The organism is Pantoea sp. B65, from assembly GCF_047308185.1.
Taxonomy (GTDB): Bacteria; Pseudomonadota; Gammaproteobacteria; order Enterobacterales; family Enterobacteriaceae; genus Erwinia.
In genome coordinates this window covers 230,686-288,356 of sequence record NZ_JAHXPU010000039.1, presented here as the reverse complement: position 1 = coordinate 288,356, position 57,671 = coordinate 230,686, and the positions used below count along the sequence as shown (strand labels likewise).

Here is a 57,671-nt window from a genome sequence, read left to right as displayed (position 1 = left end):
CTCTCCGCCATATACAGCGGATTTTCATAGCGCATATCAATCACACCGGTACCGATCTCAATACTGTGGGTGCGCGCGCCGATAGCGGCCAGCAGAGGGAAAGGGGAAGCCAGTTGACGGGCAAAGTGATGCACGCGGAAATAGGCCCCGTCGGCGCCCAGTTCTTCTGCCGCCACGGCAAGATCAATGGATTGCGACAGCGCATCTGCCGCTGAACGGGTTCCCGACTGCGGTGAAGGGGTCCAGTGACCAAACGACAGAAATCCAATCTTCTTCATACGGCATTTGCCTCAACATTCAGAATAGTTAACTCAGCATGCCATTATTCGATTATTGATGGTTAAGCCTTTCCTGCGCACTGGCGCGACTACCTGCAGTGCCCTGATGAGAATACGTATCATTTATTTTACCATTATTATTGGCAGTGATAAGATACGTAGCATCCAGCGTGGGTGGTGATCACCTGCCAGCCGAAGTTTCAACCGGATAATCATGAATATACAGCACCCCGCGCGACAGGAACGACAGTTCTCGGTTGCTAACTTTCTGGACTATGGTGAACGTCACGGCATTGATTACCACTTCCCCTCGTTGAGGACTTCCGTGGCGCACCCGGCGCACCATACGGTGGTACAGGGTCATGTGGATGAGATCCTGCTGCCTTCCGGCATTAGCGTCACCTGTTCGGATCTGAGCATTGTTGAACCCTATGAAACCACCTCGGTCGGCAGTTCTCCGCTCTATATTCTGGTGGTGGTCGAAGGCTGCGTCCGCCTCTGGCTGAATGGCGAACCGCAATCCTTGCAGCCAGGTATGGCGCTGGCAACCTGCATTGGCGAGCAGCGGGTGCTCAGCGCCAGCCATCAGCAGCATCAGCATCTGGTGACTATCTCACTGGGTATTCACCCGGACCGTTTTGCCCCACGTTCAGAAATCGCCACGCTGCTGGCGGCATGGCAACAAAAGCATCCCGCATCAGCGGCATGGCAGATACCAGAGTATCTGTTAACCGGGTTGCGCGGTATTTTGCAGCCCTGCTCTAATCCGGTGGCACGCCAGCTGATGCTGGAAGGGCTATTGCTACAACTTCTCGCCCAGCAGCTGCTTGCCCCATCATTACCGGTCGCCATCTGCCCGAAAAGCAGCATGATTATCCTGCCGCCAGGTGAACGCAGCCGGCTGGAACAGGTGCGTCAGTTGTTGTCGGCCACGCCGGAACAACCCCATACGCTGGATGCGCTGGCACGGGTCGCCGCCATGAGCCCCAGTAGCCTGCGCAGCAAGTTCCGTCAGGCGTATGGCGACTCGGTATTTAATTATCTGCGCGATTGCCGTCTGGCGCTGGCGCGGCGGTATCTGCAGGAAGGGCATAGTGTTCAGCAGGCTGCATGGATGTCCGGCTATCAGCATGCCACCAATTTTGCCACCGCATTTCGTCGCCGTTACGGCGTGGCGCCCAGCGCGCTGCATTCAGCTTAGACCGCGTTCCGGCGCTTACCGCGTCGGACCACCTCGATTTTGTCATCTCTCATACATAACCCGTCATTGTGCATAGCAGTCCGCGTCCCCTGAACGTCAATAATAGCCGTCAGGCATCTGATAAAAAAAACAGTGAGAACTCTCTTATGGCAACGCACGGTTATCAACATTTTTCTCTTCTGGCGATGAGCATTGCCATCGCCCTCTCTGCTCAGGCCCAGGCGGCAACTGAACAGAAAACCGAAAATACCATGGTGGTTTCGGCAAATGGCGCTGACGGTAGCGATGGCGGCACGAATAGCGTCGCGCCTTACACCAACAGCGCCACCAAGTCTGCGGTGCCGGAAAGCCGTACGGCGCAGACTATCGATACCATTAGCAAACAGGAAATCGAGAAACGTCACGCTAACAACCTGAATGAAATTCTGCGTTATGACGCCGGTGTTGCCACTGAGATGCGCGGCTCGACCACGTATATGAGCGAATATAAGATCCGCGGCTTCAGTGCTGAACATGAGTATTACAACGGCCTGCAGCTGCCGTATAACGTCAGCGGCAATACCAAAGCCAGTATTGACCCGATTCTGATTGAGCAGGTGGATATCCTGAAAGGCCCCTCTTCGGTGTTATACGGTAATGCTTCACCGGGCGGGCTGGTGAATATTCAGGGTAAAACGCCACAGAAACAGCAGAGCACTGAAATGGGTTTTAATACCGGCAACCGCAGTCTGCGCGAAGGCTATCTCGATTCTACCGGGCAGATTGCCGACAGTGACTGGAACTACCGCTTTATCGGTAAGGCCAGCGCAGGTGACGATCAGCCGCAGACCACCAAACATGAAAGCTATCTGATCGCCCCATCGGTCAGCTGGCAGCCTTCCACCCAGACGCGCCTGACCCTTGATGCGATCTATCAGAACCAGCCAAGCCTGACGCCATCCAACCCGTTCCCGCTGGCGTACCTGCGCAGTGGTTATGCCTCCAGCCGCGATTATGCCGGTGACCGCTGGAATGGTTTTAAACAGCGCCAAACCATGCTGGGTTACAGCTTCGAACATCAGTTTGATAGTGGCTGGGGCATCGTGCAGAAAGCGCGCTATGCGGCTGTCGATAGTTACCAGCGCAGTATTTACTCCACGGGCACCAGCGGCAGCAATACTGAACTCTCACGCTTCGGCTACACCACCGATGAAGATCTGAATAGCTTCAATATTGATAACCAGGTGAAAAAAACCGTCGAGCTGGGCGACTGGCAGCACCATTTGTTGGTCGGGTTTGACTATCAGCACCTGAATGCCAACTTTAAATATGACTACGGCACCGTCTACCCGGGCATTGATATGCTCAATCCGAATTACGATCAGGTGACTAGCGATAACCTCGCCATGTATACCGCCACCAAACAGCGGCTGAGTTTTAATCAGGCCGGTTATTACCTGCAGGATCAGGTGGAGTTTGGCGGTCTGAACCTGGTGGCCAGCCTGCGTTATGACGATTATCGTTCCACCACCACTAATCAGCTGGATGGCGACAGTAAAAGCGCGGTCGATCAGCAGCGGGTCACCAAACGTCTGGGAGCGCTGTATCAGTTCAGCAACGGTATCGCGCCTTATATTAGCTATTCAGAAGGTTTCCTGCCGGTATCACCACAGGGGACGCTGACCGCCGATCAGGCGAAACCGACCACCAGCAAACAGCTGGAAGGCGGGGTAAAATATCTGCTGGCGAACTACGCCACCACCCTGACGGCATCGGTATTTCACATCACCCAGAAAAATGTGCTGACCACCGATTACACCTATACCAGCGCCGGACTGCTGAATTACCGTCAGACGGGTGAAGTGGAATCCAAAGGCGCGGAACTGACCGCCGTCAGTCGTCCACTGGATAATCTGAACCTGGTGGCAAGTTATGCTTATACCCATGCGATTAACACTCAGGATGATCTCTACCAGGGGCAGCGCGCCACCCAGGTGCCGGAGAATACCCTCAACCTGTGGGCTGACTACACCTTTAACGACGGTATGCTGAACGGCTTAATGATGGGCGCGGGTATGCGTTATCAGGGTAAAACCGCGATCACTCCGGATAATTCAGTACCGGCTATCGGCGGTAATACTCAGTACGATGTCGCTGTTGCCTACGATATGGGCGTGGTCAGTTCCAGTCTGAAAGGGTTAACCCTGAAAGCCGGTGCGCAGAACCTGACCAACAAGTTCACCTATACCTGTTACAGCAGCAGCTACTGCTGGATTGGCCGCGACCGCAGCTGGCAGGTGGGGATGAGTTACCGTTTCTGATAACCGGATGGGCGGCATAAATGCCGCCCGTGCAGAAGAATACCTGAACTCTGATGCAGGGGAGCCATTATGGTCTGCACCCGCGCCACGCAATTTCTGCAAATAAAAATGAGCAATAAAAAACGCAAGCGTGATAAAGGCAGCCCGCTGGTGAAACTTATCAGACGACTGCTTTTTTGCCCTATGTGTTTGGCTGGATTATCGGACTGGGTTTCCGCCGGGAAAAAACCCGTTACCTCAGCTGACCGGCAGATCTCCGGCTGGCACCGCATTGTCGCCACGACGATACAGACGGCGCGGATGCCCCACTTTGCCATACTGCATCTCAACGCTAAGGATGCCTTTATCGACACAGTGCTCCAGATAGCGCCGGGTGGTAGTCTTACTCAGACCGGTTTCCGCTACCACGTCATCAATAGAATAACAGCGCTCCTCATTAACCGAGAAAAACTGCTCAATACGCTGCAGGGTTTTGTGCTCAATGCCTTTGCTGCCGGCATCCTGGCCAATCCCCGCCGCCTGCAGTTTATAGAGATTATCAACGTTTTGCTGATCCACCACCTTCCAGGTACGCTGCGTCTTGTTAAACTCAACGAAGCGCGCCAGCGAGTGCTGCAGTCGCCGCCAGGAGACCGGTTTCAGAATATAGTCGAAAGCGCCGCAACGAATCGCCTGGCTGCAGGTATGCATATCGCTGGCGGCGGTGATAAAGATCACCGAACACTTGAGGGATTTCAGCAATTCGCTCTCGATCAGGGTGATACCCTGACCATCCGGCAAATAGTTATCTAACAGTACCAGCTGCGGACGTTTTTCTTCCAGCATCCTGCGTGCTTCACTCAGTGAAGAGGCAATGCCGCTTAGCCGCAGCCATGGATGATTCTCAACCAGATCGGCATGCAGCTGTGCCAGCTGGCTCTCATCCTCCACAATCAGCACATCTATTATTTCAGGTTGCATAAATATTATCTTCCCGGTGAGTGATAACAGAACCAGAATCCGGTTCATTATCAGGAATAAACAGTGAAAAAATGGTGCCGCGCGGCAGATTCTCCGCGACTTCGATGTTGCCCCCCGCCTTCCCGACATAGTTGGCCACCAGATGCAGACCCAGCCCATGATCGCCATGCTGTTTCGAGGTGGCGCCAAAAGAAAACAGATGATCGCGCAACCCCGGGGCGATACCGCAACCCTGATCCGCCACTTCAATCACCAGTTCGCGTTCGCCGCCGCTGATATACACCGCAATCTCTGCCCATGGCGGCTCACTCAGCAGCGTCGCCTCAATGGCGTTATCCAGCAGATTACCAATAATCGACATCAGCTCGGTTTCTGTTAATCGCTGCGGCAGCCGGCCGATCCGGCAGGCCGGATCAAACGCCAGTACCACGCCCTTTTCCTGAGCGCGGGCATATTTACCCAACAGCAGGCCACACAGCATCGGCGAGCAGAAGCGTGCAGAGACAAAATCCAGCACCTCCTGCGCGCTTTCCGCCTGAACTTCAATATAGCGAATCGCCTCGCTGTAACGCCCCATATGTAACAGGCCCGCCAGAGTGGCGGTCCAGTTAAGTTGCTCATGGCGCATAATGCGCAAGTTGTCGGCATAGCGCTGCACCTGGCTAAGCTGAATACTCAGCCGATCAATCTCGTTACGATCGCGAAAACTGATCACCCAACCCTGTAGTTCATCCTCCAGAAGAATGCGCACCCGGCTGGCAATCACCGTCAGCTGGTTAAACAGGCAGATCTCATCGTGAGTATCCGCCGACAGCATCAGCGCCGGGTCGAAAAAGGGTACCGGTCTGATAACCTCTGCCAGCGGCTGACCGCGCAGGGTCGCCGATGGCGCGGTGATCCCCAGTAGCGATTTCGCCGCCTGGTTAATCACCGCAATGCGTAGCTGATCGTCTACCGCGATAACCCCTTCATAGATCGATTCCATCAGCGCTTTCTGCTGACGAACCAGCAGGCCAATCTCACGTGGTTCCAGAGAAAACATCTGCTTTTTAATACCACGGGAAAAGAACCAGCAGAGAATAAACAGTGCGATCAGCACCACGATGATGGTCAGCAGAATATTGATCACTTTACCGCTGGTGACATTATCAATATGGCTGGTCAGATAGCCGACCGAAACAATACCGATGACGGCGCCGTCATCATCCAGCACCGGCGCTTTACTGCGCAGCGAAATGCCTATTCCCCCCAGACGCACCGTGGTGGTACTTTTCCCCAGTAGCACTTCACTGTTATCGCCGCCGACCAGCTCTTTACCCACGCGTTCACTGTAGCGTGAATGATAAAGATGCCGCGCATTACGATCGCCAATAACAATAAAACTGGCATCGCTGTGACGATTAATATTATTCATCAGCTGGGTGATTGCCGGAATATTATGCGCTTTAATTTCCTGACGCAGATTGGGGATCACCGCAATCTCTTCTGCCTGTATTCTCGCCCGTGTGCCCATCTCCTCATAAAGCTGACGGTCGACATCCAGGTAATAATAGAAACCCAGCAGGGAGAACAGCAGCAGGAAAAACACTGTCAGATAGAGGAAGAGTTTTATCTGGAAAGACATTTTTATGCGCATGTGAAGGCTGACCGCTGAAAAACAGCCTGTAACACTAGCACGCAAGCCCCGCTCTGACTGCGGCTTTAGCGAAAAGTTGTGATCTTCCCCACAGCGAAATAGTGGCGGTTAGCAGCGAAATTCTGCGTTATAAAGCAATAAAATAACCGGCAACACCCTACTCACAGATAATTAACAATTAACAAAAGAAAAAATAAATAATAATATCCAACGCGCTATGACTAACAACCAGAATAAAAACCATAAACTCCACGGAGTTATTATTGGCGAATAATAAAAACCTTAAAAACCATAGAAACCTTTAAAACACTGTTTTTAATTTGCGACGCTTCACATCCCCCGGAGGCCTGAACAATTAGTCTGTGCCGACATAATGACAAAGGGGGCTTTTAGTATGAGCACGACTGATGATTCTTTCTCTGTACCACAAGATCCACTGACGCTAAAGCAGACCAGCGTAAAAGAAAAGTGGTGGCATATTCTCGACACCTGGAAGGTTGGTATTATTCCCGTACCGCTGTTTGTGCTGGCGGGAGCACTGATTGCCATTGACTGCCTCGGCGGCAAACTGCCGAGCGATATCGTGGTGATGGTCGCCACCCTGGCATTCTTCGGCTTTGCCTGTGGCGAGTTTGGTAAACGTCTGCCCATAGTCGGCAAAATGGGTGCGGCGGCGATTTGCGCCACCTTTATTCCTTCGGCTCTGGTCTATTACGGCTTACTGCCGGATGTGGTGATCGAATCCACTACCAAATTTTTCAAAACCACCAACATTCTCTATCTGTATATCTGCTGCATTATCGTCGGCAGCATTATGAGTATGAATCGCACCACGCTGATTCAGGGCTTCCTGCGTATTTTCTTCCCGATGCTGTGCGGGGAAGTGGTCGGTATGCTGGTCGGTATGGGCGTTGGCCTGGCGCTGGGTATGGAACCGTTCCAGATCTTCTTCTTCCTGATCCTGCCGATTATGGCCGGCGGCGTCGGTGAAGGTGCAATCCCACTGTCCATTGGCTATGCCGCATTACTGCATATGGATCAGGGGGTAGCGCTGGGTCGTATTCTGCCGATCGTGATGCTGGGTAGTCTGACCGCCATCGTGATCTCCGGCTGTCTTAACCAGTTGGGCAAACGCTATCCGCACCTGACCGGTGAAGGCGAACTGATGCCTGCCAGCGCAAAAGAACGCAAAAGCAGCACACCACTGAGTAACGTATTTAGCGGTAAAGCCGATGTCACTACCATCGCTTCCGGCGCACTGCTGGCGGTGCTGCTGTATATGGTCGGCATGTTAGGACATAGCATTATTGGCCTGCCGGCTCCCGTCGGGATGTTATTTGTCGCGGTGCTGATCAAACTGTGCCACGGCGTATCGCCACGTATGCTGGAAGGCTCGCAGGTGGTTTATAAATTCTTCCAGACCTCAGTGACCTATCCGATTCTGTTTGCGGTTGGCGTTGCCATCACGCCATGGCAGGAGCTGGTCAACGCCTTCACCCTGTCCAATCTGCTGGTCATTGTCAGCACCGTTATGGCGCTGGTGGCCACCGGCTTCTTTGTCGGTAAAAAAATCGGTATGCACCCGATTGATGTCGCGATTGTCTCCTGCTGCCAGAGCGGCCAGGGCGGTACCGGCGACGTCGCCATCCTGACGGCCGGTAATCGTATGGTACTGATGCCATTTGCCCAGATTGCCACCCGTATCGGCGGCGCGATTAACGTCTCGCTGGCGCTGCTGGTGCTCGGCAACTTCCTTATTTAATCCTTAACCCATCAAGGACCGGTTATGAAACTTGCAAGCTATCTTCACCAGGGCATCCGCAGCTACGGCATCCCGACGCCGGAAGGCATGATCGATTTACGTGCGCACCTTGGTCATCTGTTTCCGGATCTGAAAGCGCTGCTGGCCAACAACGGTTTAGCGCTGGCCAGTGAGCTGGCGCAGCTGCCCGCCGATCTGCCATTTGACGATGTCACCTTTCTGCCGGTGATTGAACAGCCGGGAAAAATCCTCTGCGTCGGGATGAACTATGCCGAAAAACGCAAAGAGTTCGATCAGCATAATCCGGCGCCGACGCTGTTTGTCCGTTTTGCCGATTCCCAGACTGGCCATGCGGCGCCGGTGGTGAAACCGCACTGCTCGAAGGAGTTTGATTACGAAGGCGAGCTGGCGGTGATTATTGGTCGTGGCGGTGAAAATATCCCGCGCGCCACGGCGCTGTCGCACGTTGCCGGTTACAGCTGTTATATGGACGGCTCAGCCCGCGACTGGCAGCACAGCTGGTTTACCGCCGGTAAAAACTGGCCGAGCACCGGTGCTTTTGGCCCGTGGATGACCACCAGTGACGAAATCCCCGATCCGCAAAGCCTCGGCATTCGCACCTGGCTTAACGGCGTCATGGTGCAGCAGGACAATACCAGCAGCATGATCCACGACGTGGCCGAACTGATTGAGTACATCAGCACCTTCACCCATCTGAGCGCGGGCGATGTGATTATCACCGGCTCACCGGGGGGAGTGGGCAAAAAACGCACACCGCCGCTGTTTATGCACCCCGGCGATCATATTGAAGTCGAAATCGACAAAATCGGTCATCTCAGCAATGTGATTGTGGCGGCCGCACGACCGCAGAACGCACTGGCATAAGCCAGCGGCAACGCATGACTTTTTCCGGGCGCACCGTGCCCGGCTTTTACTCACCAGCAGCAGGGCAGAACTATGTTTAATCACGATTCCATCGACTTTAGTGTTATTGACGTCATCCGGCAGCCTGCGGCGCTGGAAGAGGTTCGGACACTGCTGGAGCAAAGCCAGCTGGGAATGGATGACGATATTGAACTGTTTGTGGTGGCGCACCGCGGGCAACAACTGGTGGGCTGTGCCGGGCTGGTGAGTAACATCATTAAGTGCGTTGCCGTGCGGGCGGATATGCGCGGCGATAACCTCAGCGCGCGCCTGCTGAGCGAAGTGGAAAATCTGGCGGTGCGCAACGGCCATTTTCATCTATTTCTCTATACCCGCCCCGCCAATCTGCAGCGCTTTCGCGGCTGCGGATTTTACCCGCTGGTACAGTGGGACAATGTGGCGGTCCTGATGGAGAACTCACCGGTGGGCATTCAGCGCTATTGTCAGCAGCTGACAGCGCTGGCGCACAGTGGTCCGCGTATCGGCGCAGTGGTAATGAATGCCAACCCGTTTACCCTCGGGCATCGCTATCTCGCCGAACAGGCAGCCGCCGCCTGCGACTGGCTGCATCTGTTTGTGGTGCGTGAAGATGTCTCTTTTTTCCCGTTTCGCGCCAGACTGGAAATGGTGCAACAGGGCGTGGCCGATCTGCCCAACGTTACGGTGCATGCCGGATCGGAATACCTGATCTCCCGCGCCACCTTTCCGGGCTATTTTTTAAAAGACGCCGGGCTGGTTAATCAGACCTGGAGCGCGATGGATCTGCTGATTTTCCGCAACCATATTGCCCCGGCCCTCGGCATCACTCACCGCTTTGTCGGCACTGAGCCCTTCTGCCCGGTGACCCATCAATACAATCTCGATATGCGGCACTGGCTGGAAGATGGTCGTCACTCGCCCTTCGCGCCGGTAACCGTAGTGGAAACCCCACGCAAACGCCATCCCTCCGGCCGCGCCATCTCTGCTTCAGAGGTCCGTGCATTGCTCAAAACCCGGCAGTGGATGCGCATTGCGGAAATTGTGCCGGAGACCACGCTGGCCCATCTGCAGCAGCACTACTGCACCGCAGTGGCATAACCCTATTTTTATTAATCAGGACAGTAATTATGAAAATCATTCAGGAGGCACTCGCGGGTACGGTGGAATCCAGCGATCTGCTGGTGAAAATCGCTCCCGCTGAAGGCGAATTCAACGTCGTCATCAACAGCGAGGTGATGAAACAGTTTGGCGAGCAAATACGCCTTGTCGTTAACCAGACGCTGGCCGCACTGGATATTCGCGAAGGACTTTTTCTTATCGAAGATAAAGGCGCGCTGGACTGCGTTATCCGCGCACGCGTGCAAAGCGCCGTACTACGCGCTGCGGGCATCGATGAGATCAACTGGGAAAAACTACAATGAAAAAACTCCGTCGCAGTATGCTATTTCTTCCCGGCGCCAATGCCGCCATGTTGTCGACTGCGTTTATCTACCGACCGGACTCCATTATGTTCGATCTGGAGGACGCGGTTTCGCTGCGTGAAAAAGACAGCGCGCGTATTCTGGTATTCCATGCACTGCAGCATCCGATGTATCGCGATATCGAAACCGTGGTACGTATTAACCCGCTGAATACCCCCTTTGGCCTGAAAGATCTGGAAGCCGCGGTGCGCGCCGGCGTTGATGTGATCCGCCTGCCGAAAACCGACACTCCCGAAGATATCTACGAACTCGAAGCCCATATTGAGCGCATTGAGAAAGCCTGTGGCCGCACCCCGGGATCGACCCAGGTGATGGCGGCTATCGAATCGGCGATTGGCGTGATCAATGCGGTGGCGATCGCCCGCTGTTCCCCGCGTCTGATTGGTATTGCCCTCGCTGCTTTTGACTATGTGATGGATATGCAAACCGAGCGCGGCGACGGCACCGAGCTGTTTTATGCCCGCTGTGCAGTACTGCACGCGGCGCGCGCGGCAGGCATCGACGCCTTCGACGTGGTCTGGTCCGATATCAATGACGAAGCCGGCTTCCTGCGCGAAGTCGATCTGGTACGCAAAATGGGCTTTAACGGCAAGTCGCTGATTAATCCGCGGCAAATTGAGCTGCTGCACAACGCCTACGCGCCCACTCAGGAAGAGGTCGACTACGCGCGCCGGGTCATCGCCGCCGCTGAAGAGGGTGAACGCAATGGACTGGGCGTCATCTCGCTAAACGGCAAAATGATCGACGGCCCGATTATCAACCATGCCCGGGTGGTACTGGAACGCGCGTCTGCCTCCGGCGTACGCCGCTAATGCTGCGAATTTATAACAGGAACGAGCAATGAGTAACCTGACTGAGATGCTACATATGCAGTACCCCCATCTGCACCATCTGCGCCCGTTTGACCAGGCCCATAGCACCACGCCATGGCTTGACGATGCGGCGGGGAAAAACCAACGCAAGCTGTGTCAGAGCCTGGAAGATGCCATCGCCCGCTGCGGTCTGCGTGATGGCATGACCATCTCCTTCCATCACGCTTTTCGCGAAGGTGACCGTACCATCAACAGCGTCGTCGCCACCCTGGCGCGGCTGGGGTTTAAAAATCTGACCCTCGCCTCCAGCTCGCTGATGACCTGTAACGAAGAACTTATCGATCATATTAAAGCCGGGGTGATCACCCGTATTTATACCTCCGGCATGCGCGGCAAACTGGCCGACGCCATTTCCCACGGTCTGATGGAGGAGCCGGTGCAAATCCACTCCCATGGCGGTCGCGTTAAGCTGCTGCAGGATGGTGAGTTGAAGATTGACGTGGCGTTTCTTGGCGTTCCGTGCAGCGACGAGTTTGGCAATGCTAACGGTACCCAGGGTAAATCCTGCTGTGGCTCGCTGGGCTATGCGATGGTTGATGCGCAGTTTGCCAAAAATGTGGTACTGCTGACCGAAGCGCTGGTGCCCTTCCCTAATATGCCCGCCAGTATTGAACAGGATCGCGTCGACTATATCGTTAAGGTTGATGAAGTTGGCGACCCGGCTAAAATTAGCGTTGGTGCCGCACGCGTCACCAGCAATCCGCGCGAGCTGATGATCGCCCGCAGTGCCGCCGACGTGATTGAACACTCTGGTTATTTCCGCCAGGGTTTCTCGATGCAGACTGGTTCCGGTGCTTCCGCCACCGCCTGTACCCGCTTTATGGAAGAGAAAATGGAGCGTCAGCATATTGTCGCCCGCTTTGCTCTTGGCGGTATCACCGGTAGCCTGGTCGATTTGCATGAGAAAGGCCTGATCGAAACCCTGCTCGATACGCAGTGTTTCGACGGTCAGGCTGCCGCTTCGCTGGCGCGCAATCCCAAACACGTTGAGATCTCCACCAATGTCTATGCCAACCCGGGGGCGAAAGCCACCAGCTGCGACCAGCTGGATGTGGTGATCCTCAGTGCGCTGGAGATCGATGTCGACTTTAACGTCAATGTGATTACCGGATCCGACGGCGTCATGCGCGGCGCCTCCGGCGGCCATTGCGATGTGGCCAGTGCCGCCAACCTGACCATTGTCGTGGCGCCGCTGCTGCGCAGCCGCATACCGACAGTGGTAAAACGCGTCACTACCCGCGTCACCCCTGGTGAAAGTATTGATGTGCTGGTGACCGATCACGGTATCGCCGTAAATCCCGCCAGACCGGAAATTCGTCAGCGCCTGCTGGCGGCCGGACTGAAAGTAACGGATATCGACAGCCTGTATCAGCGCGCCATCTCACTTACCGGCGAACCAAAACCTATCGCCTTTACCCAGCGCATTGTCGGGGTGATCCGCTATCGTGACGGCAGTGTGATCGATGTGGTCCGCCAGGTGCAGGAGGCCTCCTGATGCCAACTATTACGCCCGCTAAAGCGGGCGTTAACCTGACTGAACTGCTGGCGGCAAAAGAAGCGCGCGCGCAGCGGCAGTCCAGCTGGTTAACCCATTACGCACAACCGCTGGTGTCGATGACACTGGTTACGCCCGGCGCGGTAAAAGACAGCAGCCGCTATCGTCGCAATATGGGTATTGCCTTGCAGGCGTGCGATCAGCTGTTCTGGCAGCATCGCTGGCCAGTACTCGCACGTAAAGTGCTCTGGCTGCCCACCGGCCCTGAGGCCTTGTGGTGCATTGAACACGGCGCGCCGGAGATCAAAGCCGCCACCGTCGCCCTGGAGACTGAACACCCGCTGGGCCGCCTGTGGGACATCGACGTCATCTGTCCGCAGTCCGGCCTGATTGGTCGCCGTTCCCTTGATGAAGCCGGCCGCCGCTGCCTGATTTGCGATGGTCCGGCGCACGCCTGCGCACGTTCGCGCCAGCACCCGATTGAGCAGGTGGTGGAGAAAGTGGAGGAGATTATCGATGCCTGGTTTACCCGTGATTAAACCGGCGTATGCCCTGACGCCGCCGAATATCGCCATGCTGGCTGAACAGGCGCTGTTGCAGGAAATATGGCTGACGCCCAAACCCGGTCTGGTTGACGCCGACAACAACGGCGCGCATCGCGATATGGATCTGCCACTGTTTCTCGCCAGCATTGCGGCGATTGCCCCCTGGTTTGCGCAGTTTTTCTGTGCCGGGCAGCAGGCGGCCGCGCTGCCTGCCGGACAGGCTCTGGCGCAGCTACGTCCAATGGGGCTGGCCTGCGAACAGGCGATGTTTACCGCCACCGCGGGCGTCAATACCCATAAAGGTGGGATATTTTCCCTCGGCCTGCTCTGCTTTGCCGCCGGACGGCTGACTCAGAGGTCGCTGCCGCTCAGCCGGAAGCGCTTGTGTGATGAAGTGGCCGCGCTCTGTGCCGGGATGGTGCGGCGCGAGTTGCAGCACTCGCGCCGCCAGGCTACCGTCGGGGAACGTCTGTTTCAGCGCTACGGCCTGACCGGGGCGCGCGGCGAAACAGAGAGCGGTTTTGCCACTATCCGTCGTCACGTTTTGCCTTACTGGCATCAGCAACAGGATCCGACACGGCAGTTGCTCAACGCCCTGCTGCGGCTGATGGCGGTGAATGCCGATACCAATCTGGTCGCACGCGGCGGCCTGTCGGGACTGCGTTACGTGCAGCAGTCCGCGCGCCAGCTGCTGATTAATGACTGGCAGATAAGCGATCTGAGCGCGATGAATGACGCTCTGGTTGCGCGTAATCTGAGCCCGGGAGGCAGCGCCGATCTGCTGGCCGTCAGCATGGTGCTGGCCGCGTTACCGGCATGATGTCGCATTCGGCACCGCCCGCAGCCCGCGCCGCAGCGCAGATCGATTTTCTGCTGGTTCCCGGCCTGCGCGACAGCGACAGCGGCCACTGGCAAAGCGAATGGCAGCGGCAAAATCCGCACTGGAAACGCATTGTGCAGCGTGACTGGAGTCAGCCGGATCTTGATGGCTGGTGTGATGCGATTAGCCGCCAGTTACAGCCGGGGGATGCGCGCGCACTGCTTATTGGCCACAGCTTTGGCGCGCTGGCGGCAATTGGCTGGGCACGCCGTTACCCTGAACGGGTTGCCGGTCTGGTACTGGTGGCGCCGGCAGAGCCACTGCGTTTTCTGGTCGACGATCGTATTCTGCCGCAAACCTTGCCCTGCCCCAGCCTGTTGTTTGCCAGCCGCAACGATCCGCTGCTGCCATTTACCCGCGCCAGTTTCTGGGCTTCGGCCTGGGGAAGCAGCCTGACCGATATCGGCGAAGCGGGACATATCAATACTGAAGCCGGTTTTGGCGCATGGCCGTGGGGGTTAGCGCGGGTGATGGATTTTGCCGATAGCCTGCAGAGCGCCGCAGAAGAATAACGCGCCGGGCAAAAAATCTTTTGCGCCAGCCGGTGACTCTCTGCTATAGATCACCGCATGCATCAGGGAACAGGTTGATAAGGCTGGGGATGACATCTTTCGAGAAAACAGTGGTAGTTTCATTCAGTCAAAAACAGATGTATGAGCTGGTTGCCGATGTCGCCTCTTACCCCGACTTTCTGCCGTGGTGTCACCGCGTTGATATCCTCGAAAGCCATGATCAGAGCAAACTGGTGCGTATTGGTCTGCAACATAAACCGCCGCTGCAACTGAGTTTAACCACGCTGGCAACCTTTGATCCTGATAACTCTCTGCAGCTCAAACTGACCGAGGGCTCTTTTCTCTCCGCCTTCGAAGGTGAATGGCGTTTTAGCCCGCTACCCGGCGACCAGCAGCATCCTGAACACTGCCGTATCGTTTTTACCGTACGTTACCGCTTTGCCAATGTGCTGCTGAAAATGGCCCTGGCACCCTTTTTCAGCATGGTGGTACATATGCTGCCGACGCTGTTTATTCATCGCGCGCGGGAAATTTATCTGTCCAGCTGACAGCTACGTTACCAGTGGCGCTGCGCTATCTCATCAGGCAGTGAACTGGCTTTCAGTTGCTGAAATGCCGCTTCAATCTCAGCGGGCACATCGACGTGGGCAATAAAATTTTTCCCCTGCGGGCCGTAGCCCTGTGGGTCATCGCGCAGGCGCGGGATTTCTCCCAGCAACAGTGACAGAAAACGATCTAACGACCAGATCCCCTCGCCTGGCGCGCCGCTGAATTGCGCGCTGCCCTCTGTTAGTTCCAGCTGGGGTACAAATACCGGCCAGTTAAGAAAAGTGGCCGTCAGGGATGCCCGCTGCCACTGGTGGCTAAAGGTGGCAAAAGTGCGCCGCTGCATCAGCGGATCCTGTACCAGCACAATACGCTGTGCCGGCAGCGGCTTCTCTGCCAGCAACTGACAGGTAAAAGCGGCATTCTGCCCACAGTTAGTGGAGGCCTCTTCGGTAAAGATCATCTGCGGCGGAATATCGAAGTGCGCCAGCGCAATAGCCCGTAGCATCGCCGCTTCCGACTGTCCGGCGGTATTCAGATGCCGATAGCGCGAATGTGTCGCCATCGCCTGCGCCAGAAACTGAGTCGAGTGTCCAATGCCACCGCTAATCACCACTGGCAGCTGATGCTGCTGCGCCAGGCTAAACGCGCCTTCAATATTGGGTAATACCGCATGGCCCGCCAGCACCAGCAGATCGGCATCAAGGGTAGCGCGTTGCGCAGTGACATCGTCCGGCGCCAGCCAGCGCGCCAGGCTATTAATAGCATCACACTGCCCGGGGTCGATCGCGATTTGCGCCATAAAAGGTTCCTTGTGCGGCTGCGGGGTAATATCACATCATCTGATATCTGGCGCGCGCTGTAAAACCCTGCGCGGCGATTATTTGCTACACTCGCGCCTTCATATTCAGGAGATAGTCATGACACCCCGTTCGGTGACCCTTGAAGACGTGGCCAAACTGGCCGGCGTCTCCTATCAAACCGTTTCACGCGTGCTGAATCATTCAGCGCAAGTTTCCGCTGCCACACGTGAAAAAGTCAGTGCGGCGATGTTGCAGCTTAACTATGTGCCGAACCGCGTGGCGCAGCAGCTGGCCGGCAAAGCCACCCGCTCGATCGGACTGGCTACCACCGATCTGATGTTGCAGGCGCCGGCACAAATCGCCTCGGCAATTCAGCACCGCGCCGCCGCGCTGGGATATCAGCTGGTGATCGCCATGGCTGATTTGCCCGGTTTTCCCTCCGCGCAGGCGGCAGTCAACGATTTGCTGGCGCAGCGCGTCGATGGGCTACTGCTGAATCTGCCACTGCAGAATGATGAAGCGCAGGCGCTGGATAAGCTCAGCGCGCAGCTGCCCTGTCTGTTTATGGATGTCGCCAGCGATGCCGATGTCAGCCACTGCCAGTTCAGCGCCAGCCAGGGCGCACGGCAAGGGGTGGAGCATCTGTATGCCCTCGGACACAGGCAGATTGCGCTGATCAATGGCCCGCTCAGCTCGGTCTCCGCCATGCAACGTTTTCAGGCCTGGCAAAGCGTACTGGCGGAATATCAGCTGACGCCCCATTCAGTACATCAGGGGGACTGGAGTGCGCAATCGGGCTATCAGGCGGTCAGATCACTGCTGCCGGATAATCTGCCCGGCGCACTCTTAGTGGCTAATGATCAAATGGCGCTCGGTGCGATGCGCGCTCTGCATCAGCACGGCATCCGCATTCCGCAGCAAATTTCCATCGTCGGCTATGATGATACGGCGGAAAGCGCCTGGTACCAGCCACCGCTGACCACCATCCGTCAGGATATTCGGCTGTTGGGTCAGCAGAGTGTCGATCGTTTAGTCGCCGCGATTCAGCGCCAGCAGCAGGCAGAGCCGCTGACTTCGTTAGCCACTGAACTGGTAGTGCGGGAGACGACGGCCAGCGTCAATCAGGGAGCGGATATGGCGGAGGTTGCCAGGCAGTTAACCGCGCTGGCGCAGCAGTTAAGAGGGCTAAAAAATAGCATTACGCCGGAATGATTCAGGCAGCCGCAAGGCGGCGAATCCCGGGTCACATGGCTAACGCTTTGACCCGGGCGCCCAGGCGCAGACTACGCATCTGCCGCCTGAAGTATGGCGGGGAAAATTATTCCTGCGGTTTAGGCTCGCCCATCGCTTTCAGTTTCTTCGACAGTTCACGACGCTCTTTCGACAGATCGGCATTTTTGATGATGTAATCATCTACGCGATCTTCATAGTCGCTGCGCATGCTGGAGATGATTTCCTGAATAGCTTCGATGCTCATACCCGGCTTGATATATTCGCCGAGGTTATCCAGCAACAGCACACGTTTCTGGTTATCACGAATTTTCTTTTCGTTGTCGTGAATTTCACGCTGCAGTTTATTCTTACGACGGAACATACGTACGAACTCCAGCACGTCCTGAAAAGATTGCTTTGCGTTTTCCATGATGACACCTTTCATTGGGCCTGCAGAGGCAGGCGTAATTGTCGTAGCCTTCAGCTTAGCGGCTCACTATCGCCGATGGCAATTCTTCACATTCAAATTCAGACAGGCGCTTATCTTAGCGCGAAATGCGCCGCAGGCGCAGTAAGTTGTTGTTAAAGCTCTGCCCGGTGTGACAGGTTAGCCTGCGGGCGGCTATTTTCTCATCGCCAGACGAATCAGATCCGACAGACGTTCCAGCTGGCGCGTCAGTTCCAGACTCAGCCAGACATAACCGTGGATCTGGGTTTCAATCCAGGCATCGCTGTTTGACTCGGCGATTATCTGGCGTAATTCCACGGAAATTTCCGCCAGTTCGGCACTGTTCGCCGCCACTTTATCCATCTCCCCACTCAGTAATGCAGCGGAGAGCGCCTGCAAGGTTTGCCCGGTCATATGTTGTGTGCGGCGCAGAGTTTGCGCATTGAGCATCAGCAGATGGCTTTCCCGCGAAGACCACCAGGCATTAATTTGCAGTTCCAGCGTGCAAAGCATATTGCGGTTCACGGTCTGAATACCGTCCAGTATCGACTTGGGTATCCGTGTTTCTTTGCTGGCCGGATCGAGAAAGGCGCGCATCTTCACCACCTCCGTCAGCAGTTGCTGCATATGGCGCGTCAGGCGCGGTTGCTCCACCAGATTGGGTGAAAAACCGGCATGGTGCAGTTTGGCCATCGAGGCGAGCGCATCGGAGAGTTTAATCCGCCAGTGGGTATAGGCTTTCTGTGGATAGATACTACTGAACAGCAACGCCAGCAGCGAACCGAGGATCACATCACCACCGCGCCAGAGCGCCGTTTCCATATCGCCAGCAGGTGCGCCGCAGACTACCGCGAGGGTGATGCCAATCAGCAACGCCATATAGGGATGCTTACCCAGCGTCAGATAACCGCAAATAAACATCACCACCGTACACCACACCAGCATCCCCGGCACCGAAATCAGTTCGAGCTTTAGCGCGATCAGACCGGAGATCGATCCAAACAGGGTACCGCCAATGCGCTGAACCGCACGCGGCAGCACATTTCCCCAGGATGAGATCGGTCCCATCACCACCACCAGCGTGATCAGCGGCCAGGTGCCCTCGGGAATGTTCAACCCGCGCACCAGCATAAAAGTCAGCACAAACGCCAGTGAAATACGACAGCCATGCACAATACGGTAATGCCGGTAAAAACTGAACTCAATGGCCGAAAGCGGCTTGTCGGGACGCAAGGGTGTTCTCCGGTAAGTGATGAAAATATCGGGCGACATCATAACCGATAGAATTATACGGTTTTACACCTCTGAGAGGCTTTTCATCACCATTTTTCGTCATTTTACACAATCACCCGGGTAAATTAACAGCAGGGAAACACCCCATTAATCTTTGATTATCAACAAATTTATCAACTTTGCGCATCATAGCAGAAAGCTGTTCAGGATTTAATCACCGGTACACAAATCTCAAACTCCCAGATACCGCTGGCAGCGCCGTTGTTCAGATAGCGATCAAAACAGGGCGCATCAGCCTTCTGATAGTCGCTGCTGGCCTGATCTTTAGTATTGGTCATACATTATTATCATCTCCCCCCGGTCACGGCGCCCGGGCGTATTATAATTTCAGCTTCAGATAATCCTGCATCCGAGTGAACACGCCAGCGGTTTCCACTGTCTGTAATGCCACCAGCGGATAGCTGGCAATCTGCCGATCATTATCCATTAGCTGGATGGTGCCGACCTGCTCATTCGCTTTCAGCGGCGCTTGCAGATCTTTACGGTCAATGACATATTTCGCTTTGATACCTTTTACCTTATCGCGTGGCAATGACAGGTAAATGTCTTTCCCGCTGCCCACATCCACCTGATGCGGATTACCGTACCATACGGTCTCATGACCGATGGCTTTGCCGGCATGGAATAGCTGCACGGTATCAAAATTGTTTTGCCCCCAGGTCAACAGTTTACGCGCCTGCTCTTCGCGACCTTTCGGACTTTTACCGCCCATCACCACCGCGATCAGGCGCCGCTGCCCTTCCACGCTGGAGGCGATAATATTAAAACCGGCGCTTTCAGTATGGCCGGTTTTCAGCCCGTCGACATGCAGGGTTTTATCCCACAGCAGGCCATTACGGTTCTGCTGCGTAATGCCGTTCCAGGTAAGGGATTTTTCGCCATACATCTGATAGAAATCCGGTTCCCCCTGAATAATCGCCTGGGACAGCTTCGCCAGATCGCGTGCGGTGGTGAACTGCCCGGGGGCATCCAGTCCGTGTACGGTTTCAAAATGGGTATTGGTCAGACCCAGTTTGTCGACATACTCATTCATCATTTTAACGAAGCCAGCTTCGCTACCCGCCACATGATCCGCCAGCGCCACACAGGCGTCGTTACCGGAGTCAATAATGACCCCGCGGCTCAGGTCCCGCACGGTTACTTTCTCGCCGGGTTTAAGAAACATCAGCGATGAACCTTTAAAAGACGGATTGCCTGCGCCCCAGGCATCGTTACCCACTGTTACAATATCATCACGGCTAATATGGCCATTATCAATAGCACGATCAACCACATAGCCGGTCATCAGCTTGGTGAGGCTGGCAGGATTGCGGCGGGCGTCCGCATTTCCTTCGGTAAGGATTTGCCCGGTGGTGGCATCCATCAGTACCCATGAGGCCGCATCAACTGCCGGTGGGGTTAACGGGAATGGCATGGCACTCTCATCGGCATGCGCCAGGGAGACAAAAACCAAAAACAGACTAAAACTTGCAAGCTGGCGCCTTTTCAACGATTTATCCTCTAATCAATCCACAATCACTAAAACAGCCCGATGTTTTACGGCAACAAGCCGTTGATTGCGTTAATTAATTGCAAGAAAATATTAATCGCTTTGCGGATAAGTTCCGCTCTTTCTTCGACTAAATAGTGCCATTTACTGCTGAGATTGGCGTTTTTTTCACCAGAGATTATCTGATAATACTTTTTTTAAGATTCATTAACATTGTTTAGCATTATTATTCAATTAATCTCTGTCTATTCATTGATGATTGTACAGAGGCATATAATGTCAACAGTAAGAGGGTGGTCAACTGAATTAGAAGGTCTGCGAGGGTTTGCCTCGCTTTGGGTGTTACTAGGCCATATCAGCCTGCTTGTACATTATGATATACCGATTATCTCCATGCCCAGCATGGGGGTTGATCTTTTTATTTTGCTTTCGGGTTATCTGATGGCAAAAAACTATATTGAACGACAGCAAAAAGAGCCATGGAATAGCGCAAGTACCGTTAAGAAATTCTGGATTCGACGGTTCTTTCGTATTGCGCCGCTCTACTATTTGTTGCTCATTATAGCGGTAATCAATGGTCCCTGGTTTGGTGAAATGCGCGATACTATTGCCCAATTTTACCCTGCAACGGCCACTGAAACCTCACGCTATGCCGATCAATCTTTTGCCAATATACTCTCTCATCTGAGTTTTACTTTTGGTTTTTTACCAAACTATAGTTTCAATACGGTATTACCCGATTGGAGTATCGGGTTAGAGATGCAGTTCTATCTGTTGTTCCCGTTTATTATGTTGCTGACTCTTCGTCTCGGCTATGTACCTACCCTGATGTTACTAATGGCTTTATGCGCTACGGGACGTTTCGTTCTTTCCAGCTACTACGAAGCCTTTGCTATGCCATCAATGATACTGATTAAATTGCATATGTTTATTGCTGGCATGCTGCTGGCCGAAGCGGTGAGAAAAAAACAGTTGGTGTATCTGCTGGCAGCATTAATTGCCCCAATAGTGAGTGCTATTATCAGTAATGAACTCAGCAAACTTGCTATTGCATTCGAAGCGGCAATGATTATTGGCATGGCTGCAGTCTTATGGCAACATCAGCCCGGTGCAGTGATGCAAAAACTAGTTAAACTGCCGCGAATGATTCTCACTCATCGTTTCAGCACCTGGTTGGGTGACATTTCCTATTCAGTCTACCTGCTACATCTGTTAATTGTGGTTCCGGCAATTGCGCTACTCCTTAGGGATTACCATATGGACACCTTCAGCGGACCGCTGCGCTTCGCAATTGTCTGTGCCGTTTGCGTGCCGCTGACCTATGCTATCGCCACCCTGCTATATCACTTCGTTGAGAAACCGGGTATCCAGTTGGGTAAACGTGTACTGGCGCCCCGCCCGGCAACATCAGACATTGTCTAATGCTATCAGTTAAGGTTTATTTCAATGCGATATGGCTGTTTTCTGGCGCCCGGGCGGCATAAGCCGCCCTACGCGCATGGTATGTGAAATACCGTCGCGGGAGCCATTTATGGCTCCCGCCCTGTTTTATCGCTTCTTACTGCGGGTCTCAGCAGACCATTTACTCAGGCGTGAGCTGTTAACCACCATTCTTCGATGCTGACGCCTGGCTTCCTCGTCGATTAAACGCGCCTGCTCAACCGGATCACTAACCGGCTCTCGTCTGCGCAGATACGCATTAAGCCGCAGACGCTGGGCAGTCGGTTCGCGTGGCGAAAACAGTTCCCGGTGGCGCGCATTTACCACCATATTGCGGTGCGCCTGGCGGACAGCATCAACCGCCGGCTCCGTTAACCGGGCTGGCGCCAGGAAGATATTGGCTTTTACCTCCGTTCTGAGCGCCGCAGCGCGGGCCGGGGGATGGCGCGTTGAAAGACGCAATGTTGGCAGACGTTCCGGCGCGGGGGGATCAGCGCGGTTATTGCGCCTGACCATATCAATAAAATTCATTATATTCGCCGTGCCACTATTCGCCGCAAAAACCGGCCGGCGCGCCTGGCCCGGGTTCAGCAATACCGGTGCGTGCGGTTGCCGGGTTACACTACCGGGCGCCAGCAGTTGCGTAACACTCTGACCGCTATTGCTGTTGAGTAGCACCCCGCCAGGCTGCGCCAGTGCTTCTGATGAGGATTCTGCCAGGTCGGAAACGTATTGCGCTATCCGTTGCGGTTGCGGCGCCCCTGATGGCGGCCCGGCGGGCGGATTAACCGGCGTGTTAATACTGTTTTCGCTGGTTTCAGCATTTTCTGTCTGATGCTGCTCCGTATCTGCGCTGCCGTCCGGATGATCATCCGTTAGCCACTCCAGATGCTGACGGCGCCCCGCCCGCTCTTGTCTCTGCAAACCCCATTGTTGTAGCTGCAGACACAAGTTTTCCATTGCAACTTGCCGTTCCTCCTGTAACTGCTCCACACGGCTATCACGCTCGGCACGTTGCTGCTGCCACTGCTGCTCGCGTTGCGCATCGCGCAACGCACACTGCTGCGCATAGCGCTCGCTAAAGGGAGTGCTGGCGAGGATCCCCAGGGCCCCGCCAAACAGCAGACTCCACATCCCTTCTGAAGGCGCGGCCGCCTCTGATACCGGGGATGGCCGCCGGCGCTGCAGACTGGCCTGATAACGTGAAGGGGCGCCATCACTGCGCGCGGTGATAAGTGAATGAAGTCTGCCCCGGGTTCGCAACGTACGCCCCATGCCCTGTTCGCTGCTTTTTTTCAGCCGCTTAATGCCGTTCAGATAGACGGCATCATCGTTTTTGTGACGCTGGTTGAGCTCACGGCTGGCAGTTAAATTTAATGAATGCTGGCGCACCGCATGGAAATGCGGTGGCAGCGTATTAAAATACTCCAGCCGCCGATCCACCCCGGCGTAACTGTTCATCAGCTGCAATTTTTTATAAATTTGTTCAAGATGATCTGAGATGGAGTCCAGTTCGGCCTCATCGGCCTTTCTTTTTTTGCCGGCCCTAATCTGATTAACCGTCATTTGCATATTATGCAGCGGCGTCTCTTTCCGCCGCTGAGTAAATCGGTCATCCGCAGTAATTTTTCGATAGTACTCATCTAAATGCCGGTGAATTTCTCCGGCATGTTTATCGATTTCACCGGTATTGCTTAAGCCTGACAGCCAGCCCTGGGAACGAACTTCTGCTGCGACCGGCGGTAAACTGCTGTTTACCGACATGCCGCGTAAAAATTGCTGATTAACCATCCGCCGCTCGGTAAGCGGAAACCCGGTCAGCTGTTGCACGGCGGCGATCAGCGAGTGATTATCCCCCGGCAGCCACTGGTTACTGGCGATATTGACCGGACCTGCCGGTGACTGCTGATACAGGTCAAGATTATCCGCGCGCACCACCAGCACCAGTTCGTTATTCGCAAGTTGCGGCGGCCGGGCAACCATGTTATTGCCCGCGGGATCAAAGAAGAGCTCTGCCTCTCCTTCCTCATTTTCATACACCACATACCAGCCATGCTGGGTTGCCAGTCCGGCCAGCATCTCCACTCTGCCCAGCCGATCGATCTGCTCATCGCTAATTTGCTGGCCAAACTCTTTGACGTAACGCAGCAGGGTAAAAATATCCATTGTCGTCGCGGAAGATGTTGCCGGCATTTCTGTGAGACCTGAATTTAACCTTATGATATCAATAGCAATCTGGTAACTAAATGGTATCAGCCCGCTTTTAATCATCGCCATCAGGGCGTTGATCACTTCAGCATAATTTTCACGCTGCCCGGCGATCATGCCAAGCTGAGCAGCAATATTGCTCAGAAATGCACGTCCGCGCGGCGAAGAGATCAATTCATCCTGATAGCTGTTGCGTACCGGCCATGAAAGCAGGCTGAGGCAGTCATTAAGCAGTTGCTGCCAGGCCAGCAGCTTGCCATCACGCCAGAACTCCCTGGCCACGGCGTCACTTAATGACCAGCGCTGATGCTGATTTTGCGGCAGGATAATGCGTAATATCTGCTGCGGGGTCAGCAGCTTTTCCGTTAGCATTTTTCGCAGGATGGTGAGATAGAGTGTGGTGCTGATGCCAGGTAGTAGAGACTGATGCCCCCCCAGATAGCCGATACGGGCGGAGATATCGCGGCCAGATACCGCCAGAAATCGTCTGACCGCCACCATATCGGCACTGGCGGCGTGAGAGGTATCGGCGAGGGTCGTGGCCGCCTGCGCCAAATCCTCCAGCGCGCCATGCAGCTGATAGGGTGTCAGGGTTTCCGGATGCGCCAGCGATTGGTAATCAGGTTCAGCAGTGATACTGCTGTTGGATAAAGTATCAAAGCTATCTTCCGAGGTGCTGCGCCGGATAAAACGGTGACCGCGTCGCTCGAAATCTTTCGGCAGATTGTCGGCATATTTCAGTACCAGCGTCACCAGCGAGTCGGCATTTTGCAGAATCACTTTCAGTAATAACCGTTTATTGGCATGAATTTTTTGCAATAACCCGGCCGGGCTGGTGGCGTGCAGGCCAGTGATATCGGCCAGCGTACTCCAGACATGGTGGTTATAGATATCCTGGCGCAGCTGGTTTAACCAGTCCAGCGACACCGGATAGTTGCGCCGCGCATACTGCAGAAATTGCCGCCATCTGGCATTATCCAGAGCGCTACTTCTTATCCTCTCCAGCATCTCCAGAAATTGCGTTCTGCGCATTCCCGCTGGCGATGCGGTTTTCATCATGATGCCATCACAGATTTTCGCCACTACCAGTTCGGCAAATCCCTGCAGTGAGGCGGTTTCATCATTCTCCTCGCTCATGGCGGCAATCCCCGCCATGGTGCGTCTCAGCTCATCAGGCACACCGTAACTGATGGCGTACCAGAGATCGGCGCTGGATTGTCTCCCGGGCATCATATGACTGATTTCATGGGACACCACCTGCACTATTTTCAGAAAAGATGAATTATTATTGATGGTGGTAAAAACGATACGATTTTCACTGTCCCCCGGAAATGCCTCGGCATCGACGCCATCCCGCTGGTTATTAGGCAGGGAGAGTAATATCTGGCTGGCATCCTGATTTAAATAACGCTGCGTCAGCTGGTAATAGTCGGCGAGACGGGTGCGCGCCAGCTCCAGCATCTCTGGCGTAACCTGCGGCGGACGGATCCCCAGCTGACGGGCAAGAATAGTGGCCAGCCGCGAGGTATTCTGTGCGCTATGGTTGAGGGTATAATGCAGGCTATTATCAAACAGTATCAGCGCTTCACGGATTTGCGGCAGCTGCCGGTAGACATCCTCACCGCGGGAAATAATATGGTAGCCAAGCCCCGGCAAATAGCCCTCAAAGAGATCGTTGCTGCCGCGATAAGGTGGCGGCGGATTGAATGTTACCGGCATCCAATGGTAAAAGGCCTGGTTAATATAATTCTGGCACTCCCCATTATGTTTAAGCGCTTGCGCCAAATTGTGCCGAAAAAGCTGAATTTCGCCATGGCTAATTTGCCCGGGCAGCAGATTATAACGACTGGCATATAACGCGGTTAAGAAATGGTCGCCATATTCCCCGCTGTCGACCTCCTCAAAATTTTGCCTCACCGCCGGCTGATACACTAACTGACCATGCTGATTTTGCAGCTGACGTATCACCAGCAACATATTGGCATCCTGCGCCAGCGCCGGTAAAAACAGCACGCCGTTGCTGTCACCATCTTCAATGCGTAGCGCAACCTGCTCCCAACCGGGTAAATTAAGCGCAATAAACGGGACCAGTTCCATAACATCCGGGTTCCAGAGTCCGTTATGGTCTAAATCATTGATTAATCCTGATAAACGCTCCGCGCTAAGCGTTAATAAATAGTTCCCCGGGGAACCGGGCGCCGGGAGAGAAGGGACTGAGGTTCCCGGACTACTGACTGACGAACTGTTGCCGCTGAATGGGCTGTGACTGCCAGAAGCAACCGGCTCCATAATCACTCCTGATAATAAATATGAGAAGATCGGTAAGCTGCGCCGATTATAGCGGGCAAAACATCAACAATTTGCGCGCATATAATAAACACAAGGCAAATAATATAGATCGGAAGGTAATGAAATTCGCTACCATAAATCGCCGAAAAAAAATGCCCGACGGTGAGTCGGGCATTTATTATGCTGGCGTTCGCCACTGCTGCCAGCGGCGAATCAGTTACTTCTGCTCAGGCAAAGCATAAGCAACAATATAATCACCCAGTTTGGTGCCAAAAGAACCATGGCCACCGGCAGCAATCAACACATACTGCTTACCGTTCACTTCATAAGTCATTGGCGTCGCCTGGCCACCCGCCGGTAAACGCGCTTCCCACAGTTGATTACCGTTAGAGACGTTAAAGGCGCGCAGGTAGTTATCCGCGGTTGCCGCGATAAAGAATACGTTACCTGCGGTAGTCATTGGCGCACCCAGCATTGGCATCCCCATCTTAAATGGCAGTGGAACAGGTGAGCTGTCACGGACGGTACCGATGCGTTTTTTCCACACAATATCATTGGTTTTCAGATCAACCGCAGAGATATAACCCCAGGAAGGCTGCTTACAGGGGAAACCGAGCGGCGACAGGAACGGATTCAGCGTCACGCCGTATGGCACACCATACTGCGGCTGAATACCGGACTCTGAACCGGTACCGCCCTTATCACCCTGATCGGGCTCGATCGGGTTGCCCGGACCACGCGGAATCAGTTTCGACACGAACGGCAACGCCATTGGGTTGGTCACCGCAACCTGACGGTCGGTATCGACGGAAATGCCACCCCATTCGAACATACCGAGGTTACCCGGGAATACCAGCGTTCCCTGCTCTGAAGGTGGCGTAAACGGCCCCTCATAACGCAGGCTATGGAACATCACCCGACAGATCAGCTGATCGTAGATGGTCGCGCCCCACATATCTTTACCCTGCAGATGCGCTTTCGGCCGGAAAGAGAGTTCAGAGTAAGGCTGCGTAGGCGACAGACGATCGCCTTTTGCCGCGCCCTGCGGTACCTGCATTTCCGGTGCCGGCGTGACAGGTTTACCATCGCGACGATCGAGCACAAAGATATCGCCGGTTTTGGTCGGTATATAAACTACCGGCAGCTTATTGCCGTTTTTATCATTAATATCAGCCAGCGTCGGCTGTGCCGGAACATCCATATCCCACAGATCGTGATGTACGGTCTGATAGAACCATACCAGTTTGCCGCTGGTGGCATTAAGCGCCAGCAGACCGGTAGCATAACGTTCCATCTCCGGCGTACGGTTCCCGCCCCAGATATCCGGTGTTGACACGCCAATTGGCAGGTAAACAGTATCCAGTTTGGCGTCATAAGCCGCCGGCGCCCAGGAATTCGGTGAATTCGCGGTATAGTGTTCATCCACACCCGGCACTTTATTCGGATCTTTCGCGCCGGTGTCGAATGCCCACAACAGTTTGCCGCTGTTGACATCAAACCCGCGAATAACACCGGAAGGTTCACGCGTTGAGTAGTTATCCGTTACCGCTCCGGCAATCACAATCACTTTATCGGTGATAACCGGTGGCGACGTCGGCTCATAAGCACCCGCGGTCGCGAATGGCATATTGGCCTGCAGATTCAGATCGCCGTTATCGCCAAACGCGGCACAACGTGCGCCGGTTTCCGCATCCAGCGCATACAGATGACCGTCGTTAACCGGCAGAATAATACGACGGGCGCAGAGTGCCGGTTGACTGGCGGCAATTTGCCCCGCCACCGCTGGCGTTTCATAATAAGAAACACCGCGACAGGTTACATGCTGGAAGGTGGGATTAGTTTTCAGTTGCGGATCAAAGCGCCATTTCTCTTTGCCACTGGCAGCATCGAGCGCAATCAGCTTCTGGTGCGGTGTACAGAGATACAGGGAGTCACCGACTTTAATCGGCGTCACTTCGTCGGTGATTTCCACCGGATCGTTGGCGGTTTTCACATCGCCAGTACGGAAGGTCCATGCCTCTTTCAGCTCACCGACGTTTTTGTCATTAATCTGACTCAGCGGCGAGTAGCGGGTACCTTGCTGCGTCCGGCCATAGGCCGGCCAGTCCGCATCAGGGATGCCCTGCTGGTTTTTCTCCACCGCGGCCGCCTGTGCTGCACTCAGGGTGCCATTGATCTCTTGCGGATCGTTGAACACTGAGTAAGCCAGCACCAGCACGGTAAACACCAGCGAAGCCGCCAGCGCGCCACGCGCCAGCTTGCCGCCAGAAGGCAGTGTGCGCCAGATAATCGGTAACAGGATCCACAGACCGAAGAAGAAGGTCACATCCAGCCGCGGCGTCAACGCCCAGAAGTCAGAACCGACTTCCCATAGCGACCAAAGGGTGGTGCATAACAGGAAAATCGCGTACAGCAATAACGCCACGGCGCGACGACGGTACAGCAGCCAGGCCGTGATAAGCATCACCAGGCCAGCCACGATGTAATACAGTGAGCCGCCCAGTTTCGCCAGCCAGATACCGCCGACTAACAAATATACTCCGCTCAGGGCAGCAAACAGCACCGTGAGTATCACCAGCACACGTGATAACGAAGTTCCATTTTTCATATTTTCAACCTTACCAAAATTTAACATCATCGATTTAGAGATTAAGCTAAATCTTCAAAAACACCCGATTTGTCGCTGATTATCCATCCGGATGTTTCAAAGCCGTGCCGGCGGCACGATGGGTTGCTGCCAGCGACCGGCTTATGGATTCTTTGCCGGCAGTTAATTGCCGGTCGTATTATTCAAAAGTGTAAGACAGGGTGGCGCCACCGCCCCAGTTACGTCCTGGCGCCGGTTCGAAGTAGCGACCATTACTCTCATTGACGATCACCGAGCCGACATACTGACGATCAAACAGGTTATCAACCCGCCCGAACAGATCCAGCGACCAGCTGCTCCAGTTAAAACGATAGCCGGTATTCAGACTGGCAACGGTATATGCCGGCGCCTGGGCGCTGTTCTGGTCATCAACTTCGATATCGCTCATATAACGCAGGTCAGCGCCAGCGTGCCAGCCGGCTTCCGGCGCCCATTCCAGCGAAACGTAGCCCATATTGCGCGCAATACCCGGCAGACGATTACCGGCTGGAACCATTTCATCAGCGCTGCAACTTGAGGTGCCGCAGGTGTCGTTACGGTAAGTTGCATCCAGCAGCGTCCACGCCATTTTCATGCGCCAGTCCATAGCGAACTGCTGGTCGAGCGACAACTCCAGTCCGCGACGCCGGGTTTTCCCGGCATTGATATAACTGGTACGCCCGCCGCTACTTTCAGCCACCACCAGCTCATTATCGGTATTGGTCTGGAACAGTGCCGCGGTCACCAAACCGTTGCCAACGCGGGTTTTGCTGCCCAGCTCGAAAGTATCGCTGGTTGAGGGTTTCAGCCCGGTATTCAGACCGGCCTCACCGTCAGAACGGTAAGAGAGCTCATTGATAGTCGGCGTTTCAAATCCACGGCCCGCCGAAAAGTAGAGATTCCATGCCGGTGTCAGCGCATAGTTGATCGATCCCATTGGCAGCAGCTTGTGATAACTGGCGCTGCCGCTGTCGTCGCCATTGCCGCTGGTAATGTAATAATCTTTTGAGTCAAAATTCACCGTGCTGTAACGCAGACCGGCATCCAGCGTCCACTGCGAGGTCAGCTCCCAGCTGGTTTGCAGATAGGGATCGAGATTCCACATCTGGTTCTTTTCATTACGGCGTTGCGCGCCCTTCTCACCATATTCCGTCACGCCATTGTTCAGATTATAGTTCTCAAAACCCTGGCGTCGTTCGGTCATGGTTTCATAATCGATGCCGCCGGTCAGGCTGAAGGGGACGGAACCGAGGTTATCCTGATGCTTCCAGCGCGTATCAATCCCCTGATACTTTCTTTCCAGCACAATCACGCCGCCCGCATGGGCCGGGTTTAACTGCGGAGACATGGGAATCGACTGATATTGAGTGGTATGACGCTCGCCGTGCCAGGTCATCAGACTCAGCTCGTCGTTGTCACTCATCTGGCGCTGATAGCGCAGACCCAGCTGCGTCTGGTCGAGAGATTTTCGGGTATTGTATTGATCGCCGCGCGGTGATTGCTGCGGATTATCTTTCCACTCCGATTCGGTGAGACCACCGGGATCGTTAGCATCGACCGAGACACTGTTAAACATCAGCGTCAGAGTGCTGACATCATCAATGCGCACGCCAAATTTGCCATTACCGAGGCTCTTCTGCGTACCGCTGTGATCGCGGTAACCGTTAGTGGTAAAGCGTGAGCCGGAAATGGCATAGTTCACATCCCCGGCATGGGTGCCGTCACCGGTAGCGCCGGTCGCTTTTAGGCTATTACGCACGGTGCCGTAGCTGCCAAAATAAGTACCGGCCTGCAGCGTAGTGGGCTGACTGCCGGTTTCCGTTTCGATATTCACTACGCCGCCCGAGGCGTTACCATACAGCGCCGAAAAAGGACCGCGCAACACTTCGACTTTTTCAATCGAGTTAATATCGATATTGGATGTCTGTCCCTGACCATCCGGCATGGTGGCCGGAATACCATCCACATACAGCCGCACGCCGCGCACGCCGTACATCGAACGGCTGCCAAAACCGCGCACCGACAGTTGCAAATCCTGTGCATAGTTTTGACGGTTTTGGATCTGCAGGCCGGGCACGCTAGCGAGGCTTTCCGATAAATTCACCTGCGCCGTGCTATTACGCAGTTCCTGACCTTCAACCACGCTGACGGCAGCCGGCGTATCCAGCTCAGACAAGCCAGTGCGCTGTTTGATCACCATCAGTGAAGCGTCCTGTGGACCGGCTGATTCACTGGCGGCGGCAGCAGGCTGCGCATAACTGACAGAGTACGGTTGCCATAACAACAATGGCGTCAAAATAAATGCAGAGGTTTTATTATTCACTGGAATGATTCATTTTTAGAGTTAACACTTCAACAACTCTTCTCAGAATAGACCCGGAGAAGAAGTTACCCGCTGGTTATCAACGCAGCACTGGGCAGTCACGGCAGGGACCGCTGCAAAAAAATAATAGCAGATGCTTAATTTACCTGGTTTTAATCCACAGACGTCCGCAACAGCATGCTGGCATCTGCCGGACAGGCGCACTCAGTGCAAACGAAAATGAGATGTTACATAAAAACGTGATCATTGTAACAGTTAATAGTTCGCTTGCGAACTGTTTAGCTGACGCAGAGCAGACCAATCCAGCGGCAAAGTTTAAGAAAATGTTGCAGCATGGAGTAGAATAAAACACTGGCTACTGCCGCGGTCAGAGACGCATTTATCCTGACCAGCGCCGGTTGTCAGAGGCTTGCCCTCTTCAGCCGATTTCGAAAATGGTTTACCCTATGGCATACGCGTGGTGCCACTGCGTGCCAGCCCATTTTGTGACAGGGATATATACAGTGAAACACCAAGCTAATCAGCCCACCTTCCTTTTCCACGACTACGAGACCTTTGGCAAAAGCCCGTCACTGGATCGCCCGGCGCAGTTTGCTGGCGTACGTACCGATATGGATTTCAATATTATTGGTGAGCCGGAAGTGTTTTACTGCCAGCCAGCAGATGATTATCTGCCACAGCCGGAAGCGGTAATGATCACCGGCATCACGCCGCAGCAGGCCAAAGCGCGTGGCGTCAGTGAAGCGGAGTTTGCCCGGCGCATCCATACCCTGTTTAGCGAGCCAAATACCTGTGTGGTGGGCTACAACAATGTCCGCTTCGATGATGAAGTGACGCGCAATATCTTTTATCGCAACTTCTATGATCCCTATGCCTGGAGCTGGCAAAACAGCAATACACGCTGGGATCTGCTGGATGTGATGCGCGCCTGCTATGCATTGCGTCCGCAGGGGATTAACTGGCCGGAAAATGACGATGGTATGCCCAGTTTCCGCCTTGAGCATCTGACCAAAGCCAACGGTGTGGAACATGCCAATGCCCATGATGCCATGTCGGATGTCTGGGCCACTATCGCCATGGCGAAGCTGGTGAAACAGCAGCAGCCAAAGCTCTATGACTACCTGTTTAGCCATCGTAGTAAACAGAAGATCGCCACCCTGATCGATATTCCACAGATGAAACCGCTGGTGCATATCTCCGGTATGTTTGGCGCCTTCCGTGGCAATACCAGCTGGATTGCGCCACTCGCCTGGCACCCGGATAATCGCAATGCGTTGATTAGCTGCGATCTGGCCGGTGATATGACGCCGCTACTGGAGCTGGATGCCGACAGCCTGCGTCAGCGCCTGTACACGCGGCGCGATGAGCTGGGCGACGCGGCGGCGGTGCCGGTTAAGCTGGTGCATATTAATAAATGCCCGGTGCTGGCACCGGCAAATACCCTGCGTCCGGAAGACGCGCAGCGCCTCGGGATCGATCGGCAGCGCTGCCTGGATAATCTGACTTTGTTGCGACAGCATCCGGAAATCCGTGAAAAAGTGGTGACACTGTTCGCCGAAGCGGAACCCTTTGCGGCGTCTGAGGATGTTGATGCACAGCTATATGACGGCTTCTTTAGCGATGCGGATAAATCTGCGATGAATATTATTCTGCAGTCGGATCCCGTCAACTTACCGGCGCTGGATTTAAGCTTTAACGATAAACGCATTGAGAAACTACTGTTCCGCTATCGCGCACGCAATTTCCCCGGCACTCTTGATGACGCCGAACAACAGCGCTGGTTGCAGCATCGCCGTGACGCGCTGAACCCGGAGCGGGTACAAAATTACCTGCAGGAGCTTGAGTCGCTATTTAATTTACATGAAGGGGATCAGGAGAAGGTGGCGCAGCTGAAAGCGCTGTTTGATTATGCCCGCGAACTGGTTTCTTAAATAAATGATAAGGGCGGTATAACTACCGCCCAGACCTGACTACAGCAAATCTTCACCGCACTGCGGCACCGGATTACGGAAACTACGGGTGACAAACGCCAGGTAACTCAGGCCAATCGCTCCCCATACCAGGCCAAGGATCATCGAGCTCTCTTCCAGGTTGATCCACAATGCACCAACCGTCAATGCGCCGAGCAACGGCAGCACGAGATAGTTGAAGTTATCTTTCAGCGTCTTGTTGCGTCCTTCACGGATCCAGAATTGCGAAATCACCGACAGGTTAACGAAGGTAAACGCCACCAGCGCGCCAAAGTTTATCAGCGCCGTGGCGGTAACCAGGTCGAAAGTCACCGAAGAGAGCGCAATCACCCCCACCAGCAGTACGTTCAGCGCTGGCGTGCGCCATTGCGGATGAATATAACCGAAGAAATGCTGCGGAAATACGCCATCGCGGCCCATCACATACATCAGACGGGATACGCCGGCATGAGCAGCCATCCCGGAAGCCAGGACCGTCACGCAGGAGAAGATCAGAATGCCAAACTGGAAAGCCTTACCCGCCACGTACAGCATGATCTCTGGCTGTGATGCATCCGGATCTTTAAAGCGACTGATATCCGGGAAGTAGAGCTGCAGGAAGTAGGAGACGACAATAAAGATAACGCCACCAATCAGCGCGGTCAGGAAGATCGCTTTCGGGATCACCCGGGCGGCGTCTTTGGTCTCTTCAGACAGGGAACTGATGCCATCAAAACCAAGGAAGGAGAAGCAGAGAATGGTCGCACCGGTAATCATCGGCACCACATGCGCGTCCGCGGACCAGAACGGGCGGCTGCTGACCAGCGTACCGGCGCCTTCGCCGTGGGCCACGCCGTACACCACCATTGCCATAATCGCCACCATCACCGCCACCTGCAGCACCACAATCACGCCGTTGAAGTTGGCGACGGTTTTAATGCCACGCAGATTGGAAATGGTCATAAAACCGACCAGTAATACCACAAAGATCCAGGAAGGAATACCGGGGACCAGAGCTTCGAAATAAATTTTCGCCAGCAGAATATTGATCATCGGCATAAACAGATAATCAAGCAGCGAGGACCAGCCGACCATAAAACCAACCCAGGGGCTGATGGCTTTTTGCGCATAGGTATAAGCGGAGCCAGCCGACGGGAAGCGGCGTACCAGCTTACCGTAACTTAACGCGGTAAACAGAATAGCGACCAGAGCAAAAGCATAGGCGGTGGCGACATGACCATCGGTCAGACCAGAAACAATGCCAAAGGTATCGAACAGTGTCATCGGCTGCATATACGCCAGACCCATCATCACAACAGGCATTAGCGTCAGCGTTTTTTTCAGCTGCGCGCGCGACGGTGGTGCAGAGGTAACAGTATTATGCGACATGATTCAGCCTCCCCATAGCGTCAACCTTTCTGGGTTGAACCACCGGGAAACTTCGCGAGATGCGTCTAAGACTCTTCAGAGGGGAAACGGTGAAACCGGCAAGCGAAAAACGTCCTGCCACGGCGCCGTAATCATCACGTTGGCGAATACCGGCGATAACCGGCGCAAAGTTAAAGTATTGCCCCATCTTTCTTTTCCTCAACAAGACACGTTTATGCGTGCTTAAGCGTATATCTATCCGGAAATAGCTCCGGCCTCGGTTAAATGCAGTGGTGTTTGATGCAAAAAAATAACCGACGTGTAAGCGTCGGTTATGGTTTCTGATTTGCAGGGCGCATATTCTGCACTATTTCGGGGCAGAAAAACAAGCCATTGAGGACCTTAGCAGCAATTTCTTTTTGCCGGCCGCCGTCTGGCGCCGCAGTGGCTATCAGGCGTTTTTTAACATCCAGTCAATCTCTGTGGCGGTGATCAGCCGTTCGAAATGCATCAGCTCATGATGCTTACAGCTGTGCCAGACAAAGCCGAAACGCTCACCGAGCAGCTTCTGCAGCGCATCGCTCTGTTCAAATTCATACAGCGCATCGCTCTGACGAATCGGCAGAGGATTGCCCTCAGCTTCATGTCCGTTACCGGTCACCGCCGGCGGTAATGGCAGAGAATTATCCATCCCATGCAGAATACCGGCGAGGATCGCCGCCGCCACCAGATAAGGATTAGCGTCGGCCCCGGCGACGCGATATTCAATACGGTGATTGTCGATATCACCGCAGGGGATACGCAGCGCCACCGTGCGATTATTGTGCCCCCAGGAGGCCTGCAACGGCACAAAAGCGTCGGGCAGAAAACGACGATAGGCATTCACATTCGGCGCCAGCAGCGCCATCGATGCCGGCATCAGGTCAATCATACCGGCCAGCGCACGCTTTAGCAGCGGTGAGTCACTGCCATCATCGCAGGCAAAGGCGTTATGGTCGGCAGCATCCAGCATACTGATATGCACATGCATACCGCTGCCGGCATACTCTTCGTAAGGCTTAGCCATAAAGGTGGCGTTCATACCGTGGTTTTCTGCCACCTGACGCACCAGGCGCTTCAACTGGATGGCATGATCACAGGCGCTCAGGACATTACGGGTATGGCGGAGATTAATCTCAAACTGGCCCGGAGAGGCCTCCGCCAGAGCGCCATCGGCAGGAATACCCTGCAACCGCGCCAGTTCGTCGATATCACTGAGGACCTCAGAGAAGTGATCGAGATTATCGACGGAATAGACCTGGCTTTGCATATTACGTTCGTCGCTACCCGGCGCGCACGGCGGCTGAATATAGCCTTCGGCATCGCGCTTTTTGTCGACCAGATAGAACTCCAGCTCTACCGCTACCACCGGAAACAGACCTCGATTACGCAGTTGCTGCCAGAGGTGATTAAGGACATTTCGGGGTTCAACGTCAAAGGGAGTGCCATCTTGATTGCGCATGGTGAGCAGCACCTGCGCAAGATGTTCGGGGTCTGAAGCAGAGGGCATTAGCGTTCCGGCAACCGGAATACAGATATTATCAGGTTCGCCCAGCGCCTGACCTAAACCGGCTTCTTCTACGGTATTGCCGAGGATATCCATGGCGAAAACGGAGGCCGGGAAATAACAGCCTTTTTCAACTTTTGCCAGACTGGCGAAGGGAATGCGCTTACCGCGAAAGACACCATTGAGATCGTTAAGAAGAATATCAACATACTGCGTTTCAGGATGGCGTTCCAGATAGGCTTTCACCTCATGCTGGAACGCGCTGGTTCGTTGCCCTTCACTGTGCCTCGTGAAGTCTTCTACTTCCACAAGATTCGTCGTCATAATTCCACCCGCCGTTGACCGATAATTGGTTGTGCGTGATGCTCAAAATAACCGCCACATTTCTACCATAGCCCTAAGACAAAAAGTGTGCAAATGTTACATTTCAGTTTGAATAATGAACAAGCGATTGCTAGATTGAAAATATATTGCACAGTTTTACGCCATGTGCGCCTTGCCGGTTAATATTTTTGACAGCGCAGCGAGGAAAAGATGGGCATTATTTTTAACAAGCCATTGATTGGCGTAGTAATGTGCCAGATTGATAAAGGCGGCCACCCCACCCAGATGGTGCATAACAAGTATCTTGACGCCGTGGTGACCGCCGGTGGCGTCCCGTTTGGCCTGCCCCACAGTCTGATGAACCAACCCGGGCTATTAGAAAATGCTACCAGCGCGCTGGACGGTATTCTGCTCACCGGCAGCCCGAGCAATATCGAACCATGGCATTATGGCGAGCAGGGAGTGGAAGACTATGCTGACCCCGGACGCGATAAGCTTGCCTTCGCCTTAATTAGCCATGCTATCGCCCGGCAGATGCCATTAATGGCTATCTGCCGCGGCTTACAGGAACTGGTGGTCGCCACTGGCGGTTCGCTATATCGTCAGTTGCATCTCCAGCCTGGTTTTCAGGAACACCGCGAAGACGAATCGCTCCCTCTTGACGACCAGTATGCGCAAGCCCACCAGATCCAGGTGGAGCCGGATGGCCTGCTGTCCGGCTTAGTGCACGGCCAAAAGTCATTGTGGGTGAATTCGTTGCATCAGCAGGGAATTCGTAGTTTAGGTCCACAACTCCGCATCGAGGCGCGTGCCGCCGATGGGTTGATCGAAGCGGTCAGCCTGCCGCAGCATCCTTTTGCCTTCGCCGTGCAGTGGCACCCCGAATGGCATTGCGAGGAGTCGGCGCAGTCGCGCCTGTTGTTCGATGGCTTTATTAACGCCTGCAACAGGTATCAAAAGGAAATACGGCTATGAGCGAAGCCACTCTGGCGCCCGGACGACGTTTATCGCAGATCCGGCAACAGATGGGATTGTCACAACGGCGCGTCGCCGAACTTTCGGGACTGACGCACAGTGCTATCAGCACCATTGAACAAGACAAGGTCAGTCCGGCAGTCAGTACCTTACAGAAGTTATTAAAAGTTTATGGCTTGTCGCTATCGGAATTCTTCTCCGAACCGGCGATTGCCGAAGAACCGAAAGTGGTGATCGGCGCCGATGAGTTGATCGAGATCGGCGGTCAGGGCGTCTCCCTGAAGTTAATTCATAACGGTCTTAGTGAACGCACGCTGGCGATGCTGCTGGAGACCTATGAACCTGGCGCCACTACCGGTGAAAAAATCCGCCATCAGGGCGAAGAGACCGGCACGTTGCTGGAAGGCGAAATTATGCTGACCATCAGCGGCCAGAGCTATCAACTGCATGCCGGTGAAAGCTATGTCATTAATACCGGTAATCCGCACAGTTTTACCAATAACTCGACCCAACGTTGTCGCATAGTCAGTGCTCATACTCCGGCAACATTTTAAACCGCTATTTTTCCCCATAGCGCCAGGGAGGTTGTATGAAACACGTGGAAAGTTATTACGCAGCAACCGCCAACCTGCATGCTGACTGGCCACAACTGGAACAGAGTATTCAGTGTGATGTCTGCATTATCGGCGGCGGTTTCACCGGCTTGTCGTCGGCGCTGTACCTCACTGAAGCCGGATACGATGTGGTGCTGCTGGAGGCGGCACGCATCGGCTTTGGCGCCAGCGGTCGCAACGGCGGCCAGGTAGTTAACTCCTACAGCCGTGATATTGATGTGATTCAGCAACGTTATGGCGTCAACGTCGCCAAAATGCTGGGCAATATGATGTTTGAAGGAGCGGATATTATCCGCGATCGCATCGACCGTTATGCCATTGATTGTGATTATCGCCCCGGGGGTATTTTTGCGGCCCTGAATGCCCGGCAAATGGCGCATCTGCGCGCGCAGAAAACGCTGTGGGAGAGCTACGGCAATCAACAGTTAACCCTGCTGGACCAGGCTGCCATGCGCCGCGAAGTGGCGACCGAACGCTATGTCGGCGGGCTGCTGGATGAACGCGGCGGCCATCTGCACCCGCTTAATCTGGCGCTGGGCGAGGCGGAGGCTATTCGCCGTCACGGCGGACGCATTTATGAAAACTCCGCCGCCATCAATGTGCTGTACGGCGCGCCCAATATCGTCAAAACCGCCAAAGGCGACGTCAGCGCGAAATTTGTTATTTTCGCCGGCAACGCCTATCTGGCACCACAGATCGAGCCGCGTCTGGGTAATAAAAGTATGCCCTGTGGTTCGCAGATTATTACGACCGAACCTCTTAGCGCCGACGCGGCGCTGACGTTAATGCCGAACAATCGCTGCGTGGAAGACTGTAACTATTTACTCGACTACTTTCGCCTCACCGCCGATAACCGCTTACTGTATGGCGGCGGCGTGATTTACGGTGCGCGCGATCCGCAAGATATTGATGCGCTGATCCGCCCCAAGCTGCTGAAAACCTTTCCGCAACTTAGCGGACTGGCCTTCAGCTACCGCTGGAGCGGTAACTTCCTGCTGACGCTGTCGCGCATGCCGCAGTTTGGCCGGCTGGAGAATAATGTCTATTACATGCAGGGTGACAGCGGGCATGGCGTGACCTGCACCCACCTCGCAGGCAAGCTGATCGCCGAAACCCTGCGCGGTGATGCCGAACGCTTTGATGCTTTCGCCACCCTGCCCCATCTGCCGTTCCCTGGCGGACGCCGTTTTCAGATCCCGTTAACCGTAATGGGCGCCGCGTGGTATGCGCTGCGCGATCGCCTTGGCGTATAGCTGGCGCAATTTATTCCGCCGCGCCTGTCCGCATCCTTTTTCTACGCCAGTGGCATTTTCTGCGGGTCGGGCCAGCTGTATTCAAAACCTAACTCGCTGCAAATCTTACTGCCGTCAATAATTTTACCGCTGGCGGCAGTATGGTCATCTAAAAAAGTGGGTGGCGTCAGGCCCAGTTGCCGGGCGACCGCCGGATAGAATTTATTGCGCGGCGGATGGCCGGGAGCACTGAGGTTATAGATATGCCCGCCTTTCGGCGTCTGTAACAGCAAGGCGATCGCTTCCACCACATCATCGAGATGGACTAAATTGACCCCCTGCTCACCGTCGGCAACAGCGGTTTTTCCGGCGAGAAAGCGTCCCGGATGACGATGCGGCCCCACCAGACCGGAAAGACGCAAAATATCAACCGAGGTTCCCGGCAGGTCGTGCAGCCAGTTCTCCAGCTCCACCAGCGTCTTGCCCGCCACCGTTTCCGGCTGCAACGGACTGTTCTCTTTCATTATCCCGGTCGATTTACCATACACGGAGGTCGAACTGGTAAACACAATGCGTGGAACATTGAACGCCAGCGCGCTATCGACGATTTGCTGTACCGCCTGCACATAGTGAGCGCCGCCTGCCGCCGTTCGGCTGGCAGGCAAGGTGATCACCAGCGCATCGACGCTCAGCAGCGCCTCAAGATCGTCAGAATTGCAGATCAGCTCTGGCGTCAACTCCAGTTGATAGCCATCAATACCGCACATGCGTGCAGCCTCGACGCCATCCGGTGTGGTTTTACTGCCGCTGACCAGCCAGCCACGTGACGCCAGCGTCATTGCCAGTGGCATTCCCAGCCAGCCCAGTCCCACTATCGCGACTTTTTTCATTCCTTACCCCCCACACTGTTGCGCTCAGATCTTAAGGCTACGCCACAGTTTCAATGCTGACAATCGTCGTTAAATAAGAGAATTTTTCATCCTTTACAAAAAAGGGTTGCCATCAGCCTTCATCCTGGTTAGGTTATTTACACATTAAATGAATACCCATTCATCTACGGAATTTTTTATGACACGCGTTCAGTTCAACCACCATCATCACCATCACCCTGACTAGTCTTTCAGGCGATGTGTGCTGGGAGACGTCTTAGGATCTTCCAGTGGTGCAGAACGCAAGAGAGCCCCCGGAAGATCTACTTCCGGGGGCTTTTTTTTTGGACTTTACGCGCATCAAAAATGTTTCATTGCAAACCAGCAGATAAGAGTTAGAGAGGATAGTATCGATGTTAGATAACACCCGTTTGCGCATAGCTATGCAGAAATCAGGCCGTTTAAGCGACGACTCACGCGAATTACTGGCACGCTGCGGCATCAAGATTAATTTACAGCAGCAGCGTCTGATCGCCTTCGCTGAAAATATGCCTATCGACATCCTGCGCGTTCGTGATGACGATATCCCGGGCCTGGTAATGGACGGCGTGGTTGACCTCGGTATTATCGGTGAAAACGTGCTGGAAGAAGAGCTGCTGACCCGCCGCTCACAGGGTGAAGACCCGCGTTACTTTACGCTGCGCCGCCTCGATTTTGGCGGCTGCCGTCTGTCACTGGCAATGTCGGTTGATGATGAATATACCGGTCCGCAGTGCCTGCAAAATACCCGTATCGCCACCTCTTATCCTCACCTGCTGAAAAAGTACCTCGACAAACAAGGCGTTAATTTCAAATCCTGTCTGCTGAACGGTTCTGTTGAAGTGGCGCCGCGTGCCGGTCTGGCCGATGCCATCTGTGATCTGGTCTCCACCGGCGCCACGCTGGAAGCCAACGGTCTGCGTGAAGTTGAAGTGATCTACCGCTCTAAAGCCTGCCTGATTCAGCGCGACGGTGAAATGCCGGCGGCCAAACAGGAGCTGATCGATAAGCTGATGACACGTATTCAGGGCGTTATCAAAGCGCGCGAATCCAAATATATTATGCTGCACGCGCCAAGCGATCGCCTGGATGAAGTGATCGCCCTGCTGCCAGGCGCCGAACGTCCCACCCTGCTGCCGCTGGCCGGCGATAAGAGCCGTATCGCGATGCATATGGTGAGCAGCGAAACGCTGTTCTGGGAAACCATGGAAAAACTGAAAGCACTGGGCGCCAGTTCCATTCTGGTCCTGCCAATTGAAAAAATGCTGGAGTAAGGCCATGAGCGCATTCAATACTCTGATTGACTGGCAGACATGCAGTGCCGAACAGCAACAACGCCTGCTGACGCGTCCGGCGATCGCGGCTTCAGAGAACATCACGCAAACCGTGCGTGGCATTCTTGAAAAAGTGAAAAATGAAGGCGATGAGGCGCTGCGTTACTACAGCGCCACTTTTGACAAAACGCAGGTTGATGATCTGCGCGTCAGCGATGAGCAGATTGCCGCTGCGGTCGGACGACTGGGTGACGATATCAAACAGGCGATGGCCGTCGCCGTCGGCAATATCGAAACCTTCCACCTTGCCCAGCGACTGGCGCCGGTGGATATCGAAACTCAGCCGGGTGTGCGCTGCCAGCAGATTACCCGTCCGGTCGCCTCTGTTGGCCTGTATATTCCGGGCGGTTCCGCCCCGCTGTTCTCCACGGTATTAATGCTGGCTACGCCGGCGCGTATCGCTGGCTGCCGGCGCGTGGTGCTCTGTTCGCCGCCGCCGATTGCCGATGAAATTCTCTATGCTGCGCAACTCTGTGGCGTGCAGGAAGTGTTCCAGGTAGGTGGCGCGCAGGCGATTGCCGCCCTCGCGCTGGGCACCGAGTCAGTACCGAAAGTGGATAAAATTTTTGGCCCCGGCAACGCCTGGGTGACCGAAGCAAAACGCCAGGTCAGTCAGCGTCTGGATGGCGCCGCCATTGATATGCCAGCCGGCCCGTCAGAGGTACTGGTGATCGCCGATGCTGAAGCCACGCCGGATTTCGTCGCCTCCGACCTGTTGTCACAGGCAGAACATGGCCCGGATTCACAGGTCATTTTGCTGACGCCGTCGCGGGCGATGGCCGAAGCGGTCGCCGTGGCGGTAGAGCAGCAACTGAGCCAGCTGCCGCGGGCGGAAACCGCGCGTAAAGCTTTAGAGAGCAGCCGTCTGATTGTGGCGCGCGACCTGCAGCAATGCGTCGAGATCTCAAACCGTTACGGACCGGAACACCTGATTATTCAGACCCGTCAGGCGCGTGAGCTGGTTGACGATATTACCAGTGCGGGTTCGGTATTCCTTGGCGACTGGTCACCGGAATCGGCGGGAGATTACGCCTCCGGCACCAACCATGTTCTGCCGACCTACGGCTATACCGCTACCTGTTCCAGCCTTGGTCTGGCGGATTTCCAGAAACGCATGACGGTGCAGGAACTGACGCCGCAGGGTTTTATCGATCTGGCCCCGACCATTGAAATTCTGGCAGCTGCCGAGCAGCTGACCGCCCATAAAAATGCTGTGACATTGCGCGTTGCCGCGCTGCGGGAGAAAGCATGAGCCTGAGTATTGAACAGCTGGCGCGCGCCAACGTTCGCGCACTGACGCCTTATCAGTCGGCGCGCCGTCTCGGCGGTAACGGCGACGTGTGGCTGAATGCCAACGAATATCCGCAAGCGGTGCCCTTCGAACTGACGCAGCAGACGCTGAACCGTTATCCGGAGTGTCAGCCGCAGCAGGTCATTGCACGCTATGCCGCCTATGCCGGCCTGACGCCAGAGCAGGTGCTGGTCAGCCGCGGCGCCGATGAAGGTATTGAGCTGTTAATGCGTGCCTTCTGCGAACCGGGTAAAGACGCGGTGCTGTTCTGTCCGCCAACTTATGGTATGTACAGCGTCAGCGCTGAAACCATCGGTATTGAGTATCGCACCGTTGCAGCGCGCGCAGACTGGCAACTGAATCTGCCGGCGATTGCCGCCCAGCTTGATGGCGTAAAACTGATCTATGTCTGTAGCCCAAACAATCCCACCGCCAACCTGATCCATTCTGACGATCTGCGTCAGTTGCTGGAGATGGCGCGCGGGAAAGCCATCGTGGTGGCGGATGAAGCCTATATTGAATTCTGCCCGCAGGCGACGCTGGCAGGCTGGCTGCAGGATTACCCGCATCTGGTGGTACTGCGCACCCTGTCGAAAGCCTTTGCGCTGGCCGGACTGCGCTGCGGTTTTACCCTGGCAAATAAGCCGGTTATCGATCTGCTGATGAAAGTGATCGCCCCCTACCCGCTGTCAACGCCGGTCGCGGATATCGCCGCGCAGGCGCTTAGCGAGCAGGGTATTGCGTTAATGCGTCAGCATGTTGCCCAGCTGATTGCCACCCGTGAGTGGTTAATTGACGCCCTTAAAGGCTGTGATTGCGTGGAGCAGGTATTCGACAGCCAGACAAACTATGTGCTGGCTCGCTTTAGCGCCGCCAGTCAGGTGTTTAAGACACTCTGGGATCAGGGCATTATCTTGCGTGACCAGAATAAACAACCGGGACTTGCCGGATGCCTGCGCATCTCCATTGGCACCCGTGAAGAGTGCGAGCGTACTATCGCCGCGCTGAAACCTTTACCCGGCGCAGCAGCTGTATCCAGGGAGCAAGCATGAATCAGAAGACGCTTTTTATCGACCGCGACGGCACCATTATCTCTGAACCGCCGACAGATTATCAGGTAGATCGCATGGATAAACTGGCCTTTGAGCCAGATGTTATTCCGGTGCTGCTAAATCTGCAGAAAGCCGGTTATCAGCTGGTGATGATCACCAACCAGGATGGCCTTGGCACCAGCAGTTTTCCCCAGGCCGATTTTGACGGGCCGCACAATCTGATGATGCAGATCCTCAGCTCGCAGGGGGTGAAGTTCGACAATATTCTGATTTGTCCGCATAAGCCGGAAGATAACTGCGACTGCCGTAAACCAAAGGTACAGATGGTTGAAGCCTGGCTGGCAGAAGGCGTACTGGATAAAACCAACAGCTATGTGATTGGCGACCGCGCTACCGATATCCAGCTGGCAGAGAATATGGGTATCGGCGGCCTGCGCTATGGCAAAGATGGCCTCAGCTGGCAGCAAATTAATCAGCAACTGACGCACCGCGATCGTTATGCGCTGGTAAACCGTAACACCAAAGAGACGCAGATCAAGGTTGAGGTCTGGCTGGACCGCGAAGGTGGCAGCAAGATCAATACCGGCGTCGGCTTCTTCGATCATATGCTGGATCAGATCTGTACCCACGGCGGCTTCCGCATGAATATCGATGTGAAAGGCGATTTGTATATCGACGATCACCATACGGTAGAAGATACCGGTTTAGCCCTCGGTGAAGCGCTGCTGAAAGCCCTTGGCGATAAACGCGGTATTGGCCGCTTTGGCTTTGTGCTGCCGATGGATGAGTGCCTGGCGCGCTGTGCGCTGGATATCTCCGGCCGCCCGCACCTTGAATATAAAGCTGAGTTTAATTACCAGCGTGTTGGCGATCTGAGTACTGAGATGGTGGAGCACTTTTTCCGTTCACTCTCTTACTCCATGGCCAGCACTCTGCACCTGCGTACGAAAGGTAAAAACGATCACCACCGCGTCGAGAGCCTGTTTAAAGCCTTTGGGCGAACTCTGCGTCAGGCGATCCGCGTTGAGGGCAACACCCTGCCGAGTTCGAAAGGAGTGCTGTGATGAATGTGGTTATTCTTGATACCGGCTGCGCTAACCTCTCTTCGGTAAAATGGGCGATCCAGCGTCTTGGCTATCAGCCGCAGGTCAGCCGTGAAGCCAGTGTCGTATTGCAGGCCGATAAACTGTTTCTGCCCGGCGTCGGCACCGCTCAGGCGGCGATGGATCAGCTGCGTCAGCGTGATCTGATTGAGCTAATTAAAGCCTGCACTCAGCCAACGCTGGGAATCTGTCTCGGTATGCAGTTGCTCGGCTCCGCCAGCGATGAGAATGGCGGTATTGCCACACTGGGGATTATCGACCAGCCGGTTAAACTGATGAAAGATCATGGCCTGCCACTGCCGCATATGGGATGGAACCAGATTACGTCGCAGGCGGGCAATCGCCTGTTCCGCGGCATTGAGGATGGCAGCTATTTCTACTTCGTTCACAGTTATGCCATGCCGGTGAATGAATTCACCATCGCGCAGTGCAACTATGGCGAACCGTTTACCGCCGCAGTGCAGAAAGATAATTTCTTTGGCGTGCAGTTCCACCCTGAACGTTCCGGTGCGGCAGGCGCACAGCTGCTGAAGAACTTCCTGGAGATGTAATAGCGATGATTATCCCGGCATTAGATTTGATTGATGGCAAAGTGGTACGTCTGCACCAGGGCGATTATGGTCAGCAACGCGATTACGGCAGCGATCCGCTGCCACGTCTGCAGGATTATCAGCGTCAGGGTGCCGAGGTATTGCATCTGGTTGATTTAACCGGCGCGAAAGATCCGGCGGCACGACAGATTCCTTTGCTGCAAAAGTTACTGGCAGGGGTCACCATTCCGGTACAGGTCGGCGGTGGTATCCGCAGTAAACAGGATGTGGCGGCGCTGCTGGCAGCCGGTGCCAGCCGCGTAGTTGTTGGTTCGACGGCGATAAAACAGCCGGCGGAAGTGCAGCAATGGTTCCGCCAGTATGGTGCGGAAGCGATTGTGCTGGCGCTGGATGTGCGCATTGACGCCAGTAACCGCAAAGAAGTGGCGATTAGCGGCTGGCAGGAAGCCGCAGGCGTCACGCTGGAACAGGTTATTGAGCAGTTTCTGCCATTCGGTCTGAAACATGTGCTCTGCACCGATATTTCCCGCGACGGCACCTTAAGCGGTTCCAATGTTGCGCTGTATAAAGAAATCACTGCACGTTATCCGCAGATTGCTTTCCAGTCGTCCGGCGGTATCGGATCGCTGGAAGATATCGCCGCGCTGCGCGGTTGCGGAGTTCAGGGGGTAATTGTGGGTCGCGCCCTGCTTGAAGATAAATTTACGCTGACGGAGGCAATTTCATGCTGGCAAAACGGATAATTCCTTGTCTTGACGTGCGTGACGGCCAGGTAGTGAAAGGCGTCCAGTTCCGCAACCATGAAATCATCGGTGATATCGTGCCGCTGGCGCAGCGCTATGCCCAGGAAGGCGCCGATGAACTGGTATTTTATGATATCACCGCCTCATCAGATGGCCGTGTGGTCGATAAAAGCTGGGTATCACGCGTGGCGGAAGTGATTGATATTCCGTTCTGTGTGGCTGGCGGCATTAAATCGGCGGAGGATGCCGCACAGATTCTGTCATTTGGCGCCGACAAGATTTCCATCAACTCGCCGGCGCTGGCCGATCCTGAGCTGATAACCCGCCTTGCCGATCGTTTTGGCGTACAGTGTATTGTCGTCGGCATTGATACCTGGTTTGACCAGCAGAGCGGCAAATACCATGTTAACCAGTACACCGGAGACGAAAGCCGTACCCGGGTAACGCAGTGGGAAACGCTGGACTGGGTGCAGGAAGTACAGAAGCGTGGCGCTGGCGAGATTGTACTGAATATGATGAATCAGGATGGCGTGCGTAATGGCTACGATCTGGTTCAGCTGCAAAAGGTGCGTGACGTCTGTAAAGTGCCACTGATTGCCTCCGGCGGCGCCGGCACGATGGAACATTTCCATCAGGCCTTTCGCGATGCTGATGTCGATGGTGCACTAGCAGCGTCAGTGTTTCACAAACAGATTATTAATATTGGCGAACTGAAAAAGTTCCTGATTGAAAAAGGTGTGGAGATTCGCGCGTGTTAACACAACAACAACTGTCCGGTCTGGACTGGGTAAAAACTGACGGCATGATGCCGGTGGTGGTACAGCATCGTGTCTCCGGCGAAGTGCTGATGCATGGTTATATGAATCAGGAAGCCCTGAGCAAAACCCTGAGCGAAGGCAATGTCACTTTCTTCTCGCGGACCAAACAGCGTCTGTGGACCAAAGGTGAAACCTCCGGCAACTTTCTGAAAGTGGCGAGTATCACCCCGGATTGCGACAATGATACGCTGCTGGTGCTGGCCGATCCGATTGGCCCCACCTGCCACACCGGCACATCAAGCTGCTTTTCCCCGGCGGCGCCGGACTGGACGTTTCTTTATCAGCTGGAGCAGTTGCTGGCGGAGCGTAAACATGCGGACCCGGAAAGCTCCTACACCGCCCGGCTTTACGCCAGCGGCACCAAGCGTATTGCCCAGAAAGTCGGCGAAGAAGGCGTGGAAACCGCGCTGGCAGCCACGGTAAACGATCGGCATGAACTGACCAACGAAGCCTCCGACCTGATTTATCATCTGCTGGTGCTGCTACAGGATCAAAACCTCGATCTGAGCACTGTTATCGCCAATCTGCGCGCACGTCATAAGTAACCACTGTGATGAACGCTTAAAGGCCGGTTCTCCGGCCTTTTGCTATGGCAGGGAGTCGGTAATGAACACCTTTGACAAACTTTGTGCCCTGCTCGATCTTCATCAGGCCCGCTACCGGATAATGGAACATGAAGCGGCCGGCAAATGTGATCAGGTCGCCGCTTTGCGCGGCACCGCTGTCGGCCAGGGAGCAAAGGCGCTGGTGTGCCATGTGAAAGGCAATGGTATTAAACAGTACGTGCTGGCGGTTCTGCCAGCCGATCAGCAGGCAGACCTTGCACTGCTGGCTTCGGCCCTCGGCGCCACCCGGGCATCGCTGGCCAGCCCGGCGGAAGTGACGCGCTTAACCGGCTGCGTATTCGGCGCCATTCCCCCCTTTAGTTTTCATCCGGAGCTGCTGCTGGTCGCCGATCCTCTGCTGTTCGAACGTTTCGATCAGCTGGCCTTTAATGCCGGACTGCTGGAAAAATCGATGCTACTGAACAGTGCGGATTATCAGCGCGTCGCAGCCGCCAGAGTGATCGCCTTCCGGCGACAGGCGTAAAAAAACCCGGCAATGGCCGGGTTTAATGTTAAGACGCGGGATCAGTGACTGTCGCGATATTTACGTGACATGCTGCGTCCGAGAACAATTGCCGAACCGAGAATGCCGCCAAGTAACATGGCAATTAGCATCGTCAGTACCCTTTTCGGGCTATCGCGACGAATGGGCAGATCGGGCTGCGTAATATAGCGATAAGATTGCAGTTCATTCATCTGCACGCTCAGATCCTGAATCGACAGTAATCCACGCTGCGTTTCATAGTAATAGTCATCAAATACCAGCGGCTTGGTGCTTTCATTGGCAATCATCGCCTTCAGTGCCTCAGAGCCCAGCAGATAAAGGGTATCGTCAGACAAGTACTCAGCCTGTTGCAACTGAGACTTTTCAAGTTTGGACGCATCGGCAATCTTCAGCGCCTGTTTCATCACCTCAATACGGCGTGATTTCTTATCCTTTGCCACCTGAACTTGCGACGCCAGCGATTCGCTCAGCTCGCGTTTCTTTACCGCCAGGTTACGCAGGATATCCGCGCCATAGTCAGAAACCACCTGTTTATTAACGCCCTGAATATATTTACCCAGCTCTTGCTGCGCCTGTTTGGCGCTTTCAGCGCTAAAGGTGATACTTACCGGTTCAATTTGCCCTTTAATCACCTGATCAACTTTCAAATCAAGCGGCTGTTCAAGGTTATGTAGCGAACCAGAAAGAGCGGACATTGAGGCGTTAAACCGACCAAAAAGTTGTTTCTGCAGATCGGTGATGGCCAGTTTATCCTGTGGATACTGCGCATACAGCACATTCAACACCACATTATAGTTAGCCACCTGGCCGGCACTGGGCAAAGTGACAATCGCTTCAGAGGTCCACTTCTCTTTGGCGACCACCAGATAGATCCCTGCAACCACCATTAAGGCGAACATGGTTGCCATGATGATCATTTTGCTGCGCCATAGCTGAGCGATAATATCCAGCAAATCAAGCTCATCATCATTATTGTGAAAGGTTTGACGTAGAGGAGATTGCTCCGGCCCTGTAGATTTATTATTACTCATAATTTCCTTGAAACATCACTCGACACAATCAGAAAAAATTGAAGCCGACGGCAAAAAAAGATCCGCCAATGGCATGGAAGAAAATAGCTGAAAACAGGGAAAAAATCGAAATGAAATAGCTGAAAAGTTGTATCTGAAAGAAAACTCCCGCCGAGGCGGGAGTCGCGTCAGTTAGTCCAGCCACTCGGTGTGGAACACACCTTCTTTATCGATGCGTTTGTAAGTATGGGCACCAAAGTAGTCGCGCTGAGCCTGAATCAGGTTCGCTGGCAGTACCGCTGAACGGTAGCTGTCGTAGTAAGCAATAGCGGCAGAGAAGGTCGGAGTGGGGATACCATTCTGCACTGCATAGGCCACCACATCACGCAGCGCCTGCTGATACTCATCAGCGATGTTTTTGAAATATGGTGCCAGCAGCAGGTTGGCGATATTAGCGTTATCGGCATAAGCATCGGTAATGGTCTGCAGGAACTGAGCACGGATAATACAACCGGCACGGAAGATTTTAGCAATCTCACCGTAATGCAGATCCCAGTTATTCTCATCAGAAGCCGCTTTTAGCTGTGAGAATCCCTGAGCGTAAGACACGATTTTACCGAGGTAGAGTGCACGACGTACTTTCTCAACAAACTCAGCTTTATCACCGCTCACGGCCTGTACCGTTGGACCGCTAAGGACTTTAGAGGCGGCAACACGCTGCGTCTTCAGAGAAGAGAGATAACGCGCAAACACCGATTCAGTGATCAGCGATAATGGTTCGCCCAGATCGAGAGAACTCTGGCTGGTCCATTTACCGGTACCTTTGTTAGCTGCTTCATCCAGAATCACATCAACCAGATATTTACCCTCTTCATCTTTCTTGGTGAAGATATCTTTGGTGATGTCAATCAGGTAGCTGCTCAGCTCGCCTTCGTTCCATTCGCTGAAGGTCTTAGCCAGCTCTTCGTTGCTCAGGTTCAGCGCATTTTTCAGCAGCGAGTAAGCTTCAGCAATCAGCTGCATATCGCCGTATTCGATACCGTTATGCACCATCTTAACATAGTGGCCTGCACCATCGGGACCGATATAAGCCACGCAAGCTTCGCCTTCAGCACGTGCCGCGATCTCTTGCAGAATTGGCGCAACCAGCTCGTAAGCTTCTTTCTGACCGCCAGGCATAATTGAAGGCCCTTTCAGCGCGCCCTCTTCGCCACCGGAAACACCGGTACCAATAAAATTGAAGCCCTGCTCAGACAGTTCACGGTTACGACGAATGGTATCTTTATAGAAGGTGTTACCGCCATCGATCAGAATATCGCCTTTATCGAGGTGTGGGGTCAGGGAAGCGATCGTTTTATCCGTTGCTTCACCAGCTTGCACCATCAGCAGAATACGACGCGGTTTTTCCAGCGAATCAACGAACTCCTCGACGGTGTAGTGCGGAACCAGGTTCTTGCCCGGGTTCTCAGCAACCACTTCGTCCGTTTTTTCACGTGAGCGGTTGAAGATAGAGACTGAATAGCCACGGCTCTCAATGTTAAGTGCCAGATTGCGGCCCATTACAGCCATACCCACAACGCCGATCTGTTGCTTGGACATTACATACTCCTGTCTGATTAAAGACTAAACGGTAACACAACCGCATTTGATGTATTTGATATGTTAACTCAAGTGGTAATGAAGAGGATAGTAATTGGTGCTATCAGGAAAAGCGTAACCTGACCATTAAATAGCCAGCAGAAAATCGCTGGTTATTACTATTACTGCCGTCCGCTATCACTAATCCACTGCTGTAAGTTGGGATCAAACACTTTTATGATTTTCGCCGGCGTGCCGGCAATCATACAGTTATCAGGAAACACGCCTTTCACCACCGCATGAGCCGCAATGATGCAGTTATCCCCGACCCGGGAACCAGCAAGAATCGTGGCATTACGACCAATAAAGACATTGTTGCCGATATTCGTTTCACTTACGCTGATGCCCTGGCAGACATAAGGCTGATTAATATCCAAAAAGTTATGATCAGTATCGCTAATAAACACATTGGAAGAAATCAGTGAAAAATCGCCGATCGTGACATGTTTTTCACAAATCAAATGAAATGACTGACCAATGGAAACTTCTTTACCCAGTGTGCAATGACCATTCTGGCCTATTTCAATCCGCGCCTGCGGATAAATTCTGGTTTTTTTGCCAACCACTAACTTATTCATACCTTTGGTGAAAAGGGATGGTCCAAAATAAATTAAACCACGCAAACCAGGAATAAACAGACCTAATAAGAATGCCCTAACCACCCAACATAATTTTCTCACTACGAACCTTCCCTAAGATAATATCATTGGCAATTTCTGTAACAAAACTCAGGTCATCATCACGGTAATGCCCAGGGTAGAGATAATCACATAGCAGAACTTTAAGGTAGTGATGAATGCCGGCCAGCTCTCTTTCCGTCAGTGGATAGGCATCCGGTGTGCGTAAGCGGTCATCATCGCTACCCACCTTCCAGACGCCGGGAATATTTTCATAGTAAGATTCTCCGGTTACCAATACTCTCTTACCGTAACATAGCGCTTCAATACCGACTGTCGAGTTATTAACCACCACCAGTTCGGAGTTGGAAATCACGCCTGGCAGTGAAGTAGAATTATCAACAGTGATACGGTCACTGGCGTTAATGAATTGATAAAACGCCTGCTCATACTTACCGGAAAATAATGGATGCTCACGAACCACAATATTAAAATCTGCTGGAATATGCTGATTCAGATAGGTGAGAATCTCAGTATGAGTAGCAAAATTGGGGCTATGCAGCACCATATTTACATCGACAGGAACCTGCGCAGCAAAGACCACATACTTACGCTTTGTCGGTTGCGGGCCGGTGACCACGCTGCTTTTACTTATTGGCAATGATTTTTTTTCAAAAATTTCTCTGCCGACAGGGGAAAAACCAATAAAAAAATTCAGAAGAAAATCAAAAGCTCTGTAAACCGGAATACGTCGAAATTTATCGGCACGCTTTCTGGCGATAAAAAAGTGAAATTCACCGTTTGTCGTATCAGAATCAGAGACAAAAGAGCCCGATACCGGCTGTTTAAAAGCGGAGTTACCATTAACGCCCTGGTGTTCGAAAAAGGTAGTTCCGAAAGCCCCCTGTTCAAAATAACGGATAGCAATGTTATTCAGTCTGGCGATACCAATAATTGCGCGCACCGGCATTCTGGAATCGCCACTGGCAAGGATCATGTCAATTTTTTTGCGTTTGATAAAACTGCTAGCATAATCCAGATAAGCACAACCGATAGCCATATAATACTGTTTATTAGCGGCATCCAGCTTAACGTGATATTCCGTAAGCCAGATCAGGTCCACACCTTTATAGCTGGAATCTTCAGTGGCTATTTTATTATAATAGCCACGTTTAGCCAGATAGTTAAACCAGACAAAAAACGGGAACCATCCGCTAATTACTCTTTTAAAAAAAGAATAAAAAACCCCACTAAAATAGATACTGAAATAATAAAAACGCGCATGCTTATCCAGATTCTGAATTTCTTTCCTGAGCCTGAGAAAAAAACGTGCAAAGTCGTCATAATAGCCAATAGCTAAAATATTCATTTTTTACGTCCTAACAGCCTGTCCAGCCAAATATCGACACTGTAGCTTTCGACGATATTCTGATAGTGCAGTGACAGCGCCGGAGATGAATCTATAAATTTAATAACTTCATTAATTTTCAGATTATCAGGATCGATCACATAGTGCAGTTCAGGATTGTAGAAATCATAGTTCCTGATATTGACGTTGTTAGTGATCAGTTTTTTGCGCAGACCGAGTGTCTCCATAGTTCTCATGGTGAGGCCGGTTTGTTTGGGATGAACTAAATCAAGGATGCATTCCGCGTTAGCCATCATCGCTACCACCCGGCTATAGGCAACAGGTTTAAGGATAATGTCGTGGTAGAATTTTTTGATCACCCGGGGATTTTTTAAAAAGGCAAGAAGAAATAGGATTTTACTTGGATAGTAAAGCAACTTATAAAACCGTTTCCCCGACGCCACAAAACCCGCATCGAGCTTGTCGATTGAATTTAATCTGTCACTATGAATATTGCCGATAAAGAACAGCGAACTTTCCTGTTCCGGAGCTAATAATTCAGGAGCATCCTTTTTGGCATAGAATAAAGGAAGAAGTTCAATAGCAGATTGCTTACAGTCATAGGAGTCAAACGTGAAAACCTGATCGACTTTATCGAATAAAAGATGTGCTAATTTCTTATTCTGCAGTGAGTCCCACATATAAATGGTAACCTGCGCAGCCGGGTATTTATTTCTCAGGCGTTCGATAATCAGCGAATCGATCGCTTCGGGATTGATAATCAGAATATGCTCTATATTATCACTGGTGATAGCCTCAATAGCGCGCGCATAATACTGATAAATCTTATTACGCAGTAGACCAATTAAACCAGCGCGCAAAAGTGTTTTAAACAGCGTCGAATTAGAAGGACGTTCATCGATATAAAAAACATTAAAACCTTTGCCCTTCAATGCTTCCGAGATGACTGAAGGATAATCATAAAATTTAGGACAAATCAATATGACGGATTTATTACAAGTATCAGTTATCATATTTTTAATTGACTTAGATTAATTAAATAAAATAAAAAGTGGCATGTTATATTTTTATTAATTCAGTTTACTGACTGTATATAATGCAGATGCAACAACCTGATGCATATCATAGTATTTATACTCAGCCAGCCTGCCACCAAAAATGACGTTATCTTGTTCCTTAGCCAGAGCACGATACTTCTTATAAAGTGCACTATTCTTCTCATCATTAACCGGATAGTATGGTTCAAGACCCGGCTTCCACTCTGATGGATACTCTTTGGTAAGTACGGAGTGGGTGGTATCACTGCCTTCGAAATGTTTATGCTCAATGATACGGGTAAAAGGGATTTCAGCTTCGGTATAGTTGATTACCGCATTCCCCTGCACATTCGCCTGCTCTGATTCGTAAGTATCAAATGTCAGCGAGCGATACTCCAGCATGCCATAACAATAATCAAAATACTCATCAATTGGACCGGTATAAATAATTTTACCGGCTAACTTATCAAGCTCGTGACGCTGTTTGAGATAATCAACATTGGTACGCACTTCTATGCCATCTAACATCTTCTCAATCAGTTGTGTGTAACCACCAATTGGAATACCCTGGTAACGGTCAGAAAAATAGTTATTATCATAGGTGTATCTGACAGGTAACCGTGAAATGATAAACGGTGGAAGCTCGGTGGCCTTACGACCCCATTGTTTCTCCGTATAGCCCTTAATCAGCGCCTCATACACATCCCTCCCGACCAGACTGATAGCCTGTTCTTCCAGATTTTGTGGTTGTTTTCCGGCCAGCTCTTGTTTTTGTTTATCAATAATAGCCATTGCTTCCTGCGGGGTCGTGACACCCCATAACTGATGGAAGGTATTCATATTGAACGGCAGGTTGTATAACTTGCCTTTATACAGAGCCAGGGGAGAGTTAGTAAAACGGTTAAACTCAGCAAAAGAGTTTACATAATCCCATACTTCTTTATTATTAGTATGGAAAATATGGGCGCCATATTTATGAACATGAATCCCCTTGTTATCTTCAGTATAGATATTACCACCGATATGCGATCGTTTCTCTACAACGAGGACTTTTTTTCCTTGTTTGTTGAGTTCATGAGCCGCAATAGCGCCAAATAAACCCGAACCAACAATAAGATAATCAAATTTCATTTCTGTACCTTGAATATAAAAAGAGGTAGCTTTAATTTCCTGATGGCGATAAACATCATAAATACAATGGCAGTCTCAACAGACAGCACAGATATTGCTGCACCAACCCCTGAGTAATACCAGGCCAGTGGTATCAGGATGATGATATTGAGTATCCCCCCCATCAACAGCACGCGGCTAAATATCACCTTGTGACCAGTAGTCAGTAGTGTCTGAATGCCAAAAATATTACTTAATCCGATAATAAATGGTAACCATGCCAGAACGCTCAGTACCGTGATACTCTGCTGGAATTGATGACCATAAAGAAGGTGAATAATGTCAGCTGAAAAAACGAATAGCACTACACTTACCGCTAAGGTGCCGATACCCTGGATTACCAACAGTTTGCGTAAAAAAGTATAGGCTCTGACACTGTTGTTCTTCATCAGTGCTGATATTCTTGGATACAGCGCCTGTGAAACAGGATTAATCAATCCCTGAACCGCCTGCCTGATCTTGTCTGCCGCCGTAAAATAACCCACGACAACCGGACCACAGATAAAACCCAATAGCACAACCGTGGTGGCGGTATACAAACTAATTGCAGCGGAAGATAAAAAATAGTGCCAGCTTTCACTTAATTCATGTTTAATGCCATTAAGATTTGGTTTTCGCCAGTGGATTAACCCCATCTTATAGACACTATACAGACCAATAAGGCCGGAGAAAAGATTTGTCAAACCGGAGATAAATGCTGCAAGCGCAATATCATTACTGGTTTTAACAAAAATAAAAATTAGAGGTACGGTCATAAACTTGGCAACGATATTGGACAAGGCAATCCTGCCCATTTTCTCCTGTCCCTGAAATAGCCAGACCGGGAAAATAACATCGCCAATAACCATAATGTAGGCAGCAATCAGCACGATTTGAATATCATGTAATTGTCCGCTAACCAGGCTGGTCAGGAGTAAAATAACAAAGCCGGCAACACAAAGAAAAACTTTAGTATATATTACATTAAAAAAAATGATGCTGATATCATTCTTATTGCCATTACTTTCGGCTATTCGCTTGGTTGCTGAAAAGTTGAAGCCGTACTGAGTAAGCAACAAAAAATACTGAATTATAGCCAGACTAAAGCTTAAATGACCGTAACCAAGCGGGCCAAGCACCCTGACCAGATATGGCAACGTGAGAAGTGGCAGCACATAATTCATACCCTGAATAGAAAACAGAGACAGAATATTTTTTATTACTTTCGTGTCCAATGCAATACCTTAATTTAAATTCAAAGTTATTTTCTTAATAACTTATCCAGCGTTACTTTTTTAACAACATCAGGAGCATAGAGAATCAGAATCGCTGTCAACGTTTCCTTTAAAGTTAACAATTTATTACCGCTAAAAAACGAAAAACGTTTTCTGTATTCCTGTCTGATAAAAGATGAGTAAGTCTGTTGCTGATTAAATCTGGCCAGCCGAATATAAGTATCTATTACACATTTTTTGATATATAGGTACTGATAAACATCATTAAATATCCTGGTATTACTCTCCGGGATATAACGCTTTACAATATCCATACCGGTAAAGAGATCAAATATCTTCGGATTGAGCTCAGCCTGCTTAGTAATCGACCCCTCTCGCTGACGATAATGTATCAAGGCAGCATCAAGCAGCGAGACACGTTTGGCTGAAAAAATCAGCGGCAGGGTGGTGGGAGTATCTTCAAACCAAAGACCTTCAGGATAGCAAATACCATTACGGGTGAATAATTCTCGCTTGTAGACTTTGTCCCAGGCGCCGACTTTTATATGACGGTACAGCGGATATGACGCTTGTGGCGACTGGCTCTCCAGGCGTGGCGGGATCACCGCACGCTGAGTCTGCGGGTATTCCAGATAAAAACCGCAAGAGACAATATCATCATCCTTTGCGATAGCATGATTCACCATGGTTTCATAGGCAGATAACTCCACCCAGTCATCTGAATCGAGAAAAGCGACATACTTTCCTGAAGCAACTCTCAGGCCATAGTTCCGCGCGGCGCTCAGGCCAGCATTCGCTTGCTGAAGCGCGATTACCCGGGCATCATTTTTACTGAAAATATCAATAATCGTTTGACTGTTATCCGTGGAACCATCATTTACAATAATAATTTCCATATCATTTAATGATTGATTCACAACCGAAGTCAGACACTCCTCAAGATAGTCTGCTACGTTATAAACCGGAATTATTACTGACAGCAGAGGGGGCATGTTTAACCTTAAATACAAGTTGAATAATCAGGATAACAAAAATTGTTCTGACATAAATTGGCGCCAGGCTTAGTGTCGCTTCAGTAAAGACCGAAAGAAAGACCGAAGGGATACTGATGTAGTACAGCACTGATAACAGTATATTCCTGAACCGGTACTTATACAGGAATGACATCATTGCGCCGAATGCAATAAAGTAGCATG

General features: G+C 52.8%; 51 protein-coding genes and 1 other annotated feature (2 of these 52 only partly in view). Of the genes, 28 read left to right on the top strand and 23 right to left on the bottom strand.

All coding sequences use genetic code 11. The features are described from left to right. Nucleotides 1–278 carry the 5' end (the start) of an LLM class flavin-dependent oxidoreductase gene (locus tag JWF83_RS19575; RefSeq protein WP_413652081.1) on the bottom strand. Its footprint begins 745 nt before the window's first position, so only the first 278 of its 1,023 coding nucleotides appear in the window; its start codon is at nucleotides 276–278; its stop codon lies off the left edge, out of view. A 214-nt stretch (nucleotides 279–492) separates the two neighbouring features. On the opposite strand from JWF83_RS19575, the gene JWF83_RS19570 reads away from it, so the two are divergent. Then, the gene (locus tag JWF83_RS19570; RefSeq protein ID WP_413652080.1) at nucleotides 493–1,479 is read left to right on the top strand and encodes a helix-turn-helix domain-containing protein; all 987 of its coding nucleotides are present in this window, start codon (nucleotides 493–495) and stop codon (nucleotides 1,477–1,479) included. Between the two features lie 146 nt (nucleotides 1,480–1,625). Further along, a complete protein-coding gene (locus JWF83_RS19565; protein WP_413652079.1) occupies nucleotides 1,626–3,779 on the top strand; it encodes a TonB-dependent siderophore receptor in 2,154 nt (717 codons plus the stop codon). Between the two features lie 237 nt (nucleotides 3,780–4,016). Here the strand turns inward: JWF83_RS19565 and JWF83_RS19560 are convergent, their stop codons facing one another. Together JWF83_RS19560 and JWF83_RS19555 are read right to left on the bottom strand one after the other, a co-directional pair. After that, a complete protein-coding gene (locus JWF83_RS19560; RefSeq protein WP_413652078.1) occupies nucleotides 4,017–4,739 on the bottom strand; it encodes a response regulator in 723 nt (240 codons plus the stop codon). Beyond that, on the bottom strand, nucleotides 4,729–6,375 hold the full coding sequence (locus tag JWF83_RS19555) for an ATP-binding protein (protein ID WP_413652077.1): 1,647 nt from the start codon (nucleotides 6,373–6,375) through the stop codon (nucleotides 4,729–4,731). Before JWF83_RS19555 ends, JWF83_RS19560 begins: the two co-directional genes overlap by 11 nt. A 394-nt stretch (nucleotides 6,376–6,769) precedes the next feature. On the opposite strand from JWF83_RS19555, the gene JWF83_RS19550 reads away from it, so the two are divergent. The 10 genes from JWF83_RS19550 (at nucleotide 6,770) to JWF83_RS19505 (ending at nucleotide 15,373) form a co-directional block, all read left to right on the top strand. Beyond that, nucleotides 6,770–8,137 carry a 2-hydroxycarboxylate transporter family protein gene (locus tag JWF83_RS19550; protein ID WP_413652076.1) on the top strand — a complete coding sequence of 456 codons (1,368 nt, stop codon included), beginning with the start codon at nucleotides 6,770–6,772 and terminating at the stop codon, nucleotides 8,135–8,137. A 24-nt stretch (nucleotides 8,138–8,161) separates the two neighbouring features. Then, nucleotides 8,162–9,022, top strand: coding sequence for a fumarylacetoacetate hydrolase family protein (locus tag JWF83_RS19545; protein ID WP_413652075.1), 861 nt, complete (start codon nucleotides 8,162–8,164; stop codon nucleotides 9,020–9,022). A 72-nt stretch (nucleotides 9,023–9,094) separates the two neighbouring features. Next, the gene (citC, locus tag JWF83_RS19540; protein ID WP_413652074.1) at nucleotides 9,095–10,138 is read left to right on the top strand and encodes a [citrate (pro-3S)-lyase] ligase; all 1,044 of its coding nucleotides are present in this window, start codon (nucleotides 9,095–9,097) and stop codon (nucleotides 10,136–10,138) included. Nucleotides 10,139–10,167: 29 nt separating this feature from the next. Then, the gene (gene citD / locus JWF83_RS19535; RefSeq protein ID WP_413652073.1) at nucleotides 10,168–10,461 is read left to right on the top strand and encodes a citrate lyase acyl carrier protein; all 294 of its coding nucleotides are present in this window, start codon (nucleotides 10,168–10,170) and stop codon (nucleotides 10,459–10,461) included. Then, complete coding sequence (citE, locus tag JWF83_RS19530) at nucleotides 10,458–11,333, top strand: citrate (pro-3S)-lyase subunit beta (protein ID WP_413652072.1); 876 nt, start codon at nucleotides 10,458–10,460, stop codon at nucleotides 11,331–11,333. Before citD ends, citE begins: the two co-directional genes overlap by 4 nt. Before the next feature lie 28 nt (nucleotides 11,334–11,361). Next, nucleotides 11,362–12,888 (top strand): citrate lyase subunit alpha, encoded by a 1,527-nt coding sequence (gene citF / locus JWF83_RS19525; RefSeq protein ID WP_413652071.1) that lies wholly within the window; start codon nucleotides 11,362–11,364, stop codon nucleotides 12,886–12,888. Beyond that, complete coding sequence (gene citX / locus JWF83_RS19520; protein ID WP_413652070.1) at nucleotides 12,888–13,427, top strand: citrate lyase holo-[acyl-carrier protein] synthase; 540 nt, start codon at nucleotides 12,888–12,890, stop codon at nucleotides 13,425–13,427. Before citF ends, citX begins: the two co-directional genes overlap by 1 nt. Beyond that, nucleotides 13,405–14,253, top strand: a complete 849-nt coding sequence (gene citG / locus JWF83_RS19515) for a triphosphoribosyl-dephospho-CoA synthase CitG (protein WP_413652069.1) — start codon at nucleotides 13,405–13,407, stop codon at nucleotides 14,251–14,253. Before citX ends, citG begins: the two co-directional genes overlap by 23 nt. Beyond that, nucleotides 14,250–14,825, top strand: a complete 576-nt coding sequence (locus JWF83_RS19510; protein WP_413652068.1) for an RBBP9/YdeN family alpha/beta hydrolase — start codon at nucleotides 14,250–14,252, stop codon at nucleotides 14,823–14,825. The genes citG and JWF83_RS19510 overlap by 4 nt, the downstream gene beginning before the upstream one ends. 89 nt (nucleotides 14,826–14,914) lie before the next feature. After that, entirely contained in the window at nucleotides 14,915–15,373 is a 459-nt protein-coding gene (locus JWF83_RS19505; RefSeq protein WP_413652067.1) for a type II toxin-antitoxin system RatA family toxin, read from the top strand. A gap of 8 nt (nucleotides 15,374–15,381) precedes the next feature. On the opposite strand, the gene JWF83_RS19500 is transcribed toward JWF83_RS19505, so the two are convergent. Then, on the bottom strand, nucleotides 15,382–16,173 hold the full coding sequence (locus JWF83_RS19500) for a YdcF family protein (protein ID WP_413652066.1): 792 nt from the start codon (nucleotides 16,171–16,173) through the stop codon (nucleotides 15,382–15,384). 118 nt (nucleotides 16,174–16,291) lie between these two features. Between JWF83_RS19500 and JWF83_RS19495 the strand changes: the two genes are divergently transcribed. Continuing rightward, nucleotides 16,292–17,386, top strand: a complete 1,095-nt coding sequence (locus JWF83_RS19495) for a LacI family DNA-binding transcriptional regulator (protein WP_413652065.1) — start codon at nucleotides 16,292–16,294, stop codon at nucleotides 17,384–17,386. 106 nt (nucleotides 17,387–17,492) lie between these two features. On the opposite strand, the gene JWF83_RS19490 is transcribed toward JWF83_RS19495, so the two are convergent. The 4 genes from JWF83_RS19490 to dacD form a co-directional block, all read right to left on the bottom strand. Beyond that, nucleotides 17,493–17,816, bottom strand: a complete 324-nt coding sequence (locus JWF83_RS19490) for a DUF496 family protein (RefSeq protein WP_017800192.1) — start codon at nucleotides 17,814–17,816, stop codon at nucleotides 17,493–17,495. Nucleotides 17,817–18,008: 192 nt separating this feature from the next. Next, nucleotides 18,009–19,067, bottom strand: coding sequence for an FUSC family protein (locus JWF83_RS19485; protein ID WP_413652064.1), 1,059 nt, complete (start codon nucleotides 19,065–19,067; stop codon nucleotides 18,009–18,011). A gap of 203 nt (nucleotides 19,068–19,270) precedes the next feature. Continuing rightward, nucleotides 19,271–19,405, bottom strand: coding sequence for a hypothetical protein (locus JWF83_RS19480; protein WP_413652063.1), 135 nt, complete (start codon nucleotides 19,403–19,405; stop codon nucleotides 19,271–19,273). Nucleotides 19,406–19,446: 41 nt separating this feature from the next. Then, nucleotides 19,447–20,616, bottom strand: coding sequence for a serine-type D-Ala-D-Ala carboxypeptidase DacD (gene dacD / locus JWF83_RS19475; protein WP_413652062.1), 1,170 nt, complete (start codon nucleotides 20,614–20,616; stop codon nucleotides 19,447–19,449). 276 nt (nucleotides 20,617–20,892) lie between these two features. Between dacD and JWF83_RS19470 the strand changes: the two genes are divergently transcribed. Beyond that, nucleotides 20,893–22,038 carry an acyltransferase family protein gene (locus JWF83_RS19470; RefSeq protein ID WP_413652061.1) on the top strand — a complete coding sequence of 382 codons (1,146 nt, stop codon included), beginning with the start codon at nucleotides 20,893–20,895 and terminating at the stop codon, nucleotides 22,036–22,038. A gap of 126 nt (nucleotides 22,039–22,164) precedes the next feature. Here JWF83_RS19470 and JWF83_RS19465 read toward each other — a convergent pair whose 3' ends face one another. The 3 genes from JWF83_RS19465 to pqqU all read right to left on the bottom strand — a co-directional run bounded on the left by JWF83_RS19465 (nucleotide 22,165) and on the right by pqqU (nucleotide 31,502). Continuing rightward, on the bottom strand, nucleotides 22,165–26,553 hold the full coding sequence (locus JWF83_RS19465) for a hypothetical protein (protein ID WP_413652060.1): 4,389 nt from the start codon (nucleotides 26,551–26,553) through the stop codon (nucleotides 22,165–22,167). 217 nt (nucleotides 26,554–26,770) lie between these two features. Next, nucleotides 26,771–29,161 carry a glucose/quinate/shikimate family membrane-bound PQQ-dependent dehydrogenase gene (locus JWF83_RS19460; RefSeq protein WP_413652059.1) on the bottom strand — a complete coding sequence of 797 codons (2,391 nt, stop codon included), beginning with the start codon at nucleotides 29,159–29,161 and terminating at the stop codon, nucleotides 26,771–26,773. A 178-nt stretch (nucleotides 29,162–29,339) separates the two neighbouring features. Continuing rightward, the gene (gene pqqU / locus JWF83_RS19455) at nucleotides 29,340–31,502 is read right to left on the bottom strand and encodes a TonB-dependent receptor PqqU (protein ID WP_413652058.1); all 2,163 of its coding nucleotides are present in this window, start codon (nucleotides 31,500–31,502) and stop codon (nucleotides 29,340–29,342) included. A gap of 503 nt (nucleotides 31,503–32,005) precedes the next feature. On the opposite strand from pqqU, the gene sbcB reads away from it, so the two are divergent. Beyond that, nucleotides 32,006–33,433, top strand: a complete 1,428-nt coding sequence (gene sbcB, locus JWF83_RS19450; RefSeq protein WP_413652057.1) for an exodeoxyribonuclease I — start codon at nucleotides 32,006–32,008, stop codon at nucleotides 33,431–33,433. 39 nt (nucleotides 33,434–33,472) lie between these two features. Here the strand turns inward: sbcB and JWF83_RS19445 are convergent, their stop codons facing one another. After that, a complete protein-coding gene (locus JWF83_RS19445; protein WP_413652056.1) occupies nucleotides 33,473–34,840 on the bottom strand; it encodes an APC family permease in 1,368 nt (455 codons plus the stop codon). A gap of 430 nt (nucleotides 34,841–35,270) precedes the next feature. Beyond that, nucleotides 35,271–36,689, bottom strand: a complete 1,419-nt coding sequence (locus JWF83_RS19440; protein ID WP_413652055.1) for a glutamine synthetase family protein — start codon at nucleotides 36,687–36,689, stop codon at nucleotides 35,271–35,273. A gap of 210 nt (nucleotides 36,690–36,899) precedes the next feature. On the opposite strand from JWF83_RS19440, the gene puuD reads away from it, so the two are divergent. The 3 genes from puuD to JWF83_RS19425 are packed head-to-tail and all read left to right on the top strand — an operon-like array spanning nucleotide 36,900 to nucleotide 39,531. Further along, entirely contained in the window at nucleotides 36,900–37,664 is a 765-nt protein-coding gene (gene puuD / locus JWF83_RS19435) for a gamma-glutamyl-gamma-aminobutyrate hydrolase (protein ID WP_413652054.1), read from the top strand. Beyond that, a complete protein-coding gene (gene puuR / locus JWF83_RS19430) occupies nucleotides 37,661–38,218 on the top strand; it encodes an HTH-type transcriptional regulator PuuR (protein WP_413652053.1) in 558 nt (185 codons plus the stop codon). The genes puuD and puuR overlap by 4 nt, the downstream gene beginning before the upstream one ends. A 35-nt stretch (nucleotides 38,219–38,253) precedes the next feature. Then, nucleotides 38,254–39,531, top strand: a complete 1,278-nt coding sequence (locus JWF83_RS19425; RefSeq protein ID WP_413652052.1) for an NAD(P)/FAD-dependent oxidoreductase — start codon at nucleotides 38,254–38,256, stop codon at nucleotides 39,529–39,531. 41 nt (nucleotides 39,532–39,572) lie between these two features. Here the strand turns inward: JWF83_RS19425 and JWF83_RS19420 are convergent, their stop codons facing one another. Further along, nucleotides 39,573–40,400 carry an SDR family oxidoreductase gene (locus JWF83_RS19420; RefSeq protein ID WP_413652051.1) on the bottom strand — a complete coding sequence of 276 codons (828 nt, stop codon included), beginning with the start codon at nucleotides 40,398–40,400 and terminating at the stop codon, nucleotides 39,573–39,575. 178 nt (nucleotides 40,401–40,578) lie between these two features. Between JWF83_RS19420 and hisL the strand changes: the two genes are divergently transcribed. The 10 genes from hisL (at nucleotide 40,579) to JWF83_RS19370 (ending at nucleotide 48,399) form a co-directional block, all read left to right on the top strand. Then, complete coding sequence (hisL, locus tag JWF83_RS19415; RefSeq protein ID WP_100396937.1) at nucleotides 40,579–40,626, top strand: his operon leader peptide; 48 nt, start codon at nucleotides 40,579–40,581, stop codon at nucleotides 40,624–40,626. Further along, nucleotides 40,602–40,724 (top strand) — a sequence feature (His leader region). It overlaps the preceding gene by 25 nt. A gap of 68 nt (nucleotides 40,725–40,792) precedes the next feature. Further along, nucleotides 40,793–41,692, top strand: a complete 900-nt coding sequence (gene hisG / locus JWF83_RS19410; protein ID WP_413652050.1) for an ATP phosphoribosyltransferase — start codon at nucleotides 40,793–40,795, stop codon at nucleotides 41,690–41,692. 4 nt (nucleotides 41,693–41,696) lie between these two features. Continuing rightward, nucleotides 41,697–43,004 (top strand): histidinol dehydrogenase, encoded by a 1,308-nt coding sequence (hisD, locus tag JWF83_RS19405; protein ID WP_413652049.1) that lies wholly within the window; start codon nucleotides 41,697–41,699, stop codon nucleotides 43,002–43,004. Continuing rightward, entirely contained in the window at nucleotides 43,001–44,095 is a 1,095-nt protein-coding gene (hisC, locus tag JWF83_RS19400) for a histidinol-phosphate transaminase (protein WP_413652048.1), read from the top strand. The genes hisD and hisC overlap by 4 nt, the downstream gene beginning before the upstream one ends. Continuing rightward, the gene (hisB, locus tag JWF83_RS19395) at nucleotides 44,092–45,159 is read left to right on the top strand and encodes a bifunctional histidinol-phosphatase/imidazoleglycerol-phosphate dehydratase HisB (RefSeq protein ID WP_413652047.1); all 1,068 of its coding nucleotides are present in this window, start codon (nucleotides 44,092–44,094) and stop codon (nucleotides 45,157–45,159) included. Before hisC ends, hisB begins: the two co-directional genes overlap by 4 nt. Continuing rightward, the gene (hisH, locus tag JWF83_RS19390) at nucleotides 45,159–45,749 is read left to right on the top strand and encodes an imidazole glycerol phosphate synthase subunit HisH (RefSeq protein ID WP_413652046.1); all 591 of its coding nucleotides are present in this window, start codon (nucleotides 45,159–45,161) and stop codon (nucleotides 45,747–45,749) included. The genes hisB and hisH overlap by 1 nt, the downstream gene beginning before the upstream one ends. Before the next feature lie 5 nt (nucleotides 45,750–45,754). Continuing rightward, nucleotides 45,755–46,492: a 1-(5-phosphoribosyl)-5-[(5-phosphoribosylamino)methylideneamino]imidazole-4-carboxamide isomerase gene (hisA, locus tag JWF83_RS19385; protein WP_413652045.1), complete on the top strand. Its 738-nt coding sequence runs from the start codon at nucleotides 45,755–45,757 to the stop codon at nucleotides 46,490–46,492. Further along, entirely contained in the window at nucleotides 46,474–47,250 is a 777-nt protein-coding gene (hisF, locus tag JWF83_RS19380) for an imidazole glycerol phosphate synthase subunit HisF (protein ID WP_413652044.1), read from the top strand. Before hisA ends, hisF begins: the two co-directional genes overlap by 19 nt. After that, nucleotides 47,244–47,855: a bifunctional phosphoribosyl-AMP cyclohydrolase/phosphoribosyl-ATP diphosphatase HisIE gene (gene hisIE / locus JWF83_RS19375; protein ID WP_413652043.1), complete on the top strand. Its 612-nt coding sequence runs from the start codon at nucleotides 47,244–47,246 to the stop codon at nucleotides 47,853–47,855. The genes hisF and hisIE overlap by 7 nt, the downstream gene beginning before the upstream one ends. 61 nt (nucleotides 47,856–47,916) lie before the next feature. Further along, entirely contained in the window at nucleotides 47,917–48,399 is a 483-nt protein-coding gene (locus JWF83_RS19370) for a YbaK/EbsC family protein (RefSeq protein ID WP_413652042.1), read from the top strand. A gap of 41 nt (nucleotides 48,400–48,440) precedes the next feature. On the opposite strand, the gene wzzB is transcribed toward JWF83_RS19370, so the two are convergent. The 9 genes from wzzB to JWF83_RS19325 all read right to left on the bottom strand — a co-directional run. Then, entirely contained in the window at nucleotides 48,441–49,451 is a 1,011-nt protein-coding gene (gene wzzB / locus JWF83_RS19365; RefSeq protein WP_413652041.1) for an LPS O-antigen chain length determinant protein WzzB, read from the bottom strand. Between the two features lie 171 nt (nucleotides 49,452–49,622). Beyond that, nucleotides 49,623–51,029 (bottom strand): NADP-dependent phosphogluconate dehydrogenase, encoded by a 1,407-nt coding sequence (gene gndA, locus JWF83_RS19360; RefSeq protein ID WP_413652040.1) that lies wholly within the window; start codon nucleotides 51,027–51,029, stop codon nucleotides 49,623–49,625. A 161-nt stretch (nucleotides 51,030–51,190) separates the two neighbouring features. Beyond that, nucleotides 51,191–51,748 carry an acyltransferase gene (locus JWF83_RS19355; RefSeq protein WP_413652039.1) on the bottom strand — a complete coding sequence of 186 codons (558 nt, stop codon included), beginning with the start codon at nucleotides 51,746–51,748 and terminating at the stop codon, nucleotides 51,191–51,193. After that, complete coding sequence (locus tag JWF83_RS19350) at nucleotides 51,723–53,054, bottom strand: hypothetical protein (RefSeq protein WP_413652038.1); 1,332 nt, start codon at nucleotides 53,052–53,054, stop codon at nucleotides 51,723–51,725. The genes JWF83_RS19355 and JWF83_RS19350 overlap by 26 nt, the downstream gene beginning before the upstream one ends. Beyond that, on the bottom strand, nucleotides 53,051–53,986 hold the full coding sequence (locus JWF83_RS19345; protein WP_413652037.1) for a hypothetical protein: 936 nt from the start codon (nucleotides 53,984–53,986) through the stop codon (nucleotides 53,051–53,053). Before JWF83_RS19345 ends, JWF83_RS19350 begins: the two co-directional genes overlap by 4 nt. Before the next feature lie 138 nt (nucleotides 53,987–54,124). Then, nucleotides 54,125–55,222, bottom strand: a complete 1,098-nt coding sequence (glf, locus tag JWF83_RS19340) for a UDP-galactopyranose mutase (RefSeq protein WP_413652036.1) — start codon at nucleotides 55,220–55,222, stop codon at nucleotides 54,125–54,127. Then, entirely contained in the window at nucleotides 55,219–56,475 is a 1,257-nt protein-coding gene (locus JWF83_RS19335; protein ID WP_413652035.1) for a flippase, read from the bottom strand. The genes glf and JWF83_RS19335 overlap by 4 nt, the downstream gene beginning before the upstream one ends. 26 nt (nucleotides 56,476–56,501) lie before the next feature. After that, nucleotides 56,502–57,467 carry a glycosyltransferase gene (locus JWF83_RS19330; protein WP_413652034.1) on the bottom strand — a complete coding sequence of 322 codons (966 nt, stop codon included), beginning with the start codon at nucleotides 57,465–57,467 and terminating at the stop codon, nucleotides 56,502–56,504. Then, nucleotides 57,430–57,671, bottom strand: partial view of an O-antigen polymerase gene (locus tag JWF83_RS19325; RefSeq protein WP_413652033.1) — the 3' portion only. The gene runs 961 nt beyond the window's last position; only the last 242 of its 1,203 coding nucleotides appear in the window; its start codon lies beyond the right edge, outside the window; it ends in the stop codon at nucleotides 57,430–57,432. The genes JWF83_RS19330 and JWF83_RS19325 overlap by 38 nt, the downstream gene beginning before the upstream one ends.

What these genes read in the sequence shown, in the direction of transcription:
- JWF83_RS19570 (WP_413652080.1), top strand. Translation starts at nt 493, where the DNA reads ATGAATATACAGCACCCCGCGCGACAGGAACGACAGTTCTCGGTTGCT.
- JWF83_RS19565 (WP_413652079.1), top strand. Translation starts at nt 1,626, where the DNA reads ATGGCAACGCACGGTTATCAACATTTTTCTCTTCTGGCGATGAGCATT.
- JWF83_RS19560 (WP_413652078.1), bottom strand. Translation starts at nt 4,739, where the DNA reads ATGCAACCTGAAATAATAGATGTGCTGATTGTGGAGGATGAGAGCCAG.
- JWF83_RS19555 (WP_413652077.1), bottom strand. Translation starts at nt 6,375, where the DNA reads ATGCGCATAAAAATGTCTTTCCAGATAAAACTCTTCCTCTATCTGACA.
- JWF83_RS19550 (WP_413652076.1), top strand. Translation starts at nt 6,770, where the DNA reads ATGAGCACGACTGATGATTCTTTCTCTGTACCACAAGATCCACTGACG.
- JWF83_RS19545 (WP_413652075.1), top strand. Translation starts at nt 8,162, where the DNA reads ATGAAACTTGCAAGCTATCTTCACCAGGGCATCCGCAGCTACGGCATC.
- citC (WP_413652074.1), top strand. Translation starts at nt 9,095, where the DNA reads ATGTTTAATCACGATTCCATCGACTTTAGTGTTATTGACGTCATCCGG.
- citD (WP_413652073.1), top strand. Translation starts at nt 10,168, where the DNA reads ATGAAAATCATTCAGGAGGCACTCGCGGGTACGGTGGAATCCAGCGAT.
- citE (WP_413652072.1), top strand. Translation starts at nt 10,458, where the DNA reads ATGAAAAAACTCCGTCGCAGTATGCTATTTCTTCCCGGCGCCAATGCC.
- citF (WP_413652071.1), top strand. Translation starts at nt 11,362, where the DNA reads ATGAGTAACCTGACTGAGATGCTACATATGCAGTACCCCCATCTGCAC.
- citX (WP_413652070.1), top strand. Translation starts at nt 12,888, where the DNA reads ATGCCAACTATTACGCCCGCTAAAGCGGGCGTTAACCTGACTGAACTG.
- citG (WP_413652069.1), top strand. Translation starts at nt 13,405, where the DNA reads ATGCCTGGTTTACCCGTGATTAAACCGGCGTATGCCCTGACGCCGCCG.
- JWF83_RS19510 (WP_413652068.1), top strand. Translation starts at nt 14,250, where the DNA reads ATGATGTCGCATTCGGCACCGCCCGCAGCCCGCGCCGCAGCGCAGATC.
- JWF83_RS19505 (WP_413652067.1), top strand. Translation starts at nt 14,915, where the DNA reads ATGACATCTTTCGAGAAAACAGTGGTAGTTTCATTCAGTCAAAAACAG.
- JWF83_RS19500 (WP_413652066.1), bottom strand. Translation starts at nt 16,173, where the DNA reads ATGGCGCAAATCGCGATCGACCCCGGGCAGTGTGATGCTATTAATAGC.
- JWF83_RS19495 (WP_413652065.1), top strand. Translation starts at nt 16,292, where the DNA reads ATGACACCCCGTTCGGTGACCCTTGAAGACGTGGCCAAACTGGCCGGC.
- JWF83_RS19490 (WP_017800192.1), bottom strand. Translation starts at nt 17,816, where the DNA reads ATGGAAAACGCAAAGCAATCTTTTCAGGACGTGCTGGAGTTCGTACGT.
- JWF83_RS19480 (WP_413652063.1), bottom strand. Translation starts at nt 19,405, where the DNA reads ATGACCAATACTAAAGATCAGGCCAGCAGCGACTATCAGAAGGCTGAT.
- JWF83_RS19470 (WP_413652061.1), top strand. Translation starts at nt 20,893, where the DNA reads ATGTCAACAGTAAGAGGGTGGTCAACTGAATTAGAAGGTCTGCGAGGG.
- JWF83_RS19465 (WP_413652060.1), bottom strand. Translation starts at nt 26,553, where the DNA reads ATGGAGCCGGTTGCTTCTGGCAGTCACAGCCCATTCAGCGGCAACAGT.
- JWF83_RS19460 (WP_413652059.1), bottom strand. Translation starts at nt 29,161, where the DNA reads ATGAAAAATGGAACTTCGTTATCACGTGTGCTGGTGATACTCACGGTG.
- JWF83_RS19445 (WP_413652056.1), bottom strand. Translation starts at nt 34,840, where the DNA reads ATGTCGCATAATACTGTTACCTCTGCACCACCGTCGCGCGCGCAGCTG.
- JWF83_RS19440 (WP_413652055.1), bottom strand. Translation starts at nt 36,689, where the DNA reads ATGACGACGAATCTTGTGGAAGTAGAAGACTTCACGAGGCACAGTGAA.
- puuD (WP_413652054.1), top strand. Translation starts at nt 36,900, where the DNA reads ATGGGCATTATTTTTAACAAGCCATTGATTGGCGTAGTAATGTGCCAG.
- puuR (WP_413652053.1), top strand. Translation starts at nt 37,661, where the DNA reads ATGAGCGAAGCCACTCTGGCGCCCGGACGACGTTTATCGCAGATCCGG.
- JWF83_RS19425 (WP_413652052.1), top strand. Translation starts at nt 38,254, where the DNA reads ATGAAACACGTGGAAAGTTATTACGCAGCAACCGCCAACCTGCATGCT.
- JWF83_RS19420 (WP_413652051.1), bottom strand. Translation starts at nt 40,400, where the DNA reads ATGAAAAAAGTCGCGATAGTGGGACTGGGCTGGCTGGGAATGCCACTG.
- hisG (WP_413652050.1), top strand. Translation starts at nt 40,793, where the DNA reads ATGTTAGATAACACCCGTTTGCGCATAGCTATGCAGAAATCAGGCCGT.
- hisD (WP_413652049.1), top strand. Translation starts at nt 41,697, where the DNA reads ATGAGCGCATTCAATACTCTGATTGACTGGCAGACATGCAGTGCCGAA.
- hisC (WP_413652048.1), top strand. Translation starts at nt 43,001, where the DNA reads ATGAGCCTGAGTATTGAACAGCTGGCGCGCGCCAACGTTCGCGCACTG.
- hisB (WP_413652047.1), top strand. Translation starts at nt 44,092, where the DNA reads ATGAATCAGAAGACGCTTTTTATCGACCGCGACGGCACCATTATCTCT.
- hisH (WP_413652046.1), top strand. Translation starts at nt 45,159, where the DNA reads ATGAATGTGGTTATTCTTGATACCGGCTGCGCTAACCTCTCTTCGGTA.
- hisA (WP_413652045.1), top strand. Translation starts at nt 45,755, where the DNA reads ATGATTATCCCGGCATTAGATTTGATTGATGGCAAAGTGGTACGTCTG.
- hisF (WP_413652044.1), top strand. Translation starts at nt 46,474, where the DNA reads ATGCTGGCAAAACGGATAATTCCTTGTCTTGACGTGCGTGACGGCCAG.
- JWF83_RS19370 (WP_413652042.1), top strand. Translation starts at nt 47,917, where the DNA reads ATGAACACCTTTGACAAACTTTGTGCCCTGCTCGATCTTCATCAGGCC.
- wzzB (WP_413652041.1), bottom strand. Translation starts at nt 49,451, where the DNA reads ATGAGTAATAATAAATCTACAGGGCCGGAGCAATCTCCTCTACGTCAA.
- gndA (WP_413652040.1), bottom strand. Translation starts at nt 51,029, where the DNA reads ATGTCCAAGCAACAGATCGGCGTTGTGGGTATGGCTGTAATGGGCCGC.
- JWF83_RS19350 (WP_413652038.1), bottom strand. Translation starts at nt 53,054, where the DNA reads ATGAATATTTTAGCTATTGGCTATTATGACGACTTTGCACGTTTTTTT.
- glf (WP_413652036.1), bottom strand. Translation starts at nt 55,222, where the DNA reads ATGAAATTTGATTATCTTATTGTTGGTTCGGGTTTATTTGGCGCTATT.
- JWF83_RS19330 (WP_413652034.1), bottom strand. Translation starts at nt 57,467, where the DNA reads ATGCCCCCTCTGCTGTCAGTAATAATTCCGGTTTATAACGTAGCAGAC.